Genomic DNA, 57,671 nt, shown 5'->3' on the forward strand with positions numbered 1-57,671 from the left:
TTATAATACGGCTTGTCATAATAACCGTTGAATCCTATGGCCGCATAAAGCTCCTTCCGGTTCCAGAAGCCCACCTTGTTGACATGGAAGGTATAGGATTCGTATCCTTTGTTCTCCAGCACGCGTGGAAGGCTAGGCAGCGTCCGGTCCCCGAAACCTGTGGACATGGCCAGCGTTCCGATGGGATAGATGGACGTATTGCTCATAAATTCGGCATCCGATGTGTTGCCCGGACCAATCTGCTGAAAGATATGGGGAAAATAAAGCCCTTCATCCGCCAGCTTATTCAGATTCGGCGTAAGCTCCTGCCCATTCAGCGACTGATGCAGCGGGAAGTTCTGAAAAGCCTCCATCTGCACGACAATGACATTCTTGCCCTTCATGGAACCATAGTAGTCGGCGGAAGGCGTGCCGGACGGCGCTCCTCCATAGTTGTAGGAGGCCTCAAGCGCGCCAACCTTGGCGATCGTATCCTTGATATTGCCGGTGCCGACCAGTTCGCTGTTCTGCCGCTCCCGGATGGCGGCGACGACTTCGTAATTCAGGAAGCCCGCACTTTCCGCCTGCACCAGTTCGTTCGTGATTCCCGCCGAAGCATGAATCGTATAGGCGGACAACGAAGCGCCTCCGATTATGGAGACCAGAAGCACGACCAAATACACGCCTCGATGTTTCGGCGGAGCGTAGGCCGAGCGCATGTCTCTCGGGGCCGGCTTCCATCTGCGGAACAAGCGGTAAATCACGTACACCGCAATGTCCGCAAAGAACAAATAATCGACAAGCTGAATCGTCGACTTGACACTGTCCCTGATCTCAAATACCTGGTTCAGCTCATACAGAGCCAGATAAGTCGGCACCGAGCCGAAATGATTGAAATATACGCTTGCGGCGAACAGCAGCAGCGACAGCAAGCCGTTGAAAATCCAGAATGCGGCGTTCTTCGCCATGGAAGGCACCACCACGGCCAAGATTCCCATCAGCAGCAGCACCGGCGCGGCATCGGCCAGGACCCACTCCCAAGCGATCCGGTCGAAGAACAGCATCCGCAGCAGCAGCAGCTTCAGCACGAGCAGCGCGGACACGGTATAGAACCGGCCGGCAGCCCCTTTATTTTTTTCGTTCATGCTTACCCCTCTTATTTGTAAAATTCGTTTAATACCCATTATAGTCAAAATATAGCGAACCTCAAAGGCGGTTCGTATATCCGCTTGGATTTGACGCATTGCGCAGCCAAACGTTTAAAATTAAACATGGGGTGAGAAGATGAGCGAGAAAACATTTGTGCTGGCGCCGGATTCCTTTAAAGAGAGTATGACGGCCAAAGAAGTATGTATCGCAATGGAAAAAGGGCTGCGGAAGGTCTATCCGGCGGCTAATTATATTCATGTCCCGATGGCGGATGGCGGTGAAGGAACGGTACAGTCGCTTGTGGATGCCTCGGGCGGACAAATCCATTATGTAGAAGTTACGGGACCGCTCGGACAGCCGGTCACAGCCAAGTATGGCATTCTAGGCGACGGGACAACCGCGGCAATTGAGATGGCGTCCGCAAGCGGAATTCATCTGGTGACCAAGGAAACCAAAAATCCTTTGACCACAACAACTTATGGAACGGGCGAGCTGATTCGAGAATGTCTGGATCAAGGAATCCGGAAAATTATCATCGGCATCGGGGGAAGCGCGACGAACGACGGCGGCACAGGCATGGCTGAAGCGCTTGGAGCCAAATTTCTGGACGAGAAAGGGAATCTTCTTCCCCGAGGGGGAGGCGATCTGGACAGGCTGGCAAGCATTGATATTTCTTCGCCTGATGAACGGCTTCGCCATACGGAGCTGATTGTGGCCTGCGATGTTACGAATCCGCTCTGCGGGGAACATGGCGCCTCTTATGTGTTTGGCCCGCAAAAAGGAGCCACGCCCGAGATGGTGCGCAGGCTTGATGCCAACCTTGCCCATTATGCAGAGGTCGTGAAACAGCAGCTCCATAAAGATGTGCGGGATATCCCGGGAGCTGGCGCGGCCGGCGGTTTGGGCGCGGGCCTGCTGATTTTTACACAGGCGGAGCTGCGGAAAGGCATCGAGATTGTCATCGAGTATACCGGTTTAAGACAAAAGCTGGCTGATGCGGATCTTGTGTTCACAGGGGAAGGCGGCATTGATTTTCAGACCAAGTTCGGCAAAACCCCTTATGGGGTAGCCCGGACAGCCAAAGAAAGCGGCAAGAAGGTGATTGCCATTGCCGGATATGTTGGAGAAGGAATCGATACCCTGTATGCGGAAGGCATTGATGCGGTATTCGGTATCGTTCCGGGCGCATCCGGCCTGGAGAAGCTGCTGGCGGAGGGTTCGCAAAACGTCGAACGAACCTGCGAGAATATCGCCAGGGTACTTAAATTAAACGATTAACAGAAACGTCAAAGGAGCGGAATACTCATGGAAAATAGGAAAGCGCCTGCCGTTACCCCGATCAAGGTGATCGTTACTGGCGCCACGGGCATGGTCGGGGAAGGCGTCCTGCATGAATGCCTGCTGCATCCCGAGGTGGAAGAGGGTGCTTGCGGTCAACCGCAGACCCTCCGGCATGTCCCATCCCAAGCTGAAGGAAATCATCCATACCGATTGGTTCGACTTTACGCCCATTCAGGAACGGCTTGCGGGCTATGACGCCTGTTTCTTTTGCCTGGGTGTGTCTTCTGTCGGAAAAAGCGAGGCAGAATACACTCGGCTTACCTACGACTTGACGCTTCATGCGGCGGAGCTGCTCGCCGGATTGAATCCGGGAATGGTGTTCTGCTACGTTTCGGGGGAAGGCACTGACAGCTCCGAACGGGGCCGGAGCATGTGGGCCCGGGTGAAGGGCAAGACCGAGAACCAACTGCTGAGCCTGCCCTTCAAATCGGCCTACATGTATCGCCCGGGCTATATTCATCCGACCAAAGGCTTGAAGAACACCCATCGCTATTACTACGCTTTAACTTGGCTATACCCGGCGCTGCGTGTCCTCCTCCCCGGCCATGTTGTCACATTAAAGGAGCTGGGGCAGGCGATGATCCGGTCCGCCGTCCACGGCGCGGACAGTTCCATCCTGAACAGCCGGGAGATTGCGGCTTTGGCGAAGCGGCGGTGAGCGGGGGACTTGCGTCTAAGGCTAGTTAACCCGTTAATACGGTATGCGGACGGATGCAGCTACTGGCCTTTGGGTAGCCGCGAAATATTATTTTAGAGTATCAACCAAAAAACTCCATATCTCTCCTGAGATGTTGTAGGAAATCGTGATAGCCGGAACTCCCGGCTTGGTAAATGTGGCGATACCGGGAGCTTTCGGATTTTTCTTGAATTGATAATCCTCAAGCGCAAGATTTAAGTCGTAGGCCGAAGCCAGAGTTTCTACCTCCAACCGCAGCTTCTGCTCACTTACAGCCAGCAGTTGTTTGTCCCGCTCGGCCTGTACCGAAGCGGAGCCTGCCTTCCCGTCGAACAGAGCATGATCGCTCGCCCCGTAGATAACCCGGACCCTGTTGTCCATCGTAACGGATGCCTCGCCGCTGAAACGCAGCGTCAGCAAATCCTCTGTTCCTTTAACCACGAGGGAGGCTCCGGTCAGAGAAGGATTTTTACTGTTTTTGTTCATGATCTGTAGCGCTTTAATCCCCGCTTCCACCACTTCAGGGTCTAGGGTTCCGACGTCTATTTCGCAACTAAATTCCGCAATCTTTCCGTTAATAAGGCCGACCGTAGCATCTTTTGCTGATAAAGTGGTATGAATAGCCACCGACTTGTCTCGGGCAGCATCATAATCGACATAACGGGAGGCGGAATAAGCGAAGCTTCCTTTATACCCCAAACTCGCCAGCGCAACTCTGGCTCCATCACTTAATTTCTTATCGATCTCCCCGGGTTTAAGCGAACTGTTCACCTGCGCCTGTACCATTTCCCCCGTTTCCGTACTGATCCAAATTTTGGCGGTGTTGTATCCGCTTCGGTACGAATAGAGCATCTGCTTCTTTTTCGATAGGTGGTCAGCGTATTCCAGAGGAAAAGAGGTGCCCAGCATATCCCGCATCGCCTTATCGGCCGTATTCCTCATGTCCGCTTCCTTGACCACTCCCGAAGCAGTTGAAGAAACGTTATCCGTTCCCCGGTAGCCCGAGAATGGGCCATCCCCCACCGTCCAGCCCAGTCCGGCGATGGTCAGCGCAATGCATGCCGCAGCAGCAACCCCCGCATACCGGCGTCTGACGCGTTCCCGGGCCGCTTGAGGCTGGCCCTCGCGGATGGTGCGAATCACATTCTCCGCATGCTCCGCCGTAAATCCGTTCTTTTCAAAAGGGCCTCGTCCCGCCTGTTCATACCATTTCGGCTTGTTGTCCATTATTCCATCTCCTTCAGCTTGGATTGAACCTTGCGGCGGGCACGGTGAAGCCTCGATTTGACAGTTCCCTGCGACCAGCCGGTGAGTTCCGCGATATCTTTTGCCGACATTCCATATTTCAAATCGAGCACAAGCGCTTCACGAAAGCCTGCAGGCAGTTTCATAATCACATCCCAGATTTCATTGACATGCATGCTGCTAAAATATTGCATCTCCGCCGAAGCGGCAACTACCATTCCTCCGCCTGCGTTCACCCCGATCTTTTCCGTTCGATCCGGCAGCGCAGTGAAATCTCCCCACAGACTTGCTTTGAAAAAACGGGATTTTCGGTAGGAGAACACGGCGTTGCGGGCAATAGAGAACAGCCAGGTTTGAAAGGAAGACCCTCCCCGGTACGTTTCGATGCGGTAATAGCATTTCACAAACACTTCCTGCGCCAGCCCATCCGCCTGCTCGCAGCTTGACGTCAAATAGTAGATATAATTCCAGACGTCGCCGCCGAAACGCTCCATTACAGCCCGAAGCGTATCTTCGTCCATATGGTCTGCATCTTTCAGTTCATCGAAATTCAATGTGTTCACCTCACTGGATTAGACGAAGTCACAGCCGCCTCGGTTCCCGTTCCCGGAAAATAAGGACATACGTACAATACCGGCATTCAAAATCTTCGGGGCGAAACCCTGCTGGATGTACTGGCTGGACGCAAATTGGAGGATTTGCGTGCTTATGCTCGTACGCACCCCGACTTTCTTTCGCTGAAGCCCAAAGCCATCGTCATGGATTTGGCCCAGATGCACCACACGTGGATCAGCGAATGTTTTCCGGATACGATTCGCATTGCAGACCGTTTCCACGTTCACGGCTATGTTATTGAAAGTATCCAGGTTGTCCGGAAGTCGGTCCAGCACAGGCTTGCTCCTCAGGCTAAGGCAATCTTGAAAAGGGACCAACCGGCTACTCACAATCCTCCAGGTGACAGTCTTTCTGAAAAGAGCAAGATCCGGCTAAACGCCCTGTTTGCCTTCTCTACTCTGCTACGCAAGGTTTGGGAGTGGAAAGAAGCGTTTTCCCACTGGTACGAGTACTCCCCGAATGTTCAGGTAGCCATTGCTAGCTTTCACCTTTGGCTTCAGCAAGGCGAGAACATGGATCATGAATCCGCTCAGAGTACCTTGAAGACCATGCGTAATTGGCAGAATGACATCATCAAATACCATCTTTGCCGCTGGACGAATGCTACGGTAGAAGGGCGGCATAATCGTATTAAAGCCTATCAGCGGAGACACTACTTTATATGTAATCGTGAATGCTACAAAGCCGGTGTTTTAGTCGAATGTAATTGGCATCGCTTATCTGGCTGAAAATATCAACCACTGATTTTTCGATTGAGCCACTTAAATCATACTTTTTTCGAAGCGGGGTTAGCTAAAAAAGCAAAAACTCATACCAAAGAGATTCAGAGGAGCTGCCTGATCGGTTGCTCCATTTTATTGTCTTGAAAGAAGGTGGGAACTTGAAGAAATCATGAACACAAAAGGGAATTGGTCACGGTACTTACCGTTAGATTCATAATCTATCTCGCAATATAATGAAAAATTTACATTTTATTTACAAAAAAAAGATAATTGGCGTGATTTGCAATATGTAATTTATGGTAGAAGGATAGATTTTTTATAACTAAATCTATTCTATCTTATGAAGAAAGCGGTGTTCAGATGCGTAAAGGAATAGCAATGGCTTTAACTGCGTTTATGGTTATTTCAATGTTACCGGTCACCCAAGCTTTTGCAAAAGAAAAATCACAATTGAATTATTCCGTACCTCAAGAACCAGGTGAAATCCACACTGAGGTTGCAAATCAACCAGGTAATGGTGGGTTATGTACTATTGATTTGGTTCCCATTGGTTCAAAGTTAGCTGATTTGGATTGGGGTTATGATGCATACTTTCCTATAAACTCTGTTAGTGTCAATGTTGAATGGGATGACGGTTCATCGTCGTCAGATACAACTACTTATGGTCTAGTAAATGCCACCTATCATCCTACAGGTTCTTTACAACATCAATATTCTTCCACTGGTCCCAAGGAAGTTTGGTACGATGCCAGTGGTTATATGGAATTCTACACACTTAATTGGTGGACAAATCCGTTTGCAGATTCAGACGTAATCCGTTAATATCCGCGAGGCAGGCGAGTTTTTTGAAGAACGCCTGTCTCTTCTTTTATCTAGTGACTGTTTGTCAATCCCAGTGAAACATTTCTTCCATGAAGACTTCTTAGGCGGATTGTAAGCTTTGACACTTCCACGGACGCTGATTAGATGAGATGGATGACTTTTGCCAGTTTCAGAAAGGCCTTGCTTTTTCCTTGGCCTCTGATAGCCAAGCGTGTTTCGTATCCGAATCTCGGGCGGCCTTTAACCAATTAGAGTCTATATAAGTAGAATAAAGAAGGTGTTATCTTGAATCAATTTATCCATAATCGAAAAAAAGTATATATAAGCATAATTTTTGCTATATTAAGTATATGTATGTTTTTCTTGATTTACAAAGACGCAAAAATTGCTGGACGTCTGAATGAAAATGTTAATTATTTATATTGGTTATCACCTAATCTCGTGATTATTCAAACAGTAAATCATATGTTGATTTTTTTAAGTATTTTATCATTTGTCATCGGTATTATTATTACAGACGTAAAAATAAAATTCAGAAATAATTTAAAGGAAATATTTATAAATTCATTCTACAACTTAGTGATAATTATTTTTGTTACTTTCTTATCTGAACTTATTATGGGGCTAAAAGTGGAAGAGTATACACCTTTTAATATGTTTCTGCATAGTATGACTATGTTTATATTTGCGATTTTTTTTATGAATTTTTGGGCCCTAATAGGATACGGTCTAAAATTATTACTGAAGAGTCAAGTATCAGCATTGATTCTTGGAATTACATATCAAATTTACGAATATTTATACCTCACGAAAATGTTCCCACATATCTCCAAATTTCTTCCATTATCATTAAGTAGAGAACTTGTAGTTAGACAATTTCCTTATTGGCACCCTCAAAATACTTGGTTAAGTGAATTGAACTCTATTGCATATTTTGCAAATGCTACATCTATTCGTGATGGCGTTGTACCAATGGTGCGGGTAATCATTTCGTTACTTATTTATATAATTTTAATTTTTGCGGCTTCCTTAATAAATTACTCAACTTTCGCACCTGGAATATCAGCTTAATCCCTTGAGGCAGTAAGAAGAAATCCAATAAATTTGTCCGTATTGACAAAAAACACCTTGCTTGTTTGGTATCATGGAAGTGTCGAATCAACCATGCAAACAAGAAAGGTGCGTAACTCCATGTTACAACAACATTCCAGGTCTGAACAGTCTCGCTTTTCCAAACTTTTTGTTACCCTCCAAATCGGGAAATCCTTACGAAATGCGGGGATTTCCAAGTCGTTTGGCCTTTCCAGTCTCGTAGTTTTCCAAATGGTCTTCTCCCTGGTTTTTGAAGGGAAGAACTGGTTTCGCTTGCTCGAAAGCCCTCGTGGAGCCGATCTCCCTGGAAAAGATGTCGTCTATCGTTTTTTGAATCAAGCTTCCTTTGCTTGGCGACGATTTTTGCATACCTTAAGTCTTCGAATTGTGCTCTATTTCGAGTCGCTCATTTCACCGACTCGTGTGAGAGTGTTCATCATCGACGATTCCGTGCTGAGCCGAAACCGGAGTAAAAAAGCGGAATTACTAGCACGGGTATTTGACCATTCGACGGGTACATTCACGAAAGGCTACACCATGCTGACGCTCGGCTGGTCGGACGGCTTCAGCTTCGCTCCGCTTGACTTTGTGATGCTTTCTTCGGCCAAACTGGCCAATCGAATTTGCGAAATGACTTCAAAGATTTCCAAACGCAGCGCAGGGTACAAACGTCGGATGGAGGCCTTCTCTCGAAAGCCAGATGCCGTCGTCGCCTTGCTGGAACAGGCGTTAACGGCGGGATTCACCGCCGATTACGTGCTCATGGATAGCTGGTTTACTCAAGCTCCACTCCTTCGTCAGTTGACCGCCAAAGGCCTTTCTGTGATTGGCATGGTGAAGGAAATGAAACAGCGGTACCTCGTTCAAGGACAGCGATTGACGCTGCGTGAAGTCTTTCAAGGCCTTCCGAAGTCGAGTTCGAAAGACATGAAAGGTTCCGTGATCGTCCACACGACCTGCGGTCTGCCAGTGAAGCTCGTTTTTGTGCGTAATCGCAATAAACGACGGGAATGGCTTGCGATTTTAAGTACGGACGTCACCTTGGATTCTGCCGAAATCGTGCGAATTTACGGAATGCGTTGGAGCATAGAGACCTTTTTTAAAGTAACGAAAAGCTATTTAAAACTGGGAACGGAGTTTCAAGGCCGTTCATTTGACCAACTGATTAGCCATACGACCGTTGTGTTCAGCCGTTATTTGGCGATGGAATACGAACGTCGTCAAGCGAGTGATGATCGAACACTCGGAGGACTCTTTTTTCTCTTTGCAGACGAAGTCCGCGATCTGGACTTTCAGTCGGCTCTCCGGCAACTCATGGCTTTATTTCTCGAAATGGCTCAAGCAAAGAGCCAGAAGAACAAAACGTCTGTTTTTTGTCAACTGCAGGATTGGATCTCTAGTTTACCCCGCTATATCAAGGGTTTGTTTAAAGATTTGAGCTGCGAAAGTTGAGTAAATTACTTTAAAAAAAGAATTCGACAAAAAAAAGGAGGAAATTATGATACTGAAAAAAATAGATTTCTCGGAAATACCAAAACCTATAAAACATAATATTACTAAGTTAGAACGCATATCTCTTGATGAAATCAATGTTAGCCACGAAGTTCTAATTAATTTTTTATTAAAGGAACCTCAACTTCAAATAGCTGTATTATCATTACTGAAAAATAACAACCGATGGTTTGAAATAATATTACCTAAAGAAATGAAATTTAACGATCTCATGCTAACACCGACTTATCGAATATTACAATGTATATTTAATGAGATAAGAGGTAGAAAAATAGAGGATTATTATCATTCTCTTTTATTGAGAACAGTAAAAGTCGATATTAGTTCTTTATTGAATAATCTGATTATTGAGAATAAAGTGAGCTTTGATATTATCGATTTAATAAAAATGGATTTTATTCAAGAAATGTCTCCTGAGAATATAAAAGTTTACAAATTAGTTATTAATGAAAAAATGCATAAGGATAAATTGGTAAGCTATAAAGAAAATATGCTTATCAAAATAATTTACCAACAATCTAGTAGAAATAATAATATGTATTCGTTCTATATTAATGCCTTTTCAGAAAAGAGAATAGTCCAAAATGAATTACTACTGGCACTGTGTCATCTATACCAGGATGTATATGTATCGGGCTCAGGTGATCCCTGGAGAAGTCTTGAGATTTTAGTTTCTAATTATATTGGCATCTAATATGTAATAGCCTTTATGAAAACAATAACACAATAATATGACGAAACGAAAAATGTCATCCTCATTGAAAAGAGATAAAGGATCTACTACTGCAATATGAAATCCTAAAAAAGGGAAGAAGAAGGAGAGCATTGGGCAGACTGTTTCTATGGCAGTGGAGTGGTATCGGCTGCAGCAGAAGAGCTTGAGCGACCTGGAACACCTTCGAATCGATTTCAAGTTGGTTGAGGTGTCGAGAAATAGAATAGAGGCTATACAAATAGTCATACTTAAATCATACTTTTTTCGAACGCGGGGTTAGCGAAATAAGCCTATACTCAAAACATAGCTATTCCGAGGAGCTGCCAGATGGGCCGCTCCTTTTTTATTGCCCGAAAGGAGGCGGGTGTGAAGTAACTATATGAGGTTTGGAGGAAAAAAGATGAACAACCTATCAAAGTGGGACACGGTTTTCACTCATCGCAGCATTGACATTCAGTCTCTATCACCGGCAAAGCCGGATCAGCTTGGATATGTAATCAAGTATCCGAAAATTTAAGGGAGAGAGTTCAATTTTGTATAACAAGCGGGGACGAAACAGTTTACTTCTTTTGCTGGAGTGGCGCTGTTCACGGGGGATTCCCCTGATTACCCAGGCAACAGGAGCGGCGATGGAAGCCTTGCCTAATTATACCGATGATAAAGAAAAAATTACGGTGATCGATCTCAAGCTAGAAACACAGCCAGCTTTGGGATCTCCGAATGTGCCGGTCAAAATGGTCGAGTTTGGAAACCTCAAATGCCCGGCCTGCCGGAAATGGGAAAGCGAGTCGTTCATTGACATGCATGCTGCTGAAATACTGCATTTCCGCCGAAGCGGCAACTACCATTCCTCCGCCTGCGTTCACCCCGATCTTTTCCGTTCGATCCGGCAGCGCAGCGAAATCTCCCCACAAACTTGCTTTGAAAAAACGGGATTTTCGGTAGGAGAACACGGCGTTGCGGGCAATAGAGAACAGCCAGGTTTGAAAGGAAGACCCTCCCCGGTACGTTTCGATGCGGTAATAGCATTTCACAAACACTTCCTGCGCCAGCCCATCCGCCTGCTCGCAGCTTGACGTCAAATAGTAGATATAATTCCAGACGTCGCCGCCGAAACGCTCCATTACAGCCCGAAGCGTATCTTCGTCCATATGGTCTGCATCTTTCAGTTCATCGAAATTCAAAGTGTTCACCTCACTGGATTAGACGAAGTCACAGCCGCCGCGGTTCCCGTTCCCGGAAAATAAAAGCACACCCTATTCATACCATATACAAATGGAAAAGGATGGAGTAAGATGATGGCATTCTTTTTTCACCCAAGGAGGACAATCAATGGCGCAGGAGAACGCAAAAACGGTCCCGCCGGAGGACGTGACCATTAATGGTTTCGATATTGAACTGAACGACAAACATAAAGGGCGCATTGACAAGTATGTGGAGCTTTATGAAAAACGCATCGTCGCTCATCTGGAAGAGGAATACAGCAAACAGACGGGCGTCGGCGGAAAATTGGCCGACCGCATTGCCGCTTTCGGCGGAAGCTGGAAGTTTATCACCTATTTCACTTGCTTTTTGGCGCTGTGGATTGTTTGGAACGTGCTCAGCTTTACCCGGCATTTTGATTCGCCGCCGTTTATTCTGCTGAATCTATGCCTGTCCTTTCTGTCCGCGTTCCAGGCGCCGGTCATCATGATGAGCCAGAACCGGCAGGCTGCGCGGGACAAACATGAGGCGATCATTGACTTCGCGATCAACTACAAGGCGGAGCAGGAGATCGACGACATGCAGGGCCATCTGCACCGGATTGAAGCGGAGCTTCAGGAGCTTAAGGCCTTCCTTATGGCCGGTCAGAAGGAAAATAAAGCGTCTGAATAAACATAGCAGCATCGCTGTACTGTTGAAACGGTCTTTCTTATTCAGTGTATTTGCGAATAACAATCACCGCATTATGCCCGCCGAATCCGAACGAATTGGACATTCCGATGTGGAGCTCCTGGATTCGGGCTGTCTTTGGGACATAGTCCAAATCACAGTCCGGATCGGGCCGCTCCAGATTGATCGTGGGAGGAATGACGTTGTTCTCCAAACTCTTGACCAGGGCAATCGCTTCGGCTCCGCCGGACGCGCCGAGCATATGACCAGTCATCGACTTGTTAGCCGTAACCGGAATACGGTAAGCGTCAGCTCCAAACAGGGTCTTGATCGCTTTCGTTTCGGAGAGGTCTCCCATCTCCGTGCTGGTCGCGTGGGCGCTGATCACATCGATGTCCGCCGGTGAAAGACCGGCGGCTTGTAGCGCCAGCCTCATCGCCTGATAGGCTCCTCTTCCTTCCGGATGGGTCGCCACCATGTGATAGGCGTCGGAGCTGGCTCCGTAGCCTATCACCTCCGCGTAGATCCGCGCATCCCGGCGACGCGCATGGGTGAGTGATTCCAGGACGAGAATGCCCGCCCCCTCGCCGATCACGAATCCGTCTCTCTCCGCGTCAAACGGACGGCTGGCCCGCCGGATGTCATCATTACGGACAGTTAGAGCATGGGCGTTGCCGAAGCTTGCGAGCGAGATTCCATTGATCGCCGCTTCTGCTCCCCCGGCCAGGATAACGTCGGCCTCGCCGAACCGGATAGTCCGAAAGGCTTCGCCGATGGCCGTATTACCGATGGAGCAAGCCGTAACCGGCGAAAGCACAGGACCCATGGCGCCATAACGAATACTGATTGAGGCTGCGGCCATATTGGAAATCATCATCGGCACCAAGGTCGGGCTCACCCGGTCCGGTCCCCGCTCCAGCAACACTTGATGTTGATCCAGCAGCGACCCGATGCCGCCGATTCCCGACCCTACGTATACGCCAAACCGTTCCCGGTCCATACTTTCCACCTTCAATCCCGAATCGGCCAGGGCCTGATCGGCGGCTGCGAGCGCGAATTGGGTGAAGCGGTCCATACGCCGCGCTTCTTTGCGCCCGAACAAAGCTTCCGCGTCAAAATTCCGCACAACCCCGCCAAATTTAGTCTTATAGGCGGACGTATCAAAAGCATCAATTTCGGATATCCCGGATTGTCCGTTCCTCAGGTTATTCCAAAAATCCTCCACCTCGTTGCTGAGAGGCGAAACGACCCCCATCCCGCTTATGACGACTCTCTCCATCATGAATCCCCCTCATGAATCCTCCATTTTTAAAATTCACCGTTATCATGTCATGGAATTTATCCTATTACAAGTTGTTGTTTAAACTAGTATAATGAGTGCTAGGATAACAAATATTGGAGGGATGATTCATGAATGCTGAGGCCCGGCTGGAAGCGCTGTCCGTCTTTCTGAAATCGCAGCGCGCCAAAATTTCGTCCCTGTCGGCAGGCTTGCCCGGCGGCACCCGCAGAAGAACGCCGGGGCTTAGACGCGAAGAAGTCGCTCAGCTGGCGGGGGTCAGCACAACCTGGTACACTTGGCTGGAACAGGGCCGCGATATCAAGGTATCCGTATCCGTCCTGGACAATATCTCCAAGGCTCTCCGGCTTACCGCCGATGAGCGAAACTACTTGTACTCGCTCGCGCTGGATACGCATACCGGACCCGGGTTTCCTCCCGAGACTCATTCGGAAATCCGGCCTTCACTGCTTAAAATCATTCAGGAGCTTCAATACGCTCCGACAATTGTAACGGACCGCCGGTGCCAGATCGTGGGCTGGAATGAAGCCGCAAGACATGTGTTTCTTGATTTCGAGCAGGTTCCCGCCGCGCAGCGCAATTTGATCCGTCTGCTGTTTTCCCGCAAAGAGCTGCAAAGGCTTGCCGTGAACTGGGAGGATTTTGTCGGAGGCTTTCTCGCCATTTTCAGAACCTATTACGGACAATACGTCGATGATGAATGGTACACTGAATTTTTGCGCGACATGAACGGAAACTACGAGGATTTCGACCGTCTCTGGCAGCGGAGCACAGTGAACAACGCCCCAGACGTGTTAATCGAGTTTCGGCATGCCAAAGCCGGAAAAATGCTGTTCGAGCTGACCTCGATGCACGTTCACGGCAGCGCCGATTTGCGGTGCATTATCTATACTCCGGCGGCCGACGAGACCGAGAGAAAACTCATGAAGATGATGAAGAAGCTTTGAATCCTAGCTTTGAATCTATATTTTGGAGGGAATGAAGTCAATATGGATTACAAGATCATCTCAGCGTTAAATGAACGTCAATTCGCTGATCTCTGCGAGCTGTACCGTCAGGAATGGTGGACCAACACCCGAAATCCGGAAGATATAGCGGCAATGCTGGAGCATTCGGATATCGTCATTGGCATATGTGAGGACCAAACAGATAGACTTATAGGCTTCATCCGTGTTCTTACCGATTTTGTCTATAAAGCTTTAATATTTGACGTAATTATTCATGAAGCGTATCAAGGAAAAGGCTTGGGGCGAATATTGCTGGATCAAGTGACAGCCCACCCCAAACTTCAGTCCGTACGGCACATTGAACTATATTGCAAATCGGATAAGATATCTTTTTACGAAAAATGGGGATTTACCAATCAAATCGGCGACATCCACTTCATGAGAAGAACCGCCCAATAGACAAGTTACACTTCCGTTAACAGAAAAAAAGCCCGCGCAGCGGGCGAATCGGCTCGTTATCCCAGCGGCGTGCGGGCCAGCAGTCTTTGAATCGACCGGTCCGCTTCGCGCAGCACCGTGTCTTTATCGACCGTCTTCAGTATGCCTCTGTCCATCAAGATTTTGCCGTTAATAATCGTGGTCTCCACATCCGCGCGCGTAGCGGAATACACAATCCGGGAGATCGGGTCCACATCAAAGGAAGGGAACGTATGGAAATTATACAGGTTCAGGATTGCCAGGTCCGCTTTCTTGCCGACCTCGATGCTGCCGATTTCATTTTCCATCCCGACCGCCTTGGCTCCTCCGATCGTCGCCATCCGGAACACGGATTTAGCGTCCATTGCCGTCGGTCCGTGCAGCGGCTTTTGGATCAGCGCGGCCAGCCGCATTTCATTGAACATATCGAGGTTGTTGTTGCACGGGGCGCCGTCCGCGCCAAGGCTTACCGAGACATGCTCGTGAATCAGCCCCGGCGTGTCGGCGATGCCGGACGACAGCTTCAGATTGGAGCCAGGACAATGGCTGACATGCACGCCCCGTTCCCGCAAAATGCGCCGCTCTTCCTCATCCAGCCAAATACAGTGGGCGAGAATGAGCCGCTCGTTCGCCAGTCCAATATGATCCAGATAGACGATGTTGCGCATGCCGGTCATTGCCTGCACGATCTCGATCTCCCCCTGATTCTCGGAAGCATGGGTGTGCACCTTAACCCCATAACGGGCGGAAAGGTCGCGCACTTCCGTCAGCAGCGGCTCGGTACAGGAAATCACGAACCTCGGGGAAAAAGCGTACCGGATTCGCCCGCCGTCATATCCGTTCCATTTCTCCAGCAGATCCACGCTCTCCTGAAGCGAAGCCGCCGTATCCTCCTGAAGCGCCTCGGGCACATCCCCGCCCTTCTGGTCCATCATGACCTTGCCTGAGAGGGCGCGGATACCGCTCTTCGCGATGGCCTGGAAGGCGTAATCCGCGTGATGCACCGTCTCCATATCGACAATCGTCGTCGTCCCGCTGGAGATCAGTTCCCCGATGCCGAGCATCGCGGAGTAGTAGAGCGACTCCCCGTCGTGCGCCGCTTCGAGCGGCCATATACGCTTGCGCAGCCAATCCATCAGCTCCAGATCGTCCGCCTTGCCCCGAAAGAGCGTCTGGCACAAATGGATATGCGTCTGCACAAAGCCCGGAATGACGGTCCGTCCCGTGGCGTCGATCACCGTTTCTCCCTCAAGCGGCGCAAGGCCGCTGCCGATTTCCGCAATCAGGTCGTCCTTGATCCGGATGTCGCCGCGCAGGATTTCCTCCCGCTTGTTCATCGTGATGAGTTCCGCATTTTTTATCAGTATACCGCCCATGATTCTCTCCCCCTAAATTAAGTAAAAATAAAAGCAAAAAGGCCACAAAAACATGCCGGGGCATATTTTCGTAGCCAGAAATTTACGGTTTCCGGTAGAGACCCTTAATCCGATCATTAAGGATATACGAAAAGATCAAATTTTTATGAATTAACTTCATCTTAATTCAGAGACAGATTCTTTGTCAATAGAAGTAAATAAAGTTTACATATCAAACATAACCGACACAGAGATGCTATAAAATTGACTATTCATCCCGGCGTATTAGGTTTAAAATAACAATGATGTCCTTGAAAAGGAGTGTATACCATTGACAAAAATCGCATGGATCGGAACAGGGCATATGGGACTGCCAATGGCCCGCAATCTGATAAAGGCGGGCAACGGCCTGCATGTCTATAATCGGACAGCGGAAAGAGCGCAGCCGCTCGCCAAGGATGGAGCGGTTATTCGCCGGACGCCGGCCGAAGCCGCCGAGGGAGCAGATTTCATCTTCCTTATGCTGACCAAGGGAGCTTCGGTGAAGGCGATCCTGACCGGGGAAGACGGCGTTCTGGCGCATCTTAAGCCTAATGCTTATGTTGTGAACATGAGCACGATTGGCCCGGAGGAAGCCAAGGAATTCGCCCGGCTTACCAGCGAAGCCGGAGGAATTTATGTGGATGCGCCCGTATCCGGCTCGGTCGGCCCTGCGGAGCAAGCGCAGCTGGTCATCCTGGCCGGCGGAGACCGCGATGCGGTTGACGCGTGCCGGCCTTATTTGGACAAGCTCGGCAAGGCGACTCTTCATTTCGGGGATGTTGGAGCGGGCAGCTCCGCCAAGCTGGCGATCAACCTGCTGCTCGGCGTAACCGCGCAGGGCGTAGGCGAGGCTCTGCTGTTTGCGGAGAAGTCCGGACTTGACCGTGAACAGGTGCTTCGGATGATCAGCGAATCGGCTGTATCCACGAAGCTGTTCGAGGGCAAAAAACCGATGTATGTAAAAGATGAGTACCCTGCTGCCTTCATGATCAGCCTCGTCGCCAAAGATTTGGGGCTGCTTGCTGATGAAGCCCGCCGCGTCGGCCTTAAGCTTCCGCTGGCCGAAGCCGCCGGAAAAACGTACGCGGACGCGGAACAAAGCGGCAAGGGAGAACTGGATATGGCGGCCGTGTGGCTGCAATTGAAGGAATCCGGACGCGGCTGATTCCGGTCAAACAGCATGAAACACTTAAAACCCCGTTTACCTTCTTTACGGTAACGGGGTTTTAAGTCTCCTCTTGGCTACGCAATTTAATTCATATCCTCCTGCAACAATCCATACCCTTGACATGGTATACATATTTCGATGATTCCATGTTGCCCGATTTCCATTCGGTATTTAGCCGCTTTGGACAATCGTCAGATTGTTTTCAAATTTTCCTTGCTTTTTCATACCCCGATACTCTTCCCGGAGTATTACACCGAAAGCTCCATGTCTTGCATACGGGTGTTCTTCGGTTCCCGCGTACACGATTCTCGCAAAAAACGTTGTCACTTCCGTTTTCCTTGTGTGCGATTATCGTACATTGTACGCTTCGCTAACCTTTTCCAATGGAATCCCGCCCCTTTCTCACAAGACTTTCGTCTTGCTTTGAAACAGCTTCTTCCTTCTTCAATGGTTCGCTTGAATCTCCGATAACATACCTTCTTAAGTGTGCTAAATCGGCTTATCATTTCCGCCCTTCAGCTTCGCTTAAATGGGGTATGCACCGCTTGCCTAGCCCATTGGAGTTCTCTCCCTTCCTTAGTAATAAGGAATTTGGGATCATCACCTTCCGCTTCTGTAAGAAAAATGCTTAGCCGCTGAACTATTCAAACATTCGCTTCAGAGCGTTATCCATCCGGCTCTTTTTTTCTTCCAGTTCTTCTGGTGATGTCTATATTATAGCCTACTTATTTTAAATTTTAAAACTTCATATTGCGGACTATAGCTTCTTATTTCCCGGTATTGGAGCAAAAATAGAGATTACCCGGATAATGCTTACGCTTTCAAAAGATAGATGGGTTTTTCGCCCATTTTCTATGTAAATGCTTTCATTGGCAAAAACAGCTTTATTTCCGTGCCGCCACCGGCCAAAAAACGGGCTAGTCGCCCCGCACCAAAATCTTCTCCAGCACCGGAAAATGGGCCGTCTTGCCAGGCAAGCGGAATTCCCCTCTGATTTCGTATCCGAGACGGCGGTACAGCTCAAGCGCCTTGGCATTTTTCGCGTATGTATCCATTCGGATGCTCTTATACCCGTGATCCGCGGCAAAATTCTCGGCAAATGAGATCAATATGCGCGCAATCCCCTTGCCTTGAACCTGCGGATGAACCGCCAGACGATGCATCACCAAATTGGGACCTTCCTTTTGCACCCAATCGATTTCCGCGTACGGTTCCGCCTGATTTTCATCCAGTACCATAATGCCGGCAGCCGCGCCGTTGTCTTCGCAAACATACAGCGTCCCCCGCTCAAGGTCCTCTTTAATGACTTCCGCGTTCGGGTAAGTCTCGTCCCACTGGTCGCTGCCGCCCTCCCGCATCACGCGCACGCATTCGGCAATCAAGGCCATAATCTGCTCCAGTTCTTCCACACTTCCCTGTCTGATATTGCGCCTCATAATCCTGCGCACCCGCCTTTCTGTCTGTATCCGAGTCGACAAGACTCTGCCTTTGACAGTCTACCACAGATGACGGGAAGAACTGAAATCATAATATTTTCATAGTAAAAGACGGCGGAAATATTCGCGGCCCGTACGCATTCCAGCATCATCGTGGGGTATGGCCGTGCGGCGGCGAAGGAAGACTCTTTCACCGCCGCATGGCTTCAGCTGAACTCCAGCTTATGTCCGTCCTCGAAGCCCTTGGCGAATCCGGTATCAAAACCGACGTCATAAGCTTCGTTGTAGCCCTGCTGATAGGCGTCTGGCGGCGGCGTTTCCGGAGCGACGCCCGGTTCCGCGGGCAGCGGTACTACTACCTGTTCAGCCTTGGCCGAAGGCTCGGCGGGAGTGTGCTCCGGTGCCGGTAGAACGGCGGGCCGGCTTAACCGTTTCTTTCTGCGAAGCTTGACGCCACTTTTCCGAAGCCGGGAACGAAGAGGCCGGCCGGCCCGTTTTTTGCGTCCCTTTAACGAGGTTCCCTTGCGGATTTTGCGGACCTTTGTCTTCCGCGACAGCAGTACCTTGCGTCTGCGGGCCGTTCTTGCCGTATGCGACGGCTTGCGGCTTGCTTTCTTCATCTCCTGTCACTCCTTCGGTACTTCTTGAGCGCCGCGTTTTCCCAAACCACAAGCCGAAGCCAGCCATGGCTTTGAGGGAATCCCTTCCTTGTGCCGATGCAGCGAAATTCCTGACATCATCCGGCACATGGCGCTCTGGTATTCGCTGAGCACTCTAACATTCTCGCACAGCTTGCGGGCTGCATGCTCCGAATGGCCGGTCACTTCGGCAATGTTCTCCAGAATCGCGGCCAGCGCGGCTTGGCTGCGGGCGATGGAGCGGATCATTTCGAGCTTGACGGCGCGTTCCGAGAGCTGCAGCCCGCTCATTTCTCGTCTTCCCCGAAACTGAAACCGCCCTCCGTCAGAGCGCCTAAACCACCCCCGGCTTCTTCCTCTTCCCCTGTGTATAGAACGGCTTTTAAATTGCTGCACAAACCGTTTTCCAGCTTGGTCAGTCCCTCCACCAGCTCCACAATTGCGTCATGAATGGAGAGCGTTTCCTTTAACTGATCTTCGTGCGTATCGAATGCACGGGGATGAATATGATGATGCGTCCACTGTTTTACCTTTTCCGCCTCCACCGCCTTGGCTTCCAGAATCATCGAGATGTTCCACTGGATGGCGGCGGTGGATTCCAGCATTTTCAGATAGGCTTCTTCTCTGCTCATCTTCCGCCTCCCTCTACTCTTCTTCCTGGCCGATCAGTTCCTTGATAACTTTGCCCACCTGCTCGGCTATCGCCTCCTGAAGATCTGCGAATGCATTCAGGTAGGAGATAATATTCTTGTTCACCTGGCCCGCGCTTTCAATGATGCCGGAAGTTCCTCCGAAGTCGGGCTCCGCATCCGGCAGATCATGGACGATTTGCGCCATGCGGACAGCTACGTGGCGCTCGGCGTCCAGAATGCGCGCCATCTGTTCATGCGAATGGGCCATGTGCTGCAGAATATTGGTTATCTGATTTTGCATGGTCATGTCTCCTTTGCTTAGGCGCCCTGCTACAACATATGCAGCGGGGGCCCGGAGGGTTACGGGAGAAGCGGCGGATAACGGAAACGGGTCCTGAGGCTGCGCGGGCCATAAGAAAAAGCGTGTACCCCGGAAACCGGCGGCACACGCTTATTAACGCTTATTTATGAATCTTTCGAATAAACACAGAGAGGGCTGGATCCAGCCGAATTCTATCTGATGAGTGACACTTCAGCCCTGCTCCAGATATTTGACCTGTGACGGAGTTAATCTAACCTCAAGACTCTCAAGTGTCTCCTCAATCTGCGAGAACGAGCTGGTGCCGACAACCGGTATCACCGTGAAGGGCTGGCTGATCAAATAGCCGAGTACGATCGACGAGACGGTAACATTCAATTGACCGGACAGCTCCGCTACGCGATTCATACGTCCAAGATTAATCTCATTGTAGAAAATTTTTCTTACCGTGTCTTTGAGCGTATCCGGGCCGCCGGTATGCAGCTTCTGAAAAAATCCCTTAGCCTGGGGAGTAAATGCGAACAGGCTGAGTCCGGTTTGTGTATGAAGCTCATATGCTTCCTTATCGAGTTCGACGGTTGTTGTATCCTCAATGGAGCCTTCATTGATATCCGCAAGGCTCCACTGGATCTGACTGGCTGAAAAAGCCTGCACTCCGTGGGCCGCGGCCGCCTCCGCCGCTTCCCTGATCCGGTAAGGCCGCCAATTGGAGCAGCCGAAATATCGGATTTTGCCTTCCTCGACGAGACGGCCCAGCGGACCTAGAACTTCCATAACCGGTATACTCTCGTCATCACGGTGCAGCCAGTACATATCAATGGTATCCACACCAAGGCTGCGCAGGCTCTCCTCCGCATCCGAACGAATTTCAGCCTCGGACAGCCGTGACACCTTCATCGTCTCCAATCTCGGATGCCCGCCCTTCGTGGAAATCAGCACCTGATTCCGCAAGCCGCTCTTCTTCAACCATTTTCCTACCGTATGTTCGCTTTTTCCATGACCGCCTGGCAGCCAGTCCGCATATACTCTGGCCGTGTCTATCCAAGTGCCGCCGGCTTCCACAAAACGGTCGATAATCCGGAAGGACTCTTCATCGGAAACGGCGCTGCCAAATTCAGCTGTACCCAGAGCCAGAGGCTTAAATGTCAAATCCGTACCCGGCATTTCTGTCAGCTTCATAGTTGTAACCGCCTATTCTTTAGATTGTTATTGCAACCGTAGCTTGCTGTCACAGCTGCCTGCGCGTTCCCCGGCCGAATACGGCTAACAGGGGCAGCAGCAGGACGCTTGCCGCCAGCAGGGATGCCCTGATCGAGAACCGGCTGCCGATCCAGCCGACCACCGGCCCACCGGCCGTCTGGCCGAGCGCATCGGACTGGCTGACCATCGACAGGACGGTCGCCCGGGTCCGGCCCTCCAGATTCCGGTTCAGCCAGGAGGCGTACACCGGCTCACCGACCGAAGAAACCGAGCCGATGACCAGCACGGAGAACAGCGCAAGACCAAATGAGGGCGACAGCGCCAAAACGGCAATGCAAGCGATGCGGACAGCCGTCAGCAGTAGCATAACCGCGGACAGCTTCCGTTCGCTGCCCATATCGATTCTCCGCTCGGCGAAATGCACGCCGAGCAGCCCCAGTAGGGTTGACGCCGCACTGATGAGGCCGAACCATGCCGCCATCGGCAGCGGCAGACCGGGAAAGCCTATGCCGTTAATTAAATGCACCTGCCACAGGCGGTCATAGCCCTCGGAGGCCGCGCCGCCAAACAGCGTCACACAGACGATTGTAATCAGCAGCGGGCTTCGGCGCACCACGGCCGCCCCCTCCTGCGCGACCAGCACCAGGGCAAAAGCGGAGAACAGAGGCGTGTCGCCCGCAAGCCAAACCACGCTTCCCTCCAGTGTAAAGCCGCTGCCCAGAATAAACATGCCGATGATGACCGACATCCGCCGGCCGTATGTATCGGCGACTACCCCTGTGATTCCCTCAAACACGAGTACCGTCAGCTCCAGCACCGTTCCGATCAGCATCAGCTGAAGCGGACTAAATCCCAGCTTCGCCACATAGTAGACGCTGTACGTCGTAAAAATGGTGCTGCTTGCGAGAGCCGTCATAAATTTCATCCTTAAATACACTTGCGATGCCTGACAACAATTCAAAATATGTTCCGCCTTTCAGGCAGGCGGACCTTTCATGCCATGACTTTTAGGCGGAGGACTAATCCTCCGCTGCCGCCTAGCCGCTCAGCCCGCGCTGCCGCTTCGATTGAGATTTGTGTAAATCGGGGGCAGATTTGTACAGATGGCCAATTGTTCGTTCATACTGTCGGCTTTGTGACATGTTGAAGCACCTCCGTTAATGAATTCTCTTGATTATAGTTTATATGCCTCGATTACAATAGGAAAATTTTTACATTATATTTATCTTTGCGGCTGACTCGTAATGTGAAAGTCATCCGGCGCCGGAAAGCTGCGTTCAAGCCATAGAAAAACCGCCGGCAGGTGTGCCGGCGGCCGAAAATCCTACTATTATTGAGACAAAATACGCTTCTGCCCTTCCAGGGCGCGGATCGGAGCGATGTTTTGCGTAAATTCAAGTGTTCCCAGATAGCGCCCTTCTTCGTCGCGGACGGCAAAGTAGCGGATATAAATAAATTTGTCTTTGATTTGAATCCAGAAATCCTCGGCGTCTTTACGGCCGGACTTGAAATCCTCCAGCAGCTTCTCCACGACATGCACGCTTTGCGGCGGATGGCAGTTCTGCACGGTGCGGCCGATCACGGCCTTGGTGCGGGGAAAGATGCGTTCTTTGCCGTGGGAGAAATATCGGACCACATCGTTCTCATCGATAAATGTCAGATCCACCGGCAGATGATTCATGATCAGTTCAAGCTGCTGTACCGACAGAATTCCGGTCTCAAAGCGGATGAAGCCTTGCGGGGTTCCGGCGCTTTCCTCTTCCTTCGCCTCTGCGTCCACGGGCTCAGGATTGCGCTCCGGCACCCATTCTTTCTCTGGCGCGGCCAGACAAAAGCCGATCGTGCCGCTCTCCCGGGCAATCTTTACCCACTCGTCCTCGGTCAGTTTGTCCAGCGCCATCGGCAGTAAAATGTTCTCTTCCTTAAAGACCATCTCATTCACTTCTTTGATGATAAGCTCAAGCGCCGATACTACTTCCTCTTGATTTCCGGTATAGCCGGACAGCAGGACTTTGGCCTCCTTAATCATGCCGCGGATACCGTCGTCCACGCCCCACATGACCTGAGTCGGGCCGTATATCCCGTACTTCTCCAGGTAAGGGAACAGCAAATTCTCCTTGCGGCTGAAGTGTTTGTCGATGTCCAGCAGAAGACTCAGGTCCTCCAGCAGCTTGAAGATGATCCCTTCATCATCGTTCTTGCGGAATTTATCCTTATGCAGCTCCAGCCGGAAATTGACCAGCTTCTCAATCTCACGGTTCTCCAGCTTGAACGTATGCACCGGATGACCGGCCTGCTCCTCCGGCTTGGAAGGCCGATGAATCTCCTCAATCGAGCCTTTGAAGATGGCCGTATGCACGGAGCATAGACGCTGGACTTCCGATACCGGAATCCCCTCCTCCGTCATCAGGGAATGCTCCATCGCGGAAATCTCCGCCACCGTAACATCTCCGACAGCTTCCTCAAAGCGGGCTTTCACTTCTTCGACGCTTTTGCCGGCGTGCAGTTCCTTGATGATTTCTTTGAGCATGTTCTGCCGACGGGTTTGCTCCGGCCCGTGCACTTCCCGGTTATTGATTAATTCACTCATATTGATCCGCTCCTCTATTCCTGAATGATGAATCCGTGACGCCGAAACGTCTGCTTGACGGTGTCTATATCCATTTTTTTAAGCTTGATTCCTTTGGTCAATGTCATGAAACGTCCGGCCGTTTGCAGCATTCCCGGCTTGGCGATATCCCGGAAGCCCAGTTCGATCATAATGTCCATCACTTCGGGATCACGGCTGACCAGATCGAATATCGATTCATTTATACTCAACGTTTTATGCACACGGCTGCTCCCCTTACCGGCTTCTTGGTGAATAGGTCTGATATAATTGAGAATTCTTCTCAAAAACAGATTAGCATGGGCAATATAGGTGGATAGTGATTTCAATCACAAAGTATGAAAATCTGCGGATGCCACGGTTTATCCAGCATATAGAGGAATGGTTAAGCGAATAGCTTGTCTATTTTTACATGATAAAAAAACGCCGCCGTTACGGCAGCGCATCCTTCAGCTTCTCCCCCGCTTCGCGCAGGGAATCGAACGTTCCCGCATCGCTCCACCAGCCTTTGAGCACATCGTAGCTCAGCTTGCGGTCCGCCGCGTACAGGTTGTTCACATCGGTAATCTCAAGCTCCCCGCGCCGGGACGGAGAAATCCGCCGGATGATATCAAACACGGCTTTGTCGTACATATATATCCCCGTTACGCAGTAGCTCGTCTTCGGCTGTTTCGGTTTTTCTTCAATATGGGCAATCCAGGCCGAGTCTGTGCTGTCGAAGACGGGAACACCATACCGCCGCGCATCCTCTACCGGTTTGAGCAGCACCTTGGCGGTTCCCTCCGGCAGCCGGAGATAGCCGTCCACATAAGGAGTAAGATCCTCCGTGAATAAATTGTCTCCAAGCAGCACGACAAACCGCTCTCCAGCGGGAATAAAATCTTTGGCAAGTTCCAGCGCCTCGGCGATTCCGCCGGCGGCTTCCTGAATTTTATACGTCAGGGACACGCCGAACTCGGCGCCGCTTCCTAGGAAATCCACATACATTCCGGCAGACTGTCTGCTGATTACAAGAAGAATGTCGGTGATGCCCGCCTTTCGCAGCCGGTCGACGCCGTAACAGATCATCGGATATTTGCCTACCGGAAGCAAATGCTTGTTCATCATCCGGGTCAGCGGATAGAGTCTCGTTCCCGTTCCGCCTGCCAGTATGACTCCTTTCAAAGCCCATTCCTCCTCACATGTAACCTAAATAAATTGCCTGGGGTCGACTCCCCACTTTTGAATATACAATCCGCGATTTCGTTCAATCAGCTCATTCCATCCGGAGCGATAGACCTCCTTGAAGCTCGCGCTTCCCTCATGATGCACCAGACAGTCGCCGGCGATCAGCAGTCGGTAGCCCTGAAGACGGGTTCGCATGCAATAATCGTCGTCCTCGTAATGCCCCGGAGAAAATCTTTCATCAAACAGACCTACCCTTGTGAGCACATCCCTTTTGAATAAAAAACATAAACCGACCAGCCGGGTCGTCTCGCTCCATTTGGAGGGATCGGAGATATTCGCTGTTTCCGCCAACGCGTGAAACCCGGCAATGTCCGCATACAAGGTGACGATCTGCTGCCGTCCGCTTGCATAATTTGTCACGGGACCGACTATGCCGATATCCGGCGCGCTGTACAAGGCCGCCTTCAGATTGGCCAGCCATCCCTTTGAGACAATGACATCATTGTTGAGGAGCAGCAGTTCATCCCCGGATGCCAACTGAAGACCGTGATTGCAGGCGGCCGGGAAGCCGGCGTTGGCGGGCAGGGAAATGAATGTAATCTTCTCTCTGCGGCAGTATTCCGCCGTCCCGTCGCTTGAAGCATTATCTACAACGATCAGTTCATAAGGCTCCGGCGTGAGCTGGCGAATTGCATCCACACAGCTCCGCAAGAGTCCCAGTCCGTTGAAGGTCGGAATAATAATACTGGTCCGCGTCATACTCCGTTCCTCCATGCCGCAAGCATCCGGCGGCTGTCCGTTCCGTTCTCTTCCCAGGGCAGCCCTGCCGCACCGTGGGCGAACAATTCCGCAAACGCCTCGGCATGATCGCCGATGATCAATTGTTCCACGCCGTTTCCCGCCCCCGTATTCCCTTTTCGTATCCTGTTCCGCTTGATTACATTGACCGTTCCCGCATTCTCTACGCACAGCTTCTTCAGAACGGCGGCGGCCTGAGCCTTGGGCGGCACCGACAGCGCCTGGGGCCCGACAACATCCAAGATCCTTCGGGACAGGGCATGAGGCACGGCGGTCATGGAACCTGCTCCCAAGTCTTCCCGGCCAAGCGCCATGTTCAGAAACATTTTGCAGCGGGTCACATCGTCGCATTCCCCGAACACCGGAAGCAGCGGATTCAGATTATTTAGCGCCACATCCGTTCCTCCGTCGACGGCGGCGGCGAACGGAAACAGCTCCTTAGCGGGGATGGCCATGTCCCCATCAAGAAACAGCAGGATATCTCCCCGGCTGAGCTTGGCGCCGATCGCCCGCCCCACATCATGCCCTGCCGCATCCGGACAATGGACGACAATGGCCTTCCCGCACTGCCGCGCCCGCCGAAAGCTGTTATCGACACAGCCGTTGAGCACAACGATGATCTCCTCCGGCTTCAGCCGTTCCGCCTCTTTCAGCACGGACCCCAGAGTCGATTCCTCATTGCAGGCGGTAATAATGACCGATAACTTTCCGCGCAGTACCGGCGGACGCCATGCCGCTTTCCCGGAGCTTCGTCCTGCGGTTCTGCCGGAGGGGCGCACCGATCCTGGCGTTCTGACGCCATTAGGGCCTTTTCGGATACGAATCTTTTGCGGCTTCGCAGGTCCCTGCAAGACGCTTTTCCGGCGGGAAGCGGAGGAGGCTTTGGACCTGCCGGCAAGCTTCAGATGCATTCCAATTCTCATGAGTCTATCACCTCACCATTTCCCGCTGCCGTGTCCCGTCGCTGAATCCGGCTCTCTCGCCCCTTCTCTCCAGCACCAGAGTAATCGCTCGGAGATGATCCGCGACAATAATCTGCTGCAAGGGATCTGTTCCGTTCGCCTTGGGGCGGATGACGTTCATTCGGCCGACGGGTACCTTATGCACCGCTTCTATCCTGAGCCCTTCCAGAACAGCCATGGCCTGCGCCACTGGCGGAGAAGATAATATCCCGTTGCCAAGTGTGTTCAGCGCCTTCCGGCTCAGCGCGTGCGGAACTGCTGTCATCGAGCAGCCCTTAAGATCCGGGCGACCCAGCAGAATATTGAAAGCGTGCTTGGAGAGCACAACCGGATGGGGACGGGAACGGTGAACCGGTCCAGAATAATCGTTCAAGGCGATGTCTGCTCCTCCTCTTACAGCCGCCTTGAAAGGGCGAAGCTGTTTCGCTGGAATAACAAGATCGCCGTCCGTAAACAAAAGAATTTCACCCTTCGCCGACTCCGCCCCGACGCTGCGGCCAACATCATGTCCCAGAGGCTCCGCATAGGAAATCACACGCGCTCCGCAGGACGCGGCAATCTCTGCGGTACCATCCGAGGAACCGTTGACCACAACGATGACTTCACATCGCGAATCGACTTTTCTCGCTTCCTTAATGGCTGCTGCAATCGTTCCGGCTTCATTCATTGCCGGAATGATGACGGACACGAGCGGCTCGGGATGATTGCCGATATACATGGCTTTATGAGACCGGACTGCACGGCGTACAGGACTACGCCGGGAGGGGCGGGAGCGCTTTATTCTTCGCTTCATCTCATTCATCCTCCTTGCAGAACATACTCCCAGGGCGGGGTTCATCACAGTGTATGTAACCAATTGCCATCGGCAACGGCCAACGTCTACGTCTGTCAATTATCCTTCCAATTTGGAATGAACAAAGCGGAAGAGGAGAAAGAGGATAAGCGTGAATTTTATAAAGAAAAAACGCAGTCTCGGGCTGCGCTTTTCGTTATTTTTCAATTGGGGAACCTGGATTTCAATAATCCGGCCGTTCAGACGACGATCCTTATCCTTAATCGAATAACCGGTCCTCTGGAGCGGGCTTCGCCGCAGGGGCGCCGATAGCGATCCAGGAAATGACGCCATAGAATTGCTGTGTATCGCGCAGACGAACAACCTGAAGTATGGCATCCGCGCTGCCCCTGCTTTTTAATGAAACATAGAAGAAGGGCTGGTTGGTCATGGCAACTATTACATAGCCTGTGTGGCCGAACGGCTCATCAAAGGTCACTGTCACATCAACGGTGTCCGAGCCCGCGGCGAACAAGAACGCCGACATTCCGAACTGCTGAAGCGTCGACCGGTTTCCTGCGCTCTGCACCGGATTGAAGGTCAGATGCTCGGGGCTCACCGCTTCCCGCATTAGTTGTTCTCCCCCGACGGAGGATGGAGCAAGATGCTGGCTATGCACGCTCTCTTCCTCCAGATGGCGGGACTGAATGGAGAACGGAGCGATCTTCGAACCGTCCACCGCTTCTTCCTGAAGCTCCGCTCCGCCAACCGCGCCTTCTGTCAGCAGATCGCTGCCAATGCTCTTCGGCGCAAGCTTGCTTCCGCCAATCGAGCCGTCGGGCAGCAGTTCCGGAGAGCGCACTTCCTCGGACAGATGCTGGAGCGTAATCTCGCCCGCCGCGATATGACGGCCTTCCACCGAGCCATCCGCTAGATGCTCCGATTGAATGGCCAATGCCGCCAAGTGTTCGCCATAGATGGAAGAGGAAGCAAGATGATAGCTCTGCACGCTTTCTTCCTCCAGATGACGGGATTGGATGGAGAAGCCGGCGATCTTCGAACCGTCCACCGCTTCGTCCTGCAGCTCCGCTCTCCCTACCGCGCCTTCGGCCAGCCGGTCGCTGCCGATGCTCTTCGGCGCCAGCTTGCCTCCGCCAATCGAGCTGTCGGGCAGAAGCTCCTGGGAGCGCACTTCGGCTGAAAGATGCTGAAGCGTAATCTCGCCCGCCGCAATATGGCGGCCTTCCACCGAGGCGTCCGCGAGATGCTCCGATTGAACAGCCGATGCCGCCAGCTTGGCGGACTGGACGCTGCCGTCGGCGAGCTTGCCGGCCGTTACTGCGCTGCCGCCCAGTTTGTCGCTTGTTACGCTCTCGGGCGACAGCTTGAGCGTGGTAACCGAATAATCCGCCAGATGATGAAGCTGGACCGCGTCGGCGGCAAGATGGTAGCTCTGCACGCTCTCTTCCTCCAGATGGCGGGATTGGATGGAGAAGTCGGCGATCTTCGAGCCGTCCACCGCTTCGTCCTGCAGCTCCGCTCCGCCGACTGCACCTTCTGCCAGCCGGTCGCTGCCGATGCTCTTCGGCGCCAGCTTGCTTCCGCCAATCGAGCCGTCGGGCAGCAGCTCCGGGGAGCGCACTTCGGCTGAAAGATGCAGCAGTTTCACGCCTCCGGGAATAATATGGTTACTCTCAACAGAACCATTCGCCAGATGTTCTCCCGTGACGGATTCCGCAGCCAAATTCGCGGAGCGGACGGCTCTTTCCCCGAGTTTGCCGGCGGTGACGCTGCCGTCCTGAAGCTGGACGGACGAGACCGAGTCCGGCTGGAGATGACCCGAGCCGATGGACTGGGAGCGGATATGCTCGCCGCCAACAATGTCCGGGGACAAATGCTCCGTCTGAAGCGCACCCGGCGCGATGGCCTCCTTCCCTACTGAGCCGACCGCCAGATGCTCCGACTCGACAGCCGATACGGCCAGCTTGGCGGCAGTGACACTGCCATCCGCGAGCTTAGTGGACGTTACCGCCAAATCTCCAAGCTTATCGCTCGTCACGCTCTCGGGCGACAGCTTGAGGGAGGTAACCGCATGATCCGCGAGATGATGAGGCTGAACCGTATCAGCGGCAAGATGGTGACTCTGCACACTCGACTCCTCCAGATGGCGGGAGTGGATGGAGAAGGGGGCGATCTTCGAGCCATCCACCGCTTCGTCTTGAAGCTCCGCTCCCCCTACCGCCCCTTCCGCCAACTGGTCGCTGCCGATGCTCTTCAGCGCAATCTTGCTTCCGGTAATCGAACCTTCGAGCAGCAGGTCCGAAGAGCGTACTTCCGCCGCCAGATGCTCCAGTTTAATTTCGCCCGATGCAATATGGCGGCTTTCCACCGAGCCATCCGTCAGGTGTTCCGATTGAACGGCCGATGCCTCCAAATGTTCGCTGCCAACGGAAGAGTGAGCCAGATGGTAGCTCTGTACGCTCTCTTCTTCCAGATGGCGGGACTGGATGGAGAACGGAGCGATCTTCGAGCCGTCCACCGCTTCATCCTTAAGCTCTGCTCCCCCTACGGCGCCTTCCGCCAGCAGGCCACTGCCGATGCTCTTCGGCGCCAGCTTGCTTCCGGTAATCGAGCCGTCGGGCAGCAGGTCCGAAGAGCGAACCTCCACTGCCAGATGCTCCAGTGTAATTGCGCCCTCCGCAATATGTCGGCTTTCCACCGAGCCGTCCGCCAGATGCTCTCCGGTAACGGATTCCTCGGCTAAATGCCCGGAACCGACGGCCCCTTCCCCGAGCTTGCCGGCGGTAACGCTTCCGTCCTGAAGCTGGATGGAAGCGACAGAGTCCGGCAGAAGATGTCCGGAGCCGACGGACTGGGAGCGGATATGCTCGCCGCCGATCACGCCGGGGGACAGATGCTCCGGCTGGAGCGCTCCCGCCGCGATCGCTTCCTTCCCTACCGCTCCCGCCGCCAGATGCTTCGATTGAACAGCCGCTTCGGCCAGCTTGGCGGAAGTTACGCTGCCGTCCCGAAGCTTGGCGGAAGTTACCGCGAGATCGCCGAGCTTGTCGCTTGTCACGCCCCCCGGCGCCAGCTTGAGCGAGGTGACCGAATGATCAGCCAGATGGTGGGGCTGAACCGCTTCGGCTGCCAGATGGGTGCTCTGTACGCTCTCTTCCTCCAGATGACGGGACTGGATGGAGTGGGAGGCGATCTTTGAGCCGTCCACCACTTCGTCCTGAAGCTCCGCTCTGCCTACCGCTCCTCCCTCCAGCCTGTCACCACTAATGCTTCTCGTCGCAAGCTTACTTCCGGTGATGGAGTTGTCAGGCAATAACTCCGAGGAGCGCACCTCGGCCGACAAATGTTCCAGCGTCACCCCGCCCGCCGTAATATGACGGCTTTCGACCGCGCCTGCCGCCAGATGCCCCGGCTGAACGGACGATGGCTCCAGATGCTGGCTGCCGACAGAAGTGGGGGCCAGGTGATAGCTCTGTACGCTCTCTTCCTCCAGATGGCGGGACTGGATCGAGAACGGAGCAATCTTCGATCCGTCAACCGCTTCGTCCTGAAGCTCCGCTCCGCCTACCGCGCCTGCCTCCAGCAGGCCGTTGCCGATGCTGTTCGGCGCAATCTTGCTTCCGTTAATCGAGCCGTCGGGCAGCAGCTCCGAGGATCGTACCTCCTCAGCCAGATGCCGGAGCGTGATTTCGCCTACTTCAATATGGCGGCCTTGTACTGCGCCTTCGGCCAGCTGTTCGCCTGTGATGGATTCTCGGGCCAAATGCTCCGGGCGGACAGCTCCTGCTCCAAGCTTGCCGGAGGTGACGCTGCCGTCCTGAAGCTGGACCCAAGAGACCGAATCCGGCTGGAGATGGCTCACTCCGACAGACTGAGAGCGGATATGTTCCCCGCTGATCACGTCGGGGGACAAATGCTCCGAGCGAAGCGAGCCTGCCGCGATTGCTTCTTTCCCTACCGAGCCCGCCGCCAGATGCTTCGACTGAATGGCGGATGCGGCCAGCTTGGCGGAAGTGATGCTGCCGTCCGCGAGCTTGGTGGAAGTTACCGCGAGGTCGCTAAGCTTGTCGCTCGTCACGCTTTCTGGCGACAGCTTGAGCGAGGTGACCGCATGGTCCCCCAAGTGATGGGGCTGGACGGCTTCCGCGGCAAGATGCTGGCTCTGCACGCTCTCTTCTTCCAGGTGGCGGGACTGGATGGATAGGGGGGCGATCTTCGAGCCGTCCACCGCTTCGTCCTGAAGCTCCGCTCCGCCTACCGCCCCATTCGCCAGTCTGTCGCTGCCGATGCTCTTCAGCGCAAGCTTGCTTCCACCAATCGAGCCGTCGGGCAGCAGCTCCTGCGAGCGCACTTCCGCAGCCAGATGCTCAAGTGTAATTCCGCCCGCCGCAATATGGCGGCTTTCCACAGAGGCGTCCGCCAGATGCTCTCCGGTGACAGATTCCGCAGCCAAATGGTCTGAGCGCACAGCTCCTGTACCAAGTTTGCTGGCCGTGACGCTGCCGTCCTGAAGCTGGACGAACGAGACCGAGCCCGGAAGAAGATGGCTGACTCCGACAGACAGGGAGCGGATATGCTCGCCGCCGATAATGCCGGGGGACAAATGCTCCGAGTAAATCGAGCCAGGGGCGATCGCTTCCTTACCTACCGCGCCTTTCGCCAGATGCTCGGGTTCAACGGCGGCTTCGGCCAGCTTGGCGGAAGTAACGCTGCCGTCCGCGAGCTTGGCGGAAGTAACCGCGAGGTCGCTGAGCTTGTCGCTCGTTACGCTTTCAGGCGACAGCTTGAGCGAGGTGACCGCATGGTCCGCCAGATGATGGGGCTGGACCGCTTCGGCGGCAATGTGGATATCTTTTACCGCACCTGCCGCCAGCTTTTCCCCCGACACCGATCCCGGCTGAATGGCAACCGGCGCTACGCTGTTCTTCCGCAAATGCCGGCTGTCTACCGCTCCAGCGGCCAAATGCTCGCCATCCACGGCAGCGTCCTGGAGCACGCGGGCGCTGACGCTGGAATCGGCAAAATGCTTCTCTTCCACCGCGCATAACGCAATATGCTCGCCGCTAACCGCTCCTGGCGCGATAGCATAGTTTCCAATCGCGCCAGGAGCCAGCTTGCTTGCAACCACGCTGCCGTCCGCGAGCTTGGCGGCGGTCACGCTCTGGGCGCGCATATGCCCCGTGCCCACCGCTTCCCCGGCGAGCTCTCCGCCTGTAACGGCTCCGGCCGCCAGATGCCGGGAATGTACCGAATCATCCTTGAGATGCGACGCCCCTATCGTACCGGCCCGAAGCTGTTCTTCTCCCACCGCTTCGGGCTGAATATGGGCGGGGCCCACGGCCTGAGGCGCAAGCTGCGAACCGCGCACGGCCGATTTGGCGATATGCCGGGTTCCTACGGCCTCATCGGCCAGCTTGTGCCCGATTATACTCTGATCGGCAATCTTGGATGAAGTGACGGCCTGCTCCACAAGCTGCGCCGTACCGATCGCGCCTTCAGCCAGCTTGGCGTACGTTATGCTCCGGTCCGCAAGATGGCTGCCCGTAACGGCTCCGCTGGCGATGTGCCCGCCGGAGACGCTGTCAGGCGCAAGATGAGAACTCTGTACAGACTCTTCGCCAAGCTCTCTCGCGCCGACTGCACCTTCAGCCAGATGGCTGCTGACGATGCTGCCGAGCTGAAGCTGTTCGCCGCCGATCACCCGGCCTGTGAGCTGCTCCCGGCCGATGGCTCCCGGCGCAAGATGCTTCGCTCCGACAATACCCTCTCCCAGATGATGGGCCCAAATAGCTCCTTCCTCGATCTTCGCTCCGGTGATTGAACCATCTTCGATGATATCTCCGCTGACGGAGCCGTCGGCCAGCTTGGAACGGTCAATCAGGCCGTTCGCAAGATGCCGGATGCCAATCGAACCGCTCTGGATTTTGTCTCCGGTGACGGCACCTTCCTCCAGAAGCTCTGTGGTGATGACGCACTCGCTTAAATGGCGGCTTTCAATCGACCGCTCGGCGATCTTGCTGGCATCGATCAGCCGGTCGGCCAGCTTCTCGGGGCCGATGCTGCCCTCCTTCAGCTTCTCGCCGCCGATGGAGTGGTCGAGCAGCTTGCCGCCGGACACGCTGCCCTCGGCCAGATGCACGCCGGACACGGATTCCGGCGCGATCTTGACCGAAGTAATCGCCTTGTCCGCGATATGGATGGACTGGACTGCATAGTCCTGGAGCCACGGAGCGCCAATGATGCCGGGCTTCAGCTTCGAACCGTCGATGCTGCGCGGAGCGATTTTCGGTCCGGTTACCGCTCCGTCCGACAGGTCGTCGGTATACACTTGCCGCTTCTCCTTCTCCAGCTTCACGGCAAAAGGCTCGATCTCCGGCTTGACCTCGGGAGCCTCCTCCAGTTTGACCTCGGGAGCCTCCTCCAATTTGGTCTCGGGAGCTGTCTCCGGAACGGTCCCGAAAACCGTCTCCTCCTGCTCGTTAATGACCTCCACAGGCTCTGCGGCAGCCGAGGAATGCAGCGTCATCGCCTCTCTCTCCCATTCGGCATCCGTCTTGAAAGTCAGAGCTTTCGCTTTTTCACCACTTTCCGTATCGACCTTCCCTGACTGCTTTCGCCCGTCTTCCAATACACTCAATTCCTTGATGTTGGGGTTATCCACAAAATAAAGCCGTTTCTTCGCCTTAACCGGCAGCTTCTTTCTGGATCTGCTCACAAGCAGTCCCTCCCTCCGCTGTGTTATCGCCTAAGCATCATATGCACGGGAACGGGCGAATGACACCCTTTTTCCTGTCCCGAACGTAAAACTTGGCGGTGAGAGAACGCATCTATGCTTCTTAAGATAAGCGTGTTCGATTCAGCGAACAAACACAGCACGAATTAAAGGAAGAACACAAAAAAGGGCTTCTGTCACTCGCTCATTCGTCCACCCTGACAGGCCGGTATGCACATATCCTGATTGAAGAGGTAGGAAGAACCCGATTTGTACGTGCAGGTGTGAATCACCAACCGGGAGGGATCGATCAATGGAGCAACGACTCGTCGGTATACTGCTGAATGCCGCTGCGCACCGGGGCATTCCCCGGGGCAAGACGGGATGGGAGTCCCTTGCTTGCTATGAGGAAGCCGCAGCCGCCTACGGCCTGACTCCCTGCTATTTAAAGCTGTCGGACATCAATCCCGGCTCCGGTTACAGCATCGCCTATATCAAGGATCCCCGCGGTTATAAGAGAATGGCCGTACCGATTCCCAAAGCCATCCATAACCGTGCCATATATCCTCCCGGAAACGCCGGAACCGAGCGGCTGGCCGCCTGCGGGGTGAAGGTGTTCAACCGGTGCAGCCGGTACGGCAAGGATGAGATTCACCGGCTGCTGGAGCTCGATTCCGGGCTTCGCCAACATCTTCCCGATACGGATGCTGGAAACGGGGGATTAAAGAGAATGATGGAACGGCATTCGGATCTTATTCTGAAGCCCCGCCGGGGAAGTGTCGGAAAAGGGGTCATGCGTCTGAGACGCGAAGACAAGGAAAGCTGGGCCTTGGATTATCTGCATAATGGACAAATGATCACGGCGGATATCGATCCCTACAGACTCCCGTTTGCGCTGCTGGACCGTATTGACGCCGAATCTTATCTGATCCAGGAGCGCATTCCGCTTGCGGAGGCGGGCGGACGCCCCTTTGACTTGCGAGTCACGGTCCAGCGCGGATGGGGCGGCGAATGGGCAGTCACCGGCCTCTTCGCCAAGCTGGCGCCTATCGGCGGCTTTGTCTCCAACATCGCCCGCGGCGGGGAAGCGGCGGAAGCCGCTTATGCGCTGGAGCAGGCCTTTCCCGGCCGCGCCGCCGCCCACTACCGCATGTCGGCCGCGGGGTTGGCCCTTGCGGTAGCGCACTGTCTGGAGCGCAGTCTGCCCGGGCTGGCCGATATCGGGCTCGACATCGCCCTGACACGGGACGGACAGCTTTATTTCATTGAATGCAACGGACGCGACCAGCGGTACGGATTCTACAAGGCGGGGCTGCCGGAGATCTGGAAGGAGAGCTACCGGCGTCCGATGGGGTATGCCCGTTATTTGCTGGACGGCGGAGGGATGCAATAACGTTATTGATTTGTCTTCTATTCTATGTCAATATAATGCAGAGCGGCCGGGGTCCAATGACCCGGGGCCGCTGCATGACGGAAGGGAGACTAAGCATGGTTAAACGACTGCTGCGGCTGATGACCGAGCTGTCCTCGCATAGATGGATTTCCCGTATAATGGGCGCTTTTTCCCACAGCAGGATCAGCCGCTTGCTTATCCCGGCATTTATCCGGACCTATCATATTCCCGCTTCGCAGGCGGAAAAAGATCCCAGCGAATACGCCACGCTCAACGAGTTCTTCAGCCGGAGGCTGAAACCGGGCATGCGCTCCATCACGGAAGAGACGGACGCTGTGGCAAGCCCCGTTGATGCGATGATTACGGCGATGGGAAACATATCTTCCGGAACGATTTTGAATGTAAAAGGGCAGGATTATAAACTGGAGGAGCTGCTCAACCACTCTCCTCACCAAGAGCTTTACAAGAAAGGCTTTTTTTTCGTGCTGTATTTAAGTCCGACCGACTATCACCGCATTCATTCCCCGGTTACCGGAAAAATGGCGGAGAGCGACTATATCCGCGGGCGCTGCTATCCCGTCAATGAATTCGGCATGAGGCATATGAAAGGCGTGCTGTGCCGCAACGAGCGGGTGATTACTTATATTGCCCACAGAGCCGGCGAAATTGCGGTGGTCAAGGTTGGCGCAATGAACGTCAGCAGCATCCGCTATTCCGACGAGAGCAAGAGAGCGTGGGAAATCGGCGAGGACCTCGCTTACTTCGAGTTCGGCTCGACGGTGGTCCTGCTGGCCGAGAACGGCATTTTCACCCCCCGCCCGGGACTTGAGCCCGGCATGAAAGTAAAAATGGGCGAACTGCTCGGATTTTTGCGGCCGTCCGGATAGAAGATCCGCCGATCGGCCCAACGCCCGTTTCGCGGCATCAAACAGCCCGGCAGATGGACAGGAGAAGGTCCATACGCCAGGGCTGCTTTCGTATTATTAGGTCAGCCAGAAACTTCTGGTTGGCCTGTTTTTGTGGGTGTTTTAAGATGGCGATAGCCGGGAGAACGCGGGCTGCTTTGGGGACGTTACCCCGTCAAAAAAACTGTTCTCCTACTATTCCCAATGACCATGTTTGAGCTGGTAGGGGCAATGGACCCCGTATCACATGCGAAGCTATGGGTTTGGAACCATCGTAGGATTGCCGGCAAATACGAATCGGGAGGTTGTTATGGAACCTGTTATAGGAGTAGATGTGGCCAAGGGATTCAGTGTCATACAAGCTTTTTTAAAGCGGAACGAGCCTTGGGGGAAGGCGATAAGCATCTCGCATGAGCAAAGCGGATTTGAGCAATTGGGGGAGATTCTGACGGAACTGCAGGCACAGACAGGGATTTCTCCAGCTGTCGTTCTGGAAGCGACCGGTCATTATCATCGTGGACTTGTCACCTATCTGGAACGTAGTGGATGGACGTATTTTATCGTTAATCCGCTGCAGGCCAAGCGGGCGAAAGGCACTCAGTTAAGAAAGGTAAAGACGGATGCAACAGATGCTTGGCATTTGGCTGAGATGTATTACCGGGGAGATGTGACTGCGCACCGGACTTGGGAGGAGGATTATCTAGAGCTCCAGCATGTGACGCGGCAGCATGAGTTTATAACCGGAATGTTTGTGCAAGCGAAGTTAAACATGAGGGCCTTGCTGGATCAAGTGTTCCCGGGATACGAGAAGGTGTTTCGCAATCTATTCTCGGTAACCTCTCTGTACGTGCTGGCTCGCTGTCTGGAAGGTCAAACTGAGGATTTGCATGTGGTCATCCGAAAAAGTGCAGGGAAATCACATTCTGAGAAGTGGGTAGAAGCTAAGGCGGAAACCCTTAGAGAAGTGATGTCCCGCTGGGGTGAACAACCAAGAAGTCGCGCTCAAACCTCCGTTCTCCGCAGTATGGTGGACTTAGTTCTAGTGTTTACAGATCAATTAAGCGAACTGGAGAAGCAGATGAATGAGATGGCAAGGGGTCTTCCGGAGGTTGAGCTCGTGAAGAGTATACCTGGAATCGGAGATAAGCTCGCAGCCGCAATTGTCGCAGAGATCGGAGATGTACGGCAGTTTAAAGAAGCCAAACAACTGGTAGCTTTTGCAGGTTTAGACCCTGGAATATTCAGCTCCGGCAAATTCATAGCGACCAGCTCCAGAATTACAAAACGCGGCTCCAAGAGGCTTCGTCGGGCGTTATATCTAGCCGTACAGTGCGGTATTCGAGGAAGAACAAACCCAAGGATACGGGAGTATTACGACAAAAAAAGAAAAGAGGGCAAGCCCTACAAGGTGGTCGTGATCGCTTGCGCCAACAAGCTACTCCATCACGTGTACGCCATCCTCTGTAAGCAGCAGCCCTTCCAAACTTAAAACCCATAATTATCCAGAACCTTCACGCCAATGAAGGTTCTTTGTCATGATAAAAAATAGTATACCAAGAAGAACACGAATCACCAATACAAAATTCTTGACAAGTATTAGCTGGTTTTTTTACATTAGCGCTCATCCGGGTTATTCCTCATTCTTCCAGATGGGTTAAGGACTCTTCTCCTTGCCGTAGCGCAGAGGATAAGTTAGAATTACTCTTTAAATGCGGCCAACAGGCCAATGGAATTTAATACACTAAAAAGCGAAAGCGCACAGGTGACCAATTATGTTCGAGGTAAAAGTTTCGAAGCTTAGCAACGGGGAGTTCAATAGAGGTATATTTGCAACACGAGACATCGAAAAGGGTGAGCTTATACATGAAGCGCCGGTCATTCCGTATCCCAATGAGGACCATGAGTTCATAGAAAAAACCATACTTTCAGATTATGTGTTTCAATATGGCGCCAACCATACCGCCGTTCTCCTGGGCTATGGCAGCTTGTTCAATCATTCCTATACTCCCAATGCCACGTATGATATCAACTTCAAGAATCACACATTTGACTTCTATTCGTACACGGACATCAAAGCGGGGGAGGAGATACTAATCAACTATAACGGTGATGTCGATTGCAATGATCCTCTATGGTTTTATGAGACCGATTAGATAAGAAGAAACGGCTGCGCCGTCCTCGCAAGAGGAGGGCATCCGTTTCTCGTAGAAATATAAGGCCATTTATAAGCGTGAAACTTATAGATTCTTATATTTTAAAAACAAATAAAGAAGGCGGGCGCCTTCTTTATTCGCTTACCTTGCCCTGGTTCGCCACCTCGCGGGCCTTGGCCTCCACCTTCTCCGGCTCGCCGAGATAGAACCGGCGGATCGGCTTCACATCGTCGTCCAGCTCGTAGACGAGAGGAATGCCGGTCGGAATATTGAGGTGCAGCAGCGCGGCCTCGTCAATATCCTCCATATACTTGATCAGCGCGCGCAGCGTGTTGCCGTGCGCCGAAATCAGCACACGCTCTTTCTTGCGGACGAGCGGCACGATCCGGTTTCCCCAGAAGTCGCCGACCCGGTGGACCGTGTCCTCCAGGCTCTCGCCGCGGGGGATATCGCCGGGACGCACCTCCTGGTAACGTCTGTCGTTTCTCGCGTAGCGCGGATCGTCCGGCTCCAGCAGCGGCGGCCGGACCGACAGGCTGCGACGCCAAATCTGCAGCTGCTCATCGCCGTATTTTACCGCCGTCTCCGACTTGCTGAGTCCCTGCAGCGCGCCGTAATGCCGTTCGTTCAGCTTCCACGATTTTTGCACGGGAATCCACAGCAGATTCAGCTCTTCCAGGATCAGATGGAGCGTCTTGATGGAACGCTTAAGCACCGAGGCAAAGGCGAGGTCGAACGTATAACCGGCTTCCTTAAGCATTCTGCCCGCTTCCTTGGCCTCATGTATCCCCTTCTCCGTCAGATCCGGATCGCTCCAGCCGGTAAACAGATTCTGCCGGTTGTATTCGCTCTCCCCATGGCGTATCAACACGATTTCATACATGCGCGCTCTCCTCCCGATCCCTTTTTATTACCATTTTGCTCATCTTCTCTATTTAAAGCAAATTTCAGCCGGCCCAAACGGCGGCCCCGCACATTGCCCGGTCAGCAATAGCTGCAAGCCTTTGGAGAACCGCCTTACGGAGGGCGCGGCAAAATGTCAAAAGCCGAAGACCTGAACAAGCGCCTTCGGTAGCCGGCTGTATGAAGTCCCGTTGGACACCGCAGACTGTACCCGGAACGTATTTACCCTGGAGACCTGCTGCCGAAACCGAATTCAGCGGATTTCCGAAGGGCTCTTTCCCGTATGCTGCTTGAACTGGCGGCTGAAAAAGAAAATGTCGCGGTATCCGAGCGCATCCGCCACCTCGGTCACGTTCATACCCGCGTACAGCAGCAAATGCTGGGCACGTTCAATTCGTGTGCGGATGACATAAGACTGCACGGAGGAGCCGATCAGCTCCTTGAATTTGATGGAAAAATAGCGCGGCGACAGTCCGGCCCGGGCGGCCAGTTCCTCTACGCGATGGGCGGCGCCGGGATGCTGGCTGATATAATTCGCAACCTCGTGAATAACTTCCGCCAGTTGGTTGCTGACGCTGCGTTCTACCGGCATAACCCGGTCTTCCCGCAGCAGGTTGATGATAATCTGCTTGAGAATAAGCTGGCCCTCTTCTTCCGCGGCGAATGTCTTAACCAGGAACAGCCGGACGTATCGCGCAAGCAAATGCTCAAACTCCACCGTCTCGGTCAGCTTGCGGTAAGGCTCCGGGATATCGGTGACAGGCTCTTTGACGTCAAAATGAATGTATGTAAGCACAAGGGGTTTTTGCGGGTTATGCTTTGCGCTTGTATGGTCTCCGGGACGAAACAGAAAACAGCTTCCCGGTCCGACCTCATAGGCTGTGCCGTTGCGCACAACCGTTCCTTCTCCGCTCCAGACGTAGAACAAGTCGTAATTAGGGAGCGGCTTCTCCCTTTTCTGCCATTTCCACCCCGGCTCGCAGACGATTTTGGCCAAGGCGGGGAGGATGACAAAAGCGGAAGGCGATGCATGCAACATCCTTTTCCCCTCCCTTATCGTAGCATTTTCCTTATCATACCTCTTCATGCTTCATTTTGCACATCGTTCCAGGCCAGCGCAAGCCGGCGCATCCCTTCTATCAGTTCAGACTCGTCCAGGTGGGAAAAAGCGAAGCAGGCGGCGGGCTCGCCGGGCTGCATCCGGTACAGGGCGGCGTCTCTGAAATCAACGTTCCGCTGCAGAGCTGCCGCCCGGAACCGCGCGAATTCCGTTTCGCCGCGCAGCCAGCGGGCATATATATGCAGCCCCGCGTCGCCGGGCTGCGGATGAAACAGGCCGCCCGGCAGCCTCGGCAGCAGTTCGCGCAGAATGCGGCCGCGCTCGCCGAAGAGGCGCGCCATGCGCCGTATATGGCGGGCGTAACCGCCGAGCGCCATAAAGCGGGCCAGCGCCCGCTGCTCCAGCAGCCCGGCGGGCAGCGGCTCGTACAGCGCCTTAGCGGCCACCGTAGGCGCAACTAGAGAAGGCGGCAGAACCGCATAGCCGAGGCGAAGCCCGGCGAACATCGTATTGGAGAAAGAGCCGATATACACGACGCGCTCCTCCCGGTCCAGAGCCTTCAAAGGCTCAATAGGGCGGCCGGACCAGCGGAACTCGCTGTCGTAATCATCCTCGATAATGATGGCGCGTCTGGCCGCCGCCCATTCCAGAAGCTTCCGCCTTCTCGCCAGCGGCATGACCGCGCCCGTGGGATATTGGCGGCTCGGCGTCACGAACAGCAGCCGGGCGTCCCAGTCCTGCGGCACAAGGCCGCTGCCGTCCACGAAGCCCGGAACCGGCACGCCGCCGGATACCTCGACGGCGCGCCGGATGCCGTGAAAGCCGGGGGCCTCTACGACGGCGCGGCCCCCGCTGTCCAGCAGCAGCTGGGTGAGCAGAACAATGCCCTGCATGGAGCCGCTGAACGTCACGATATGTCCCGCTTCGGCGCGGATGCCGCGGGTAATCCGCAGATGGGCCGCGATTGCCCGCCGAAGCCCCTCGTCTCCCCTGCGGAGGAGCAGAGACGCCGAGCGCACCGCCGCGCCTGCCCCCGGCATGGGACAGCGCGCTGCGCCATTCCGCGTAAGGGAAATGCTCCATCGGCATTCCGCCGCTGCGGAAGCTGATGACGGAGCCCGCCTCCGCGGCTTCCTCCCTTACAGGCGGCTGCTCGGCAAGCCGCCGCGCCCAGGCGGACAGCGGAATGTCCGCCGTCAGGTCCGGGATTGCTGCGGCTTCCGACGCCGGCAATCTGATTCCGCCTCCCGCTCCTGCATTGAGCGGGCTCTCCGGCCTGCCGGGATGAACCGCGGCTTCCGCAGGCCGGCTTTGGCTTGCGGAAGCCCCGCCGTGCCCCGCTTCGAGGGGATGGTCCGCCATCCCCGCATTCCCTTCTGCCTGTCCCGCGCTTCCTTCCGCATTCCCCGCATTCCCTGCACTCGCTTCGGCCTGTCCTGTTCTTCCCTTCGCCGGCTGCCTGCCGTCCATCCCGAAGCCGTCAGCGGACACGAAGGTGCCGCGTCCCGTTTCGGATTTTACATAGCCGTCGGCGCCGAGCATATCGTAGACCTGAGCCGCCGAACCCCGCGACAGTCCGTATAGAACGGCAAGCTTGCGGGTGGAGGGAAGGCGTGCGCCTCCCGGTAAATTTCCGTTCAGGATCTCCGTCCGCAGCGCATGATACAGCGCCAGATATTTATATCGGTACTCCGCCAAATATTCGTCAAAGTTTAATATTGGAATGACATCCATGCCTTTCTCCCCCATTCAAGTGGACCAATAAAAATAATGTAAATGGGCTCTTTTTTCTTGTCAATCTCCTGTTATGCTGTTTGTTAACCACCTTATCAGTCAAAGGAGCGCTTCAGATGAGAAGAAAAGAATTCAAGGTTGAGCAGGAGGAAGAACTGCAGACCTTTCTGGACGAAATGAGCTTCGGCTTTCTAGGCACGGTCGACGATCAGGGCCATCCGCGCGTCACTCCGCTCAATTTCGTCTATACCGGAGGATGTTTTTATTTCCACGGCAGCCATGCCGGAGGCAAAATGGAAGCCATTCGCAAGATGGACAAGGTCTGCTTCACCGTGGCGGACGAATTCGCCCTGATTCCTTCCTATTTTACCGACCCTCAAATGGCGTGCCCGGCCACCGCCTATTTCAAAAGCGTCACCGCCTTCGGTACGGCCGAGATCGTCACCGATTTAAGCGAAAAAGCGGCTGCGATGGAAAAGTTCATGAAGAAGCTCCAGCCGGAGGGCGGGTATGAGACCATTGACGCGGAAAATCCGAAGTACCGCCCCCAGCTTAAAGCGGTTGCGGTCGTAAGGATCGTTCCAGAGGAAATAACCGCCAAGTTCAAGTTTGGACAAAATCTGAAGGAGGAAGAGCGCAGCGCCGTCATCGGCGGACTTGAGGCAAGGGGCGGAGAACGCGATGCCGAAACGGTGGAGATGATGAAAAAATTCTGCCCGTTCCACTCCTCATAAATGGCTGAATAGACAAACAGGCATTATGCCAAAAGCTGAAACCCGAACGGGACTGTCCGCAAAACGCGGGCAGTCCCGGTTTGCTGTGTGAACGTTTATCAAACCCCTTAAAATTATCCAAAAACTTTTAGAAAAAAACCGATTTTCCGAAGTGACTGTCCCGTATCGCAGATGATATAATGTTAGGCAATGTTAACACGTTTGTTCCGACTTCAAGACGCTCCGATTCCAAAGTTAACCGGAAGGATGAAACCGATGAATCCACAGGCTGGACAATTAAATGAAAGCATTAAAGCCGGAAATGAGCATGTGTACGACATGCTGTCCACTCTCGGCAGAGAAATCTTTTTTCCAAAAGTAGGCATTCTGAGCCAATCCGCCGAGGCGACCGCTCATGCCAAGAAATACAACGCCACAATCGGCATCGCCACCGAGAATGGCGGCCCGATGCATCTGGGCGTCATTCAAGAGAAGCTCTCCGCGTTCGATCCGAAGGACTTGTACGGCTACGCTCCGCCGGCGGGCAAACCGGAACTGCGGACCGTATGGCGCGGGAAAATGCTGCGCGAGAACCCTTCGCTCGAAGGCAAATCCTTCGGCAATCCGATCGTAACCAATGCGCTGACCCACGGGCTCAGCATCGTCGCCGACCTGTTCGCCGAGTCCGGCGACGCGGTCGTCTACCCCGATAAGAACTGGGAGAACTACGAGCTGACCTTTGGCGTCCGGCGCCACGCGGAATTGATTACCTACCCGCTGTTCACCGAGGATATGACCTTCAACAGCGACGGCCTGCTGCAAGCGCTGCTTGCTCAGAAGGACAAGGGCAAGGCCATCGTGCTGCTGAACTTCCCGAACAACCCGACGGGCTATACGCCGGGGATCAAGGAAGGCGACGCGATCGTAGCGGCCATTCTGCAAGCGGCTGAAGAAGGCGTTAATGTTGTCGCGGTTTGCGATGACGCGTATTTCGGACTCTTCTTCGAGGATTCACTCAAGGAATCGCTGTTCGGCAAGCTGGCAAACGTGCATCCGCGCGTGCTTGCGGTCAAGATCGACGGCGCGACCAAGGAAGAATATGTATGGGGTTTCCGCGTAGGCTTCATCACTTATGCTTCCGAGAGCACAGATCTGCTGGCCGCCCTGGAGCAGAAGACGCTCGGCATTATCCGGGCCACCATTTCCAGCGGTCCGCATCCTTCGCAGACATTCGTGCTCGACGCGCTCAAGGCGCCGGCATTCGAGGAACAGAAGGAAGAGAAGTTCCGGGTCATGAAGGGCCGGGCCAACAAGGTCAAGGCATTGCTCGACAGCGGTAAGTACGGAGACGATGTATGGACGTATTATCCTTTTAACTCCGGCTATTTCATGTGCCTGAAGCTTCATACCGTTCAAGCAGAGGAGCTGCGCCAGCATCTGATCCACAATTACGGCCTTGGCACGATCGCCCTTGGCGACACCGACCTGCGCATTGCCTTCTCCTGCATCGCCGAAGAAAACCTGGAAGACTTGTTCGACCTGGTATATGCCGGCATCCGCGACCTGGAAAAAGCCTAACCCTAATTGTAGTCCAGCCTTTGCATATCTGGAGCTGTCCCGAAAGTGGTCTAACCGCTGGGGGACAGTTCTTTTTTATATAAAAGATGGTTATCCGAACCCGTTTTTTAATTTTGCGGCCTTTGCGGCATTGGCCCATACCCCTTTAGTCGACGGCACATACAATACGGTGTACTCAAGTACAACAACTCACCGAAAGGGGAATGAACATGAGCGAAGAAGTAAGAGGCGGATACGGATACAGCCCTTTCACCAGCACTGGAGCCATTCTGGTTCTCTTCATCCTGCTGGTTATCATCTCCAAATCTCTGTTTATCTAATTGGCATTTGATTCATTCTCGGAAGAGAGCCTTCGGGCTCCCTTCCCTCCCATCATGTTCGCGCCGCTTTTATGGCATATCAGCATCGCAGCTGAACTGTCCGAAAGTAAAATAAGGAGATCCGTTCGAGCCAACTCATGGCCCAAAGGATCTCTTTTTTTGTACGAAATATTATTGTATTCAACCTATGCCATTCATAAGCCGTTCATCCGCAAGAAAATTCAGAATCAGCCCGTTAACTTCCTCCGGCTTCTCCAGCGGCAGCCCGTGGCCGGCGCCTTGGATTACATACGCTCTTACATCGGTCATAACGGCACGGGCGCGGCGTACAGCTCGCTCCGCATTATACTGGACCTCCTGATCGCCGATCAGAAGCAGGGCAGGCGCCGTGATCCGCTTCATTTCGTCATCCTTCATATAGGAAGGGAACAGCTTGACCTGCGGAAGCGCGTTCTGCATCGCGACGACAAACTGCTGCTTCAAAACCGGATTGATGGCGTTTCCTCTGCCTGTCATGTAATCCATCAGCGCATGAATCCGCCGTTCCGACGGGAAGAAGCCCGCAAGCATGCATCGGATAAAGAAACGTTTGCTCTGCGGAAGCACACCCGCACCGGGACTTAGGATAACCAGCTTGTCAACGAGAGACGGCCGCAGCACGGCAAGAACCATTGCAACAAAGCCGCCGTAGGAATGCCCGCCGATATGCGCGCGCTGTACTCCAAGAGCCCGAAGCAGCTCTTCGAACCATTCGGCGCAGTCTTCCTTGCTGCGGATCAGCCGCTCCGGTTCGCTTTTATTGATATCGCCCGGAAGGTCCACGGCGTACACTCGGTAAACGGAGGCCAGTTCGCGGATATTCTCCACCCATTCGGTAGAGCTGAAGCAAAAGCCGTGGAACAGGATGAGCGCCGGCGCCCCTTCCGGTCCCGCCGCAAGAATATGCGTCCTGCCATAGGAAGTCACAGCATACCGCTCCTCCACCGTTATCCCCATCAAGCCCACGGTCCGGTCATAAGCCTCAGCCAGCAGTTCGGGGCTGCCGCCCTTTCTGTAAATGGAAATCATAATGGACCCTCCTTAAATTCCGCAAGCTTCGCAAAAAAAGCGACATGCTCCTCCATGCGGCCCCGGATATCTTCCGTGGCCTTTCCGTCCAGGCGCAGCAGTAGAAATTCGGCCACCATGCCGAACAGCGGATATTGATACTCGGCGGCCAGCATGGCTGGCGGCCTCGGGGGTATCCTGCCGGATTCCATATACCGGGCAAACGCCGCCTCCATAAAAGAGAGCGTCCTTCCGATCACCTCATTCAGATAAATCTCGCGCGCCGCCTTGTTGCGGACCTGCTCAAGATATAGGATGCGCCAGATTTCCTCCATTTTCGGACTCAGCACATGATTCATGAAATTCAGATAACCCTGCCTTAAAAAAGCCTCCAGCGGCATCGCCTTAACAATATGCTCCAGTTGTTCTACCGGGGGCATGATCTTCGCTACACTGACGCGAAAGTTGGCGAAGATCGTCTCCTGAAGCTCTTCCTTGCTTCGAAAATGATTATAGAATGAGCTTTCCTTGATCCCGGCCTCCCGGGTCAGGTCGCGGATGGAAACCCCGCTGAAGCCTTTTAATGAGAATGCATCGATGGCAATGTCGATAAGCCTGTTCTTGTTGACATTGACGATCTCCCTATTGGATAGATCCACATAAACGCTCATTGATACAGCCCTCCCGCCGAGACTAACTAACACTCGTTAGTTTGAATATAAGGAAATATTTCCTTGCCGTCAATAGGGATTCAACACATACCTTTTTCATTATCTGCCGCTTCCTTATTTACTCCGATTAAAATATCCAAATCCACGGTGATCTCAGCCGAATCCTGATCGATAAACGCCTCAATGCCCGCTTTGTTCCCGGACCAGGCAAGAGGCGTCATGCGGACCAAATCGGCAAGCTCCGCTTTATTCAGTTCTTTGGTGTAATTGAGCCGGGCAGCATCCAATAAATGAAAATGTTTTTTGAAAAGCTCCGCCGTCTCATCGTTCCGGTACATCTTTTTTTCACTGTGATCGAAGATCGCTTGTCTTAATTCCTTTAAATAACCGGAACGGGGCAAGACCTTGATAACCAGACCATCGCCGGTCAGAATCCGCTTGAATTCCTTGTAATTTGCAGGAGATAAAATATTGAGAACCGCATGTACTGCCCCGTTGGCAAAGGGGGATTTTGCCAGGTCACCCACAATCCAAACGGAATTTTCATATCTCCCGGAGGCCATGACTATACCTTCCTTCGAAAGGTCAAGCCCGATTCCGGTCATTCCCGGACCGCCGCATTCCTCAAGAATCTTGTGCAAATGTGATCCTTCGCCGCAGCCCAAATCGGCAACCGTATAAGGAAATACAGGGCTTCCCTCAGGTTCATTGACCACGTTCGCGATAATTTCATGCAGCGGATCGTACAGACCCGATTCCGTAATGATGCGGCGTCTGGCCTCGAACAATTCTTTCGTGTAATTGCCGCTTGAGGGGTGGGTCGATAAGTTGAGATAGCCCGGTTTGGCAAAATCAAACGTGTGCTTCCTTGAGCAGACCAAGCTTTTATAATCGTCAACCGTCTCCGGACTTCCGCAAATCGGACATTGAAATGCCGACTTCATTTCTTTAACGCGCGCGGCGCTTTTAACTCTTCCATTCATATCTTATCTCCCTCTCAAAATAAAAAATCACAGGCATCCGCCTGCGATCTGGAGTAAAGGGAAAAAGAGCCATCCTTATTGGGTTGGGGATGAAGCCAAGATAGCCGCCGCCAAATAAACCTTCGGCTTGCCAACCGGAAGAAAGAGAAGGGTTTGAACACTCCCCCACTTAGCTAACACTTGAAGTGGGGGATTCTTGGGTAATCCCTTCAACTGAGGGGAATTCATATCGATATTTTCTCACGAAAAATCGTATACCAAGCGATCCCTGCGGTTCCCGCAGTTTTCCAAAGGAAAATCTGTACCGATCTTCCCACAGTTTTAAGATTTTTGCCTTAGCAATATTTAAAGGAAAGGTGGTATTGACATTTAGACAGCAAGTTTTTTGATGTTATGTGCGGCATTTTCATCTCGATCATGAAAGGTATGGCACGATGGACATTCCCATTGCCGCACAGACAATTTCTTTACTTCGGAATGGATATAGCCGCATACATGACACCTTTGGCTCGTTGGGGCGAACGTGTCGGCAACCTTCACCGTACGTCCATACCATTCCGCTTTATACGAAAGCTGACGTTCAAATTCACTCCAGGACGCATCGGCGATGGATTTGGCCAGCCGGTGATTTTTGAGCATGTTCGCCACTTTCAGATTTTCGATGCTGATCGTTTGGTTTTCACGAATCAGCTTCGTGGTGAGTTGATGCAAAAAATCATGGCGGCTGCCCACGATCTTTTCATGGATTTGGGCAACCTTCTGTTTGGCTTTCTGCCAATTGGAGCCCCCTTGGTTACGGCGAGCCATGCGGCGTTGCCAAAATGCAAGTTTTTGTTCATATTTGCGAAACACTTTGGGATTGGGAACCCGCACCTTATCAGAGCAGACCGCAAATTCCTTGAGTCCAAGGTCAACGCCAATCTCCTTATCGGTCTGCGGCAGAGGTTTCATTTCCACTTCGCAGAGGAGGGATACAAAATACTTGCCTGCCGCATTTCGCCGCAGGGTAGCAGAAAGAATGCGACCTTCACACGCTCTGGAGTTGGCAAAGCGAAGCCACCTAAGCTTCGGAAGTTTAAGTTGGTTTCCGTCGATAGCAATGTTGTCATTGGTGTATTTGGTGGTGTAGCTTTGCACAGGATGCTTTCGGCTTTTGAAACGCGGGGCCTGATTTTGTTTCTTGAAGAAACGTTCAAAGCTGTCTGCCACGTTTCGCACCGCCGATTGCAAAGCAATGCTATCTACCGATTTCAACCATTCAAATTGCTGTTTGAGTGCAGGAAGCTGTGTGGCACAGGTGTTATAGGACAGCCCTTTGCCTGCCGCCGCATAGGTTTCGTTCCATTTGACTAAGAAATGATTGAAGACAAAGCGGCAACAGCCAAACATTTGATGGATGAGTTGCCGTTGTTCCGGATTGGGATAGACGCGATATTTGTAAGCTTTATGCACCAACATGCCACAGGGCCTCCTTTCGTGTAAGACATTTCCATTATAGCACATGTGTTCGCTTTGAAGCGAAAAACCGCCGCTTCATCTCCTCCCTATAGAGGAAGGAGTCTTCTCGGCTTTTAAGATAAAAAAAGAAAGGCAGCATGATCCGCCCTTCTTTTTTAGGAGATATTTTCCCTGGCAAAAGAAGATTATAAAAATGGACAGACTGAGCCCGTTTACTCTGTATTCACAAACAGAGCCTTTGAACGTATTTAATTACGGGTTCAAAGTCGGGAAACGCAGTCTGATATAATGTACCATTTTTAAAAATCCGGTTAGGAGCAAGGGCCGATTCCACGCCCGTTACCCGGCTTGTCCGCGCAACGCGGAGATGACTTCGGCCGATACGATCTCCGATATTTGCTCCTGCGACTCCTGCGTCAGCCCGGCGATATGGGGCGTGATCGTACAGGTCGGGAGCGCCAGCAGCGGATGATCCTTCAGCGGCGGCTCCTCGCCAAGCACGTCCAGCACGGCCCCGGCAAGTCTATTCGCAGAGAGCGCCCCAATCAGAGCTTCTTCGTCGACTACGGCCCCTCTCGACGTATTGATCAGAACGGCGGTCGGCTTCACCAGATTCAGCGCCGAAGCGCCGATCAGACCGAGCGTCGACGGAAGCAGCGGAACATGCAGGCTGATATAGTCGCTTTCGGCCAGCACCCGGTTTAAGTCGGCGGGAATAATTCCCGCCTCGGCGGCAGTATCTCCGTCCTTCTCAAGCCGGGGGTCGCAGCCCAGAACCTTCATCCCGAGCGCCTTGGCCCTGGCGCCCGTCCGCCTGCCGATTTCGCCCACGCCGATGAGTCCCAGCGTCTTGCCTCCGATTTCATGCAGGGTGAACTGCTGCCGCGGCCAGCCCCCGGAACGCACGCTGTCCGCCGCATCCCCGAGACGGCGGGCGGAATGAAAGATGGCCGCGATGACGTATTCAGCCACAGAGGAAGCATTGGCGCTTCCCGCCGTAACGACCGGGATATGCCGCCGGGCCGCCGCATCCAGATCGATATTGTCCAGTCCTGCGCCGAGCCGTCCGATCACTTTAAGGCGGGGAGCCGCTTCGATCAAGTCCGCATTTACCCGCGTCTGGTTGCGGACAATCAGGGCGTCCGCTTCTTTGACGGCTTCACTCAGCTCCGGACTGTTCCACAGACCAGGATCATAATATACATGATGACCCTCTTGCTCAAGCCGTGCCAGTCCATTCGGAGCGTTCCACTCCGTTATAACAATATTCATGCCTCATTTCCCCTTTGCGTTCCTTCATCCTCCTGCGTGAGCTGCGGAGGGAACGGAACCCCGGCAGTCACCGCCAAGTCTTCCAGTTCGCTTACGACATTGTCAGGCAGAGAAATGCCGGACAGCCGATTCCTCACGGCGGAGCGGAATCTCCGCTCTCCCGGAAGCAGAATCTCCTCCGCCCCGTGCGACAGAGGAACCTGCTTGATCTCGTCCGCAAACCGCGAGACGGAGTCGCCGTACACCTCCGTGTCAAGCCAGCGGTCCAGCGAGAACAGCAGGATCACATGTCCCACATCGGCGTTCTTGTCGCCCTCCTTGTACAGGTTCCCGATATGCGGGCCGAAGGATGCTCCGGTCAGAATGCCGCACAGCATCTCCACGGCTAGCGCCAGCGCATACCCTTTGGCTCCGCCAAGCGGGAGAACCGCTCCTTTGAGCGCTTCTCCGGCATCGGTCGTCGGTCTTCCCTCGCTGTCGATCGCCCAACCTTCCGGTATTGGCTGCTCCTGCTTCTGCGCCTGCATGATCTTTCCCCGCGCTACAACGCTGGACGAGAGGTCGGCGACGATCGGCGGCTGGTCTCCGGCGCCGGACGGGAACCCGAACCCAATCGGGTTCGTCCCGAGAAAGGCCGACCGGCCTCCCCAAGGAGCAATGCCCGGCGGGGAGTTGGTCATGACGACCGACGCCATGTTCTCCTTGGCCGCCTCCTGGCATAGGTAAGCCGCCGTTCCGAAGTGATTGCTTCCACGGACGAATACCGCCGCAACCCCCAACTCCCGGGCAACGGGAATACCCTCCTGCAAAGCCCGGACGGCGACAACCTGGCCCAGCCCGTTCCCGCCGTCCACGGTCAGCACAGCGCCGTGGCGCTCGGCAGCAATGTCCGGCGAAGCGCTGATTCTCCCTTCCCGGATGCGCCGGGAATAGACCGGCAGTCTGCTGACGCCATGGCTGCCATGCCCTTCCAGATCGGCGCGGATCAGCGAATCGGCCGTAATAAACGCATCTTCCTCCGGTACATCCAAGGATATCAGAACCGACTGTACAAATTCGTAGAGCTTCCCGCTGTCATAGCGCTTTGCCGACATTTCCGCGTTACGCCTCCCCATTCATTTCACTTTATTGTTATTCACGCGCTCGGATACAGCTTCGTCATCACAAATTCCCGGTGGCCGAGCGCTTCCGCCGCCGTCAGCCGTCCGTTAACGGTCCGTTCCAGCGTCTCCAGCAAGCGTTCCCGCGCTTCAGGCAGCGTAATCGTACGTTCCAGCAGCGGACTTACATCAACGTCGATATGCTCGGCCATCAGCTTGACCGTCTTCGGGTTGGCCGATACTTTGATCACCGGCTCGATCGGATTGCCAATCACATTGCCCTGACCCGTCGGAAAGAAATGGACGACCGCTCCGGCGGCGGCCATGAGCGTTATGCACTCCGCAGCGGCGGAAGAGCTGTCCATGAAATACAGACCCGGGCCGTTCTGCGGCGCCTCGGCAGGCTTCAGTACGCCGATGACCTGCTTGCTGCCGGTTTTTTCGATATTGCCGAGCGCCTTCTCTTCAATCGTGGACAGCCCGCCGGCGATATTGCCCTGGGTCGGCTGGGAGCCGAGCAGATCCACTCCCTGGGAAGCGAATCCCGAGACATAACGGTCATAGGTGCGCTGGAATTGTCCGCGCAGCTCTTCCGTTGCCATCCGGTCCGCGATCAGATGCTCTCCGCCGGTAAGCTCGGAAGTCTCCCCGAAAAACACGGTCGCCCCCTGATCAATCAAATAGTCGACCGTTTCTCCTACCGTCGGGCAGGAGCCAAGCCCCGTCGTCGTATCCGATTCTCCGCACTTGATGCTTACGGTAAGCTCCGAGAGGGATACAGGCTCACGCTGAAGCTCTGTGGCCCACTGCACGAATTCTTTGGCTTTCCAGGCCGCCCGCCGGATAATTTCCAGATCGCCCAAGCCTTCGATGGAGAATCCGGCAACCGGTTTGCCCGTTGCGGCGATGCCGTCCGTTATGATCTTCGTCCAGTTCGGCTCGATGCCGATCACGATGACGGCCGCCACGTTCGGATTGCTGCCCGTTCCGATCATCGTCCGGAAGTGCAGCTCCAAATCCTCTCCGTACTGCAGCCGCCCGTAAGCATGAGGCAGAGCCAGCGTGCCCGAGATGACCTTAGCCACCGCCTCGCAGGCCGCGTTTGAAATGTCGTCAACCGGTAAAATAATGACATGATTGCGAATGCCCACCTTGCCGTTTTCTCTGCGATATCCAAATAATTGTCCCATTGTTACCACCTCGCCGATTTAATATTGTGAGTATGAACGTATTCCCCTTCGGTCAGCCCCTCCGGTGCAATGCCGATGGGAATGCCGTATTCGATGACCCTGCCGCCTTTCTCAAGAACGCCGATGGATATTTTATGCCCCAACGGAACATTCTGAAGGCTTGTCACCGTTAATTCCGAATCGTCATCCATAAAGACCCCGACGACCTGCTGCCCGGCGGTAATGTCCGTCGTTGCGACACCCACCTGATCTCCCCGTTTGTGAATCAAAAAATGATGCATGCTCATTCCCCCATTCGTCATATTAGCGTTACTTGCGGATTCCCGTCTCGGTGGCGAGACCTGTGTAATACTCCGCTTCCTTTTTTACAAAATCCTTAAACCCCTGTCCTGTAAGCACGTTCGGATCAACCTGCAGCTTCTTGAGCTTCGCGACGAAATCCGGGTCCTGTGCCAGCTTGGCGACTCCATCTGCCCACTTCTTGACGATCTCCTGCGGCGTTCCTTTCGGAAAGCTCATTCCCGTCCACCAGGAGACGGACAAATCCTTCACTCCCTGCTCCGCCGTTGTGGGGACATCGGGATAATACGGGCTGCGCTCGGGAGACAGGATTGCCAGCACCTTCAGCTTGCCAGCCTTGACCAGGGTGGAAGTCTCATTTACGGTGTGAACGGCCAGAACCGCGTTTCCTCCGGCTACAAGGGGCAGAGATTCGGAAGCGCCTTTAGTGGCAACCATCCGGGTTCTGGAAAAGTCGGCTCCAATCGCTTTCAGCCATTCGGCTACGGCAAAAGTAGAGAAGCCCGCAGGCCCTACGCTGGTCCAGGTCAATTTCTCGGGGTTCGCTTTCGCCCATTCCGAGAATTCGCGGAAATCCTTCCACGGCGCGTCGGCGGCCACCACGAAGACGGGCGCGTCCGTTACGACTCGGGCCGCAAATTCGTGGTCGCTTAGGAGAACCGGCGCCGCGGCCGATCCGGCCTGCAGCATGGTCGTGCTCGCCACATTATCCGCAAGCACCGTGTAGCCGTCATTGGCCGCTTGTTTGAGCGCGTACTGCGCGCCGGTGGCGCCGCCCGCGCCGGGCTTATTGACGATTTCGATCGGCTGCCCCCATTCCTTGCTGAGCCCTTCCGCAACCGTCCGGGCAACCAAATCTACGCCGCCTCCGGCCGAGAACGGCACCACATATTCGATGGGCCTGTTCGGATAGTCGGCGTTAGCCGAGGAGGCCGATCCCGCCGCCGAAGCGGAGGGAACCGCCGTTTCACCGCCCGTTTGGGCAGCCCCGCCTGCGCCGGACTCCGCCGTGGAATTTGCTCCGCAGCCGGAGACCAGAAACAGCAGCGCCAGTGTCAGCGGCAGCAGCCGGGAAGCCTTTTTGTTCAATGTTTTCAATTCATTCACTCTCCTAATTATGTTTTAGGCGGCTTTACGCTTCCGCATTGATGATGCTGAGCGAATCGCCGCGTTCCTCACGGATTCTTTTTTTGGTGCGGCGGACCATGTACAGAGAGAAGACCAGCATGGCCGCGGCGGCTATAATGAAAGCGACCGAGAGACCTCTTTGAACAAAGATGCCGAGGCTTCCGCCGGAAATCGCCATCGACTGCAAAAATGACTGCTCCATCAAGGGACCGAGAATAAAACAGAGAATAAGGGGCATGATCGGCCAGTCATGCTTTTGCAGGTAATAACCGGCGACCCCGAAGACAACGGCCACCTGGACATCGAACAGATTGTTGCGTACCGTATAGGCTCCGATCATACTGAGCAGAAGAATCACCGGCGCAAGAATCGAGAACGGGACCCGGGTCAGCTTGGCCCAAATGCCCACCAGCGGCAGGTTCAGCACCAGCAGCATCACGTTGCCGATGAACATGCTCGCGATGACGGTCCACACAAAGCTTCCTTTCTGCTCGAACAGCATCGGACCCGGCGTCAGCCCGTAGATCATCAGTCCGGCGAGCAGTACGGCCAGCGGCGGCGAGGAAGGGATGCCGAGAGCGAACAGCGGAATAAATCCGGCCGAGCTTGTCGCGTTGTTCGCGGCTTCCGGAGCGGCCACGCCCTCGATGGCTCCTTTCCCGAACAGATGGCGGCGGCGCGAGATTCTTTTGGCGAAATCATAAGACAGAAAGGAAGTTACGGCTGCCGAGCAGCCCGGCAGCAGCCCCATGAAGAAACCGATCAGCCCGCCCGCGGCGATGGAAGGAGCGCTTTGCTTCAGATCCTGCCGGCCCGGATAGACGCTGCCGATATTTCCGGCGGAAATCGCGGTCTTCTTCTCCGACAAACCTCTCATAACTTCGGCGATCGAGAAGAGCCCGATCAGAATGCTCACCATATCAAGCCCCCCTTCCAGCGGGCTCCAGCCCAAGGTGAACCGGTACAGACCGGAGTTCGCGCCTAGCCCGATGAGTGACAAGGCAATGCCGGCCAGGCCCATAACGGCCGATTTGACGAATCGTCCGCCGGTCATTCCCATCATGATGACCAGCGTCAGGAGAAGGACGGAGAACATTTCCGGCGGACCGAAACGCAGCGCCTGATTGGCCAGCACGGGAGCGAACAGGACGAGACCGAGCACACCCAGCACGCCTGCGATAAAAGATGCGATAGCGGCGATGCCGAGTGCCGGTCCTCCCCTGCCCTGCTGTGCGAGCGGATAGCCGTCCAGACAGGTGGGGACGGATGAGGCCTCGCCCGGAATATTGAGCAGAATGGCGGTCGTCGATCCGCCGTACATCGCTCCGTAATAAATGCCCGCGAGCATGATAATCGCCTGCGTCGGTTCAAGAACCGCCGTTACGGGCAGCAGAATGGCGATCGACGAGGTCGGGCCAAGCCCCGGCAGCACGCCGACGAAGGTTCCCACAAGCACGCCGATGGCAGCCATCAGCAGATTCATCGGTGTGACCGCATGTCCAAAGCCGTCCAGCAGCATGGATAAATTGCTCATTTAATCGCCTCCTTGATGCAGCCACAGCGTTCCTGCCGAAAACGGAGTGTGCAGCCATTCGATAAAGATCAAATACAGACCCGCCGTCAGCAGCAAAGCGTACACAGCGCAGCGCCACCATCTGCCGATTCCCAGCAGTCGAAACAGAAGCAGAGCGATGATGAAGGTCCCCACCAGGTAACCCGCCCAAGGAAGAATAAAAGTGTAGATCAGCAGCAGGAGCGGGATCAGGCCCTGCCTTGGCAGAAACTGAAGCCGCCCGCTTATCCGATCCCCCGAGCGAGTATCCGAAGGTGGAGATCCGTCAACAATGGACTCGTCAGCATTGAATTTGCCAATGGATGATTCGGCTTCCGCCAACTCCGGAGTGGTTAATCCGGCAGCGGACGATTTGACGGATGGCCCGGGAAACAATACCAACCAGACTCCCGCCAGGGCCAGTCCCGCTCCAATAAATGCGGGGAAGGTATGGTCTCCGCCGAGCAGACTGACATGATAAGGGTATAGGCGGTAAGCTTCGCGAAGAGAGAGACAGCCGACCAGAATGGCAATCACTCCGGCAGAGCGGTCAGCCGCGCTTTTCATTCTCATTCCTCCTGACTATGACCGTTTAAACGCAAAAAACCCGCCGAGGCTTTATATAGCCGAAAGGCAGGTCTCCGTCTGTACGGTCGACACTCTTAATATATGTTGTATACAACATACAAATAAAAAAGATGAACTTCCACATTATCAGCAGCAATATGTATAGTCTATAGGTTTAGTTGGCTTTATTCCTGCTATGCCACGTATCATATCACCGCCTTCTTTTTCCTGTCAATGCTATTTTCTCAACTATTTTTGCAGAAAATATCTTTTGACAAATACTTGCTAATATGATTTAAATAAATGTTGTATACATGATTTATGCAATCACTTGACCCGATAAGGAATGATTCCATGCCTAAACTGATCCGAATCGATAATGCCAATTTGCTGGAGAAAACATACGGCATTCTGAAAGAACTGATTATCAAAAGAGAGTTCCCGCCCGAACACAAGCTCTCCATTCCCGAATTATCTGCTCAGCTTGGGGTAAGCCGGACGCCGATCCGTGATGCGCTGGGCCGGCTGGAAATGGACGGATTGATCAAGACGGTGCCGAAGGTCGGCACTTTTGTCGTCGGGTTCTCCTCTGAGAACGTGCTCGACATTATGGATACGCGCCTGATGATTGAACTGTGGGTCGTGGAGAAGCTGACTTCGGGAATGGCCCAGGCCAGTCAGGATATCGTCTCCAATATGGAGAAGATTCATGAAACCTCGGTCTATATCGTCAACACCTCGAAGCTGGAAAATTACCACGAAGGAGATTACAATCTTCATTTTCACATGGAATTTCTGAAGTTGGGCGGAAACCGGAATATTCTGAATATATATCAAAACACCATGAATTACCGCTACCTGGCGATGAAATCGTACCTGATTACGAAGGAAATGGTCCTTCATTCATTGCAGCAGCACGAACGGATTATCGGTTCCCTCAAGGCGGGCTCCCATGACGATCTTAGACAAGTGGTGAGCGAGCATCTGGAGGATGCGAAAATCCGTCTGTACAAAAATATCAATCTGAACGGCGGGCTGATCTAAGCCGGAGCATACCGTAGGTCCATCACGTTCAAGTCATCAAGAAAAAATACGGTGCTGCGGAGTTGTGCCTACATCTGCTGAACCATGAGGTTGGCAAAAAAACAGGGCTGTCCCTAAGTCATCTAGGATGACTTTTGGAATAGCCCTTTTTGCGTCCGGGGATGAGAAGCCCCGTTGGCCAACTGGCGGATATGAGCGGGAAAAACCCCTCTAATTCACAAGAAATCGAGCTGTCCAACAGCTTATCTGGAAAAACTCCATCTAATTCACGGGATCCGCCTGTTCGGTCGATGAAACGTCCCAATT

The 57,671-nt window shown here is 53.6% G+C and carries 50 protein-coding genes, 3 pseudogenes and 1 riboswitch (1 of these 54 running past the window's edge); of the genes and pseudogenes, 19 read left to right on the forward strand and 34 right to left on the reverse strand.

The window, feature by feature from the left end:
• On the reverse strand, positions 1-1,124 hold the 5' portion of the coding sequence (locus PUR_RS20490; RefSeq protein WP_232101584.1) for an LTA synthase family protein. Its footprint begins 775 nt before the window's first position; the window shows 1,124 of its 1,899 coding nt (coding positions 1-1,124); it begins with the start codon at positions 1,122-1,124; the stop codon falls past the left edge of the window.
• A gap of 139 nt (positions 1,125-1,263) precedes the next feature.
• Between PUR_RS20490 and PUR_RS20495 the strand changes: the two genes are divergently transcribed.
• Positions 1,264-2,406, forward strand: coding sequence for a glycerate kinase (locus tag PUR_RS20495; RefSeq protein WP_179036835.1), 1,143 nt, complete (start codon positions 1,264-1,266; stop codon positions 2,404-2,406).
• A 112-nt stretch (positions 2,407-2,518) separates the two neighbouring features.
• Positions 2,519-3,127 carry a Rossmann-fold NAD(P)-binding domain-containing protein gene (locus PUR_RS20500; protein WP_232101585.1) on the forward strand — a complete coding sequence of 203 codons (609 nt, stop codon included), beginning with the start codon at positions 2,519-2,521 and terminating at the stop codon, positions 3,125-3,127.
• An 87-nt stretch (positions 3,128-3,214) separates the two neighbouring features.
• Here PUR_RS20500 and PUR_RS20505 read toward each other — a convergent pair whose 3' ends face one another.
• Both PUR_RS20505 and PUR_RS20510 read right to left on the reverse strand, forming a co-directional pair.
• Entirely contained in the window at positions 3,215-4,372 is a 1,158-nt protein-coding gene (locus tag PUR_RS20505) for a hypothetical protein (protein WP_179036836.1), read from the reverse strand.
• The gene (locus tag PUR_RS20510) at positions 4,372-4,953 is read right to left on the reverse strand and encodes an RNA polymerase sigma factor (RefSeq protein ID WP_442953735.1); all 582 of its coding nucleotides are present in this window, start codon (positions 4,951-4,953) and stop codon (positions 4,372-4,374) included. The genes PUR_RS20505 and PUR_RS20510 overlap by 1 nt, the downstream gene beginning before the upstream one ends.
• A gap of 54 nt (positions 4,954-5,007) precedes the next feature.
• Between PUR_RS20510 and PUR_RS20515 the strand changes: the two are divergent.
• From PUR_RS20515 to PUR_RS20535, 5 genes and pseudogenes are all read left to right on the forward strand, one after another.
• Positions 5,008-5,733 (forward strand): annotated as a pseudogene (locus PUR_RS20515) (ISL3 family transposase); the annotation flags it as partial.
• Positions 5,734-6,087: 354 nt separating this feature from the next.
• The gene (locus PUR_RS20520; protein WP_232101587.1) at positions 6,088-6,549 is read left to right on the forward strand and encodes a hypothetical protein; all 462 of its coding nucleotides are present in this window, start codon (positions 6,088-6,090) and stop codon (positions 6,547-6,549) included.
• A 285-nt stretch (positions 6,550-6,834) separates the two neighbouring features.
• Positions 6,835-7,620 (forward strand): hypothetical protein, encoded by a 786-nt coding sequence (locus tag PUR_RS20525; protein WP_179036838.1) that lies wholly within the window; start codon positions 6,835-6,837, stop codon positions 7,618-7,620.
• A 120-nt stretch (positions 7,621-7,740) separates the two neighbouring features.
• Positions 7,741-9,093, forward strand: coding sequence for an IS4 family transposase (locus PUR_RS20530; protein ID WP_179036839.1), 1,353 nt, complete (start codon positions 7,741-7,743; stop codon positions 9,091-9,093).
• 46 nt (positions 9,094-9,139) lie between these two features.
• Positions 9,140-9,847, forward strand: coding sequence for a hypothetical protein (locus PUR_RS20535; protein WP_179036840.1), 708 nt, complete (start codon positions 9,140-9,142; stop codon positions 9,845-9,847).
• Between the two features lie 965 nt (positions 9,848-10,812).
• On the opposite strand, the pseudogene PUR_RS26140 reads toward PUR_RS20535, so the two are convergent.
• Positions 10,813-11,019: pseudogene (locus PUR_RS26140) on the reverse strand (RNA polymerase sigma factor); the annotation flags it as partial.
• A gap of 181 nt (positions 11,020-11,200) precedes the next feature.
• Between PUR_RS26140 and PUR_RS20545 the strand changes: the two are divergent.
• Complete coding sequence (locus PUR_RS20545) at positions 11,201-11,743, forward strand: DUF1003 domain-containing protein (RefSeq protein WP_179036841.1); 543 nt, start codon at positions 11,201-11,203, stop codon at positions 11,741-11,743.
• A gap of 37 nt (positions 11,744-11,780) precedes the next feature.
• Here PUR_RS20545 and fabF read toward each other — a convergent pair whose 3' ends face one another.
• Entirely contained in the window at positions 11,781-13,019 is a 1,239-nt protein-coding gene (gene fabF / locus PUR_RS20550; RefSeq protein ID WP_179038014.1) for a beta-ketoacyl-ACP synthase II, read from the reverse strand.
• 131 nt (positions 13,020-13,150) lie between these two features.
• Between fabF and PUR_RS20555 the strand changes: the two genes are divergently transcribed.
• Positions 13,151-13,987, forward strand: coding sequence for a helix-turn-helix transcriptional regulator (locus PUR_RS20555; protein ID WP_179036842.1), 837 nt, complete (start codon positions 13,151-13,153; stop codon positions 13,985-13,987).
• Between the two features lie 42 nt (positions 13,988-14,029).
• Positions 14,030-14,446, forward strand: a complete 417-nt coding sequence (locus PUR_RS20560) for a GNAT family N-acetyltransferase (protein ID WP_179036843.1) — start codon at positions 14,030-14,032, stop codon at positions 14,444-14,446.
• 56 nt (positions 14,447-14,502) lie between these two features.
• On the opposite strand, the gene PUR_RS20565 is transcribed toward PUR_RS20560, so the two are convergent.
• Entirely contained in the window at positions 14,503-15,840 is a 1,338-nt protein-coding gene (locus PUR_RS20565; RefSeq protein WP_179036844.1) for a 5'-deoxyadenosine deaminase, read from the reverse strand.
• Between the two features lie 51 nt (positions 15,841-15,891).
• Positions 15,892-15,990, reverse strand: a riboswitch (purine riboswitch).
• 160 nt (positions 15,991-16,150) lie between these two features.
• On the opposite strand from PUR_RS20565, the gene PUR_RS20570 reads away from it, so the two are divergent.
• A complete protein-coding gene (locus PUR_RS20570; RefSeq protein ID WP_179036845.1) occupies positions 16,151-17,026 on the forward strand; it encodes an NAD(P)-dependent oxidoreductase in 876 nt (291 codons plus the stop codon).
• Between the two features lie 920 nt (positions 17,027-17,946).
• Here PUR_RS20570 and PUR_RS20575 read toward each other — a convergent pair.
• The 14 genes from PUR_RS20575 to PUR_RS20640 all read right to left on the reverse strand — a co-directional run bounded on the left by PUR_RS20575 (position 17,947) and on the right by PUR_RS20640 (position 34,297).
• Entirely contained in the window at positions 17,947-18,465 is a 519-nt protein-coding gene (locus PUR_RS20575; RefSeq protein WP_179036846.1) for a GNAT family N-acetyltransferase, read from the reverse strand.
• Between the two features lie 206 nt (positions 18,466-18,671).
• Complete coding sequence (locus PUR_RS20580; protein ID WP_179036847.1) at positions 18,672-19,085, reverse strand: FliH/SctL family protein; 414 nt, start codon at positions 19,083-19,085, stop codon at positions 18,672-18,674.
• A 6-nt stretch (positions 19,086-19,091) separates the two neighbouring features.
• Complete coding sequence (locus PUR_RS20585) at positions 19,092-19,394, reverse strand: hypothetical protein (RefSeq protein ID WP_179036848.1); 303 nt, start codon at positions 19,392-19,394, stop codon at positions 19,092-19,094.
• The gene (locus PUR_RS20590) at positions 19,391-19,735 is read right to left on the reverse strand and encodes an alpha-helical endospore appendage domain-containing protein (RefSeq protein ID WP_179036849.1); all 345 of its coding nucleotides are present in this window, start codon (positions 19,733-19,735) and stop codon (positions 19,391-19,393) included. Before PUR_RS20590 ends, PUR_RS20585 begins: the two co-directional genes overlap by 4 nt.
• Before the next feature lie 13 nt (positions 19,736-19,748).
• Complete coding sequence (locus PUR_RS20595) at positions 19,749-20,036, reverse strand: nucleoside-diphosphate sugar epimerase (protein WP_124695065.1); 288 nt, start codon at positions 20,034-20,036, stop codon at positions 19,749-19,751.
• 231 nt (positions 20,037-20,267) lie between these two features.
• A complete protein-coding gene (locus PUR_RS20600) occupies positions 20,268-21,233 on the reverse strand; it encodes an aldo/keto reductase (protein ID WP_179036850.1) in 966 nt (321 codons plus the stop codon).
• Between the two features lie 49 nt (positions 21,234-21,282).
• The gene (locus PUR_RS20605) at positions 21,283-22,170 is read right to left on the reverse strand and encodes an MFS transporter (RefSeq protein ID WP_232101588.1); all 888 of its coding nucleotides are present in this window, start codon (positions 22,168-22,170) and stop codon (positions 21,283-21,285) included.
• 414 nt (positions 22,171-22,584) lie between these two features.
• Positions 22,585-23,844, reverse strand: a complete 1,260-nt coding sequence (locus PUR_RS20610) for a DUF438 domain-containing protein (RefSeq protein ID WP_179036852.1) — start codon at positions 23,842-23,844, stop codon at positions 22,585-22,587.
• Between the two features lie 14 nt (positions 23,845-23,858).
• Positions 23,859-24,086: a DUF1858 domain-containing protein gene (locus PUR_RS20615; protein ID WP_179036853.1), complete on the reverse strand. Its 228-nt coding sequence runs from the start codon at positions 24,084-24,086 to the stop codon at positions 23,859-23,861.
• Positions 24,087-24,294: 208 nt separating this feature from the next.
• Positions 24,295-25,026: a sugar phosphate nucleotidyltransferase gene (locus tag PUR_RS20620; RefSeq protein WP_179036854.1), complete on the reverse strand. Its 732-nt coding sequence runs from the start codon at positions 25,024-25,026 to the stop codon at positions 24,295-24,297.
• A 24-nt stretch (positions 25,027-25,050) separates the two neighbouring features.
• Positions 25,051-25,788, reverse strand: a complete 738-nt coding sequence (locus PUR_RS20625; protein ID WP_179036855.1) for a glycosyltransferase family 2 protein — start codon at positions 25,786-25,788, stop codon at positions 25,051-25,053.
• Positions 25,785-26,750: a glycosyltransferase family 2 protein gene (locus PUR_RS20630; RefSeq protein WP_179036856.1), complete on the reverse strand. Its 966-nt coding sequence runs from the start codon at positions 26,748-26,750 to the stop codon at positions 25,785-25,787. Before PUR_RS20630 ends, PUR_RS20625 begins: the two co-directional genes overlap by 4 nt.
• 7 nt (positions 26,751-26,757) lie before the next feature.
• Positions 26,758-27,582, reverse strand: a complete 825-nt coding sequence (locus PUR_RS20635; protein WP_179036857.1) for a glycosyltransferase family 2 protein — start codon at positions 27,580-27,582, stop codon at positions 26,758-26,760.
• A gap of 259 nt (positions 27,583-27,841) precedes the next feature.
• The gene (locus PUR_RS20640) at positions 27,842-34,297 is read right to left on the reverse strand and encodes a WIAG-tail domain (RefSeq protein WP_179036858.1); all 6,456 of its coding nucleotides are present in this window, start codon (positions 34,295-34,297) and stop codon (positions 27,842-27,844) included.
• A gap of 310 nt (positions 34,298-34,607) precedes the next feature.
• Here PUR_RS20640 and PUR_RS20645 point away from each other — a divergent pair, with 310 nt between their 5' ends.
• The 4 genes from PUR_RS20645 (at position 34,608) to PUR_RS20660 (ending at position 38,745) form a co-directional block, all read left to right on the forward strand.
• A complete protein-coding gene (locus PUR_RS20645; RefSeq protein WP_179036859.1) occupies positions 34,608-35,687 on the forward strand; it encodes a YheC/YheD family protein in 1,080 nt (359 codons plus the stop codon).
• A 95-nt stretch (positions 35,688-35,782) separates the two neighbouring features.
• Complete coding sequence (gene asd, locus PUR_RS20650) at positions 35,783-36,574, forward strand: archaetidylserine decarboxylase (protein ID WP_179036860.1); 792 nt, start codon at positions 35,783-35,785, stop codon at positions 36,572-36,574.
• 328 nt (positions 36,575-36,902) lie between these two features.
• Positions 36,903-38,081 carry an IS110 family RNA-guided transposase gene (locus PUR_RS20655; protein WP_179036861.1) on the forward strand — a complete coding sequence of 393 codons (1,179 nt, stop codon included), beginning with the start codon at positions 36,903-36,905 and terminating at the stop codon, positions 38,079-38,081.
• A gap of 283 nt (positions 38,082-38,364) precedes the next feature.
• Positions 38,365-38,745 carry an SET domain-containing protein gene (locus tag PUR_RS20660; protein ID WP_179036862.1) on the forward strand — a complete coding sequence of 127 codons (381 nt, stop codon included), beginning with the start codon at positions 38,365-38,367 and terminating at the stop codon, positions 38,743-38,745.
• A 133-nt stretch (positions 38,746-38,878) separates the two neighbouring features.
• Here PUR_RS20660 and gpmA read toward each other — a convergent pair whose 3' ends face one another.
• From gpmA to PUR_RS20680, 3 genes and pseudogenes are all read right to left on the reverse strand, one after another.
• The gene (gene gpmA / locus PUR_RS20665) at positions 38,879-39,628 is read right to left on the reverse strand and encodes a 2,3-diphosphoglycerate-dependent phosphoglycerate mutase (RefSeq protein ID WP_179036863.1); all 750 of its coding nucleotides are present in this window, start codon (positions 39,626-39,628) and stop codon (positions 38,879-38,881) included.
• 273 nt (positions 39,629-39,901) lie between these two features.
• Entirely contained in the window at positions 39,902-40,687 is a 786-nt protein-coding gene (locus PUR_RS20670) for an AraC family transcriptional regulator (RefSeq protein WP_179036864.1), read from the reverse strand.
• Between the two features lie 44 nt (positions 40,688-40,731).
• A pseudogene (locus PUR_RS20680) lies at positions 40,732-42,442 on the reverse strand (aminotransferase-like domain-containing protein).
• Between the two features lie 116 nt (positions 42,443-42,558).
• Here PUR_RS20680 and PUR_RS20685 point away from each other — a divergent pair.
• From PUR_RS20685 to PUR_RS26145, 3 genes are all read left to right on the forward strand, one after another.
• On the forward strand, positions 42,559-43,176 hold the full coding sequence (locus PUR_RS20685) for a pyridoxamine 5'-phosphate oxidase family protein (protein ID WP_179036867.1): 618 nt from the start codon (positions 42,559-42,561) through the stop codon (positions 43,174-43,176).
• Between the two features lie 255 nt (positions 43,177-43,431).
• A complete protein-coding gene (locus tag PUR_RS20690; protein ID WP_179036868.1) occupies positions 43,432-44,733 on the forward strand; it encodes an aminotransferase class I/II-fold pyridoxal phosphate-dependent enzyme in 1,302 nt (433 codons plus the stop codon).
• A 209-nt stretch (positions 44,734-44,942) separates the two neighbouring features.
• Complete coding sequence (locus PUR_RS26145) at positions 44,943-45,053, forward strand: YjcZ family sporulation protein (RefSeq protein WP_232101589.1); 111 nt, start codon at positions 44,943-44,945, stop codon at positions 45,051-45,053.
• A 180-nt stretch (positions 45,054-45,233) separates the two neighbouring features.
• Here the strand turns inward: PUR_RS26145 and PUR_RS20695 are convergent, their stop codons facing one another.
• From PUR_RS20695 to PUR_RS20745, 11 genes are all read right to left on the reverse strand, one after another.
• Positions 45,234-46,121: an alpha/beta fold hydrolase gene (locus tag PUR_RS20695; RefSeq protein ID WP_179036869.1), complete on the reverse strand. Its 888-nt coding sequence runs from the start codon at positions 46,119-46,121 to the stop codon at positions 45,234-45,236.
• Positions 46,118-46,771: a TetR/AcrR family transcriptional regulator gene (locus PUR_RS20700; RefSeq protein ID WP_179036870.1), complete on the reverse strand. Its 654-nt coding sequence runs from the start codon at positions 46,769-46,771 to the stop codon at positions 46,118-46,120. The genes PUR_RS20695 and PUR_RS20700 overlap by 4 nt, the downstream gene beginning before the upstream one ends.
• An 80-nt stretch (positions 46,772-46,851) precedes the next feature.
• Positions 46,852-47,754, reverse strand: coding sequence for a putative RNA methyltransferase (locus PUR_RS20705; RefSeq protein ID WP_179036871.1), 903 nt, complete (start codon positions 47,752-47,754; stop codon positions 46,852-46,854).
• Between the two features lie 369 nt (positions 47,755-48,123).
• The gene (gene tnpB / locus PUR_RS20710; RefSeq protein ID WP_179036872.1) at positions 48,124-49,212 is read right to left on the reverse strand and encodes an IS200/IS605 family element RNA-guided endonuclease TnpB; all 1,089 of its coding nucleotides are present in this window, start codon (positions 49,210-49,212) and stop codon (positions 48,124-48,126) included.
• A 339-nt stretch (positions 49,213-49,551) separates the two neighbouring features.
• Entirely contained in the window at positions 49,552-50,484 is a 933-nt protein-coding gene (locus PUR_RS20715; RefSeq protein WP_179036873.1) for a hydroxyacid dehydrogenase, read from the reverse strand.
• On the reverse strand, positions 50,481-51,578 hold the full coding sequence (locus PUR_RS20720; RefSeq protein ID WP_179036874.1) for an Ldh family oxidoreductase: 1,098 nt from the start codon (positions 51,576-51,578) through the stop codon (positions 50,481-50,483). The genes PUR_RS20715 and PUR_RS20720 overlap by 4 nt, the downstream gene beginning before the upstream one ends.
• 41 nt (positions 51,579-51,619) lie before the next feature.
• Complete coding sequence (locus tag PUR_RS20725; RefSeq protein WP_179036875.1) at positions 51,620-52,774, reverse strand: UxaA family hydrolase; 1,155 nt, start codon at positions 52,772-52,774, stop codon at positions 51,620-51,622.
• Positions 52,775-52,776: 2 nt separating this feature from the next.
• Complete coding sequence (locus PUR_RS20730) at positions 52,777-53,055, reverse strand: UxaA family hydrolase (protein WP_179036876.1); 279 nt, start codon at positions 53,053-53,055, stop codon at positions 52,777-52,779.
• Between the two features lie 28 nt (positions 53,056-53,083).
• On the reverse strand, positions 53,084-54,172 hold the full coding sequence (locus PUR_RS20735) for a tripartite tricarboxylate transporter substrate binding protein (protein WP_232101590.1): 1,089 nt from the start codon (positions 54,170-54,172) through the stop codon (positions 53,084-53,086).
• Between the two features lie 34 nt (positions 54,173-54,206).
• Entirely contained in the window at positions 54,207-55,736 is a 1,530-nt protein-coding gene (locus tag PUR_RS20740; RefSeq protein ID WP_179036877.1) for a tripartite tricarboxylate transporter permease, read from the reverse strand.
• Entirely contained in the window at positions 55,737-56,321 is a 585-nt protein-coding gene (locus tag PUR_RS20745) for a tripartite tricarboxylate transporter TctB family protein (protein WP_179036878.1), read from the reverse strand.
• Between the two features lie 354 nt (positions 56,322-56,675).
• On the opposite strand from PUR_RS20745, the gene PUR_RS20750 reads away from it, so the two are divergent.
• Entirely contained in the window at positions 56,676-57,365 is a 690-nt protein-coding gene (locus PUR_RS20750) for a GntR family transcriptional regulator (RefSeq protein ID WP_179036879.1), read from the forward strand.
• Positions 57,366-57,671: the final 306 nt, after the last annotated feature.

The organism is Paenibacillus sp. URB8-2 (genome assembly GCF_013393385.1).
Classification (GTDB): domain Bacteria; phylum Bacillota; class Bacilli; order Paenibacillales; family Paenibacillaceae; genus Paenibacillus_AQ.

Bases quoted from the DNA above. Each gene is read 5' to 3' on its own strand.
- PUR_RS20730 (WP_179036876.1), bottom strand. From the start codon at position 53,055: ATGCATCATTTTTTGATTCACAAACGGGGAGATCAGGTGGGTGTCGCA.
- PUR_RS20700 (WP_179036870.1), bottom strand. From the start codon at position 46,771: ATGAGCGTTTATGTGGATCTATCCAATAGGGAGATCGTCAATGTCAAC.
- gpmA (WP_179036863.1), bottom strand. From the start codon at position 39,628: ATGTATGAAATCGTGTTGATACGCCATGGGGAGAGCGAATACAACCGG.
- PUR_RS26145 (WP_232101589.1), top strand. From the start codon at position 44,943: ATGAGCGAAGAAGTAAGAGGCGGATACGGATACAGCCCTTTCACCAGC.
- PUR_RS20725 (WP_179036875.1), bottom strand. From the start codon at position 52,774: ATGGGACAATTATTTGGATATCGCAGAGAAAACGGCAAGGTGGGCATT.
- PUR_RS20555 (WP_179036842.1), top strand. From the start codon at position 13,151: ATGAATGCTGAGGCCCGGCTGGAAGCGCTGTCCGTCTTTCTGAAATCG.
- PUR_RS20560 (WP_179036843.1), top strand. From the start codon at position 14,030: ATGGATTACAAGATCATCTCAGCGTTAAATGAACGTCAATTCGCTGAT.
- fabF (WP_179038014.1), bottom strand. From the start codon at position 13,019: ATGGAGAGAGTCGTCATAAGCGGGATGGGGGTCGTTTCGCCTCTCAGC.
- PUR_RS20590 (WP_179036849.1), bottom strand. From the start codon at position 19,735: ATGAGCAGAGAAGAAGCCTATCTGAAAATGCTGGAATCCACCGCCGCC.
- PUR_RS20720 (WP_179036874.1), bottom strand. From the start codon at position 51,578: ATGTCGGCAAAGCGCTATGACAGCGGGAAGCTCTACGAATTTGTACAG.
- PUR_RS20565 (WP_179036844.1), bottom strand. From the start codon at position 15,840: ATGGGCGGTATACTGATAAAAAATGCGGAACTCATCACGATGAACAAG.
- PUR_RS20660 (WP_179036862.1), top strand. From the start codon at position 38,365: ATGTTCGAGGTAAAAGTTTCGAAGCTTAGCAACGGGGAGTTCAATAGA.
- PUR_RS20745 (WP_179036878.1), bottom strand. From the start codon at position 56,321: ATGAAAAGCGCGGCTGACCGCTCTGCCGGAGTGATTGCCATTCTGGTC.
- PUR_RS20625 (WP_179036855.1), bottom strand. From the start codon at position 25,788: ATGACGCGGACCAGTATTATTATTCCGACCTTCAACGGACTGGGACTC.
- PUR_RS20740 (WP_179036877.1), bottom strand. From the start codon at position 55,736: ATGAGCAATTTATCCATGCTGCTGGACGGCTTTGGACATGCGGTCACA.
- asd (WP_179036860.1), top strand. From the start codon at position 35,783: ATGGTTAAACGACTGCTGCGGCTGATGACCGAGCTGTCCTCGCATAGA.
- PUR_RS20750 (WP_179036879.1), top strand. From the start codon at position 56,676: ATGCCTAAACTGATCCGAATCGATAATGCCAATTTGCTGGAGAAAACA.
- PUR_RS20575 (WP_179036846.1), bottom strand. From the start codon at position 18,465: ATGAGGCGCAATATCAGACAGGGAAGTGTGGAAGAACTGGAGCAGATT.
- PUR_RS20505 (WP_179036836.1), bottom strand. From the start codon at position 4,372: ATGGACAACAAGCCGAAATGGTATGAACAGGCGGGACGAGGCCCTTTT.
- PUR_RS20520 (WP_232101587.1), top strand. From the start codon at position 6,088: ATGCGTAAAGGAATAGCAATGGCTTTAACTGCGTTTATGGTTATTTCA.
- PUR_RS20635 (WP_179036857.1), bottom strand. From the start codon at position 27,582: ATGAAGCGAAGAATAAAGCGCTCCCGCCCCTCCCGGCGTAGTCCTGTA.
- PUR_RS20610 (WP_179036852.1), bottom strand. From the start codon at position 23,844: ATGAGTGAATTAATCAATAACCGGGAAGTGCACGGGCCGGAGCAAACC.
- PUR_RS20600 (WP_179036850.1), bottom strand. From the start codon at position 21,233: ATGAAGCTGACAGAAATGCCGGGTACGGATTTGACATTTAAGCCTCTG.
- PUR_RS20685 (WP_179036867.1), top strand. From the start codon at position 42,559: ATGAGAAGAAAAGAATTCAAGGTTGAGCAGGAGGAAGAACTGCAGACC.
- PUR_RS20495 (WP_179036835.1), top strand. From the start codon at position 1,264: ATGAGCGAGAAAACATTTGTGCTGGCGCCGGATTCCTTTAAAGAGAGT.
- PUR_RS20530 (WP_179036839.1), top strand. From the start codon at position 7,741: ATGTTACAACAACATTCCAGGTCTGAACAGTCTCGCTTTTCCAAACTT.
- PUR_RS20580 (WP_179036847.1), bottom strand. From the start codon at position 19,085: ATGAAGAAAGCAAGCCGCAAGCCGTCGCATACGGCAAGAACGGCCCGC.
- PUR_RS20545 (WP_179036841.1), top strand. From the start codon at position 11,201: ATGGCGCAGGAGAACGCAAAAACGGTCCCGCCGGAGGACGTGACCATT.
- PUR_RS20605 (WP_232101588.1), bottom strand. From the start codon at position 22,170: ATGACGGCTCTCGCAAGCAGCACCATTTTTACGACGTACAGCGTCTAC.
- PUR_RS20690 (WP_179036868.1), top strand. From the start codon at position 43,432: ATGAATCCACAGGCTGGACAATTAAATGAAAGCATTAAAGCCGGAAAT.
- PUR_RS20705 (WP_179036871.1), bottom strand. From the start codon at position 47,754: ATGAATGGAAGAGTTAAAAGCGCCGCGCGCGTTAAAGAAATGAAGTCG.
- PUR_RS20715 (WP_179036873.1), bottom strand. From the start codon at position 50,484: ATGAATATTGTTATAACGGAGTGGAACGCTCCGAATGGACTGGCACGG.
- PUR_RS20630 (WP_179036856.1), bottom strand. From the start codon at position 26,750: ATGAGAATTGGAATGCATCTGAAGCTTGCCGGCAGGTCCAAAGCCTCC.
- PUR_RS20585 (WP_179036848.1), bottom strand. From the start codon at position 19,394: ATGAGCGGGCTGCAGCTCTCGGAACGCGCCGTCAAGCTCGAAATGATC.
- PUR_RS20595 (WP_124695065.1), bottom strand. From the start codon at position 20,036: ATGCAAAATCAGATAACCAATATTCTGCAGCACATGGCCCATTCGCAT.
- PUR_RS20645 (WP_179036859.1), top strand. From the start codon at position 34,608: ATGGAGCAACGACTCGTCGGTATACTGCTGAATGCCGCTGCGCACCGG.
- PUR_RS20500 (WP_232101585.1), top strand. From the start codon at position 2,519: ATGAATGCCTGCTGCATCCCGAGGTGGAAGAGGGTGCTTGCGGTCAAC.
- tnpB (WP_179036872.1), bottom strand. From the start codon at position 49,212: ATGTTGGTGCATAAAGCTTACAAATATCGCGTCTATCCCAATCCGGAA.
- PUR_RS20670 (WP_179036864.1), bottom strand. From the start codon at position 40,687: ATGTTGCATGCATCGCCTTCCGCTTTTGTCATCCTCCCCGCCTTGGCC.
- PUR_RS20695 (WP_179036869.1), bottom strand. From the start codon at position 46,121: ATGATTTCCATTTACAGAAAGGGCGGCAGCCCCGAACTGCTGGCTGAG.
- PUR_RS20655 (WP_179036861.1), top strand. From the start codon at position 36,903: ATGGAACCTGTTATAGGAGTAGATGTGGCCAAGGGATTCAGTGTCATA.
- PUR_RS20535 (WP_179036840.1), top strand. From the start codon at position 9,140: ATGATACTGAAAAAAATAGATTTCTCGGAAATACCAAAACCTATAAAA.